The sequence below is a fragment of the Ruegeria sp. B32 genome (assembly GCF_025141855.1).
Lineage (GTDB): Bacteria > Pseudomonadota > Alphaproteobacteria > Rhodobacterales > Rhodobacteraceae > Ruegeria > Ruegeria arenilitoris.
The window spans coordinates 3,090,309-3,145,199 of record NZ_CP081106.1 but is presented as its reverse complement, the minus strand read 5'-3'; the positions used below and the strand labels follow the sequence as shown (position 1 = coordinate 3,145,199).

At 62.8% G+C, this 54,891-nt stretch carries 58 protein-coding genes, 2 tRNA genes and 1 riboswitch (1 of these 61 cut by a window edge); of the genes, 21 read left to right on the top strand and 39 right to left on the bottom strand.

Annotated features, from left to right (window positions below; all coding sequences use genetic code 11):
- From K3752_RS15965 to K3752_RS15955, 3 genes are all read right to left on the bottom strand, one after another.
- Positions 1–251 carry the 5' end (the start) of a hypothetical protein gene (locus tag K3752_RS15965; protein WP_260063776.1) on the bottom strand. It extends 466 nt beyond the left edge of the window, so 251 of the gene's 717 nt are visible here — the first part of the coding sequence; its start codon is at positions 249–251; its stop codon lies beyond the left edge, outside the window.
- Positions 252–491: 240 nt separating this feature from the next.
- A complete protein-coding gene (locus K3752_RS15960) occupies positions 492–1,400 on the bottom strand; it encodes a cytochrome c (RefSeq protein ID WP_260063775.1) in 909 nt (302 codons plus the stop codon).
- 13 nt (positions 1,401–1,413) lie between these two features.
- The gene (locus K3752_RS15955; protein ID WP_170361270.1) at positions 1,414–1,881 is read right to left on the bottom strand and encodes a cytochrome c; all 468 of its coding nucleotides are present in this window, start codon (positions 1,879–1,881) and stop codon (positions 1,414–1,416) included.
- A gap of 86 nt (positions 1,882–1,967) precedes the next feature.
- On the opposite strand from K3752_RS15955, the gene K3752_RS15950 reads away from it, so the two are divergent.
- Complete coding sequence (locus K3752_RS15950) at positions 1,968–2,813, top strand: LysR family transcriptional regulator (protein WP_170600866.1); 846 nt, start codon at positions 1,968–1,970, stop codon at positions 2,811–2,813.
- A gap of 2 nt (positions 2,814–2,815) precedes the next feature.
- Here the strand turns inward: K3752_RS15950 and urtE are convergent, their stop codons facing one another.
- From urtE to K3752_RS15920, 6 genes are all read right to left on the bottom strand, one after another.
- On the bottom strand, positions 2,816–3,523 hold the full coding sequence (urtE, locus tag K3752_RS15945; protein WP_260063774.1) for an urea ABC transporter ATP-binding subunit UrtE: 708 nt from the start codon (positions 3,521–3,523) through the stop codon (positions 2,816–2,818).
- The gene (gene urtD, locus K3752_RS15940) at positions 3,513–4,253 is read right to left on the bottom strand and encodes an urea ABC transporter ATP-binding protein UrtD (protein WP_170340827.1); all 741 of its coding nucleotides are present in this window, start codon (positions 4,251–4,253) and stop codon (positions 3,513–3,515) included. Before urtD ends, urtE begins: the two co-directional genes overlap by 11 nt.
- Positions 4,250–5,482 (bottom strand): urea ABC transporter permease subunit UrtC, encoded by a 1,233-nt coding sequence (gene urtC, locus K3752_RS15935; RefSeq protein ID WP_170420548.1) that lies wholly within the window; start codon positions 5,480–5,482, stop codon positions 4,250–4,252. Before urtC ends, urtD begins: the two co-directional genes overlap by 4 nt.
- 31 nt (positions 5,483–5,513) lie before the next feature.
- On the bottom strand, positions 5,514–7,469 hold the full coding sequence (urtB, locus tag K3752_RS15930; protein ID WP_260063773.1) for an urea ABC transporter permease subunit UrtB: 1,956 nt from the start codon (positions 7,467–7,469) through the stop codon (positions 5,514–5,516).
- A gap of 67 nt (positions 7,470–7,536) precedes the next feature.
- Entirely contained in the window at positions 7,537–8,811 is a 1,275-nt protein-coding gene (urtA, locus tag K3752_RS15925; RefSeq protein WP_170340831.1) for an urea ABC transporter substrate-binding protein, read from the bottom strand.
- A gap of 287 nt (positions 8,812–9,098) precedes the next feature.
- On the bottom strand, positions 9,099–9,407 hold the full coding sequence (locus tag K3752_RS15920) for a hypothetical protein (protein ID WP_170340832.1): 309 nt from the start codon (positions 9,405–9,407) through the stop codon (positions 9,099–9,101).
- A gap of 289 nt (positions 9,408–9,696) precedes the next feature.
- On the opposite strand from K3752_RS15920, the gene K3752_RS15915 reads away from it, so the two are divergent.
- Both K3752_RS15915 and K3752_RS15910 read left to right on the top strand, forming a co-directional pair.
- Entirely contained in the window at positions 9,697–11,208 is a 1,512-nt protein-coding gene (locus K3752_RS15915; protein WP_260063772.1) for a deoxyribodipyrimidine photo-lyase, read from the top strand.
- A 6-nt stretch (positions 11,209–11,214) separates the two neighbouring features.
- On the top strand, positions 11,215–11,367 hold the full coding sequence (locus tag K3752_RS15910; RefSeq protein WP_217353607.1) for a DUF2256 domain-containing protein: 153 nt from the start codon (positions 11,215–11,217) through the stop codon (positions 11,365–11,367).
- On the opposite strand, the gene K3752_RS15905 is transcribed toward K3752_RS15910, so the two are convergent.
- The 8 genes from K3752_RS15905 to K3752_RS15870 all read right to left on the bottom strand — a co-directional run bounded on the left by K3752_RS15905 (position 11,364) and on the right by K3752_RS15870 (position 18,573).
- Positions 11,364–12,908, bottom strand: a complete 1,545-nt coding sequence (locus tag K3752_RS15905) for a cryptochrome/photolyase family protein (protein ID WP_260063771.1) — start codon at positions 12,906–12,908, stop codon at positions 11,364–11,366. The two genes, K3752_RS15910 and K3752_RS15905, sit on opposite strands and share 4 nt — an antisense overlap.
- 135 nt (positions 12,909–13,043) lie before the next feature.
- A tRNA-Thr gene (locus K3752_RS15900) sits at positions 13,044–13,119 on the bottom strand.
- 196 nt (positions 13,120–13,315) lie between these two features.
- Complete coding sequence (dxs, locus tag K3752_RS15895) at positions 13,316–15,244, bottom strand: 1-deoxy-D-xylulose-5-phosphate synthase (RefSeq protein WP_260063770.1); 1,929 nt, start codon at positions 15,242–15,244, stop codon at positions 13,316–13,318.
- Positions 15,245–15,259: 15 nt separating this feature from the next.
- Positions 15,260–16,126, bottom strand: a complete 867-nt coding sequence (locus K3752_RS15890) for a polyprenyl synthetase family protein (protein ID WP_260063769.1) — start codon at positions 16,124–16,126, stop codon at positions 15,260–15,262.
- Complete coding sequence (locus K3752_RS15885) at positions 16,126–16,368, bottom strand: exodeoxyribonuclease VII small subunit (RefSeq protein ID WP_170342825.1); 243 nt, start codon at positions 16,366–16,368, stop codon at positions 16,126–16,128. The genes K3752_RS15890 and K3752_RS15885 overlap by 1 nt, the downstream gene beginning before the upstream one ends.
- The gene (locus K3752_RS15880) at positions 16,365–17,291 is read right to left on the bottom strand and encodes a histone deacetylase family protein (protein WP_260063768.1); all 927 of its coding nucleotides are present in this window, start codon (positions 17,289–17,291) and stop codon (positions 16,365–16,367) included. Before K3752_RS15880 ends, K3752_RS15885 begins: the two co-directional genes overlap by 4 nt.
- 71 nt (positions 17,292–17,362) lie before the next feature.
- On the bottom strand, positions 17,363–18,064 hold the full coding sequence (locus K3752_RS15875) for a response regulator (RefSeq protein ID WP_170405750.1): 702 nt from the start codon (positions 18,062–18,064) through the stop codon (positions 17,363–17,365).
- Positions 18,061–18,573 (bottom strand): MarR family winged helix-turn-helix transcriptional regulator, encoded by a 513-nt coding sequence (locus tag K3752_RS15870; RefSeq protein WP_170405753.1) that lies wholly within the window; start codon positions 18,571–18,573, stop codon positions 18,061–18,063. The genes K3752_RS15875 and K3752_RS15870 overlap by 4 nt, the downstream gene beginning before the upstream one ends.
- A 158-nt stretch (positions 18,574–18,731) precedes the next feature.
- Here K3752_RS15870 and K3752_RS15865 point away from each other — a divergent pair, with 158 nt between their 5' ends.
- From K3752_RS15865 to K3752_RS15850, 4 genes are all read left to right on the top strand, one after another.
- Positions 18,732–19,598, top strand: a complete 867-nt coding sequence (locus K3752_RS15865; RefSeq protein WP_170405756.1) for a branched-chain amino acid aminotransferase — start codon at positions 18,732–18,734, stop codon at positions 19,596–19,598.
- A 108-nt stretch (positions 19,599–19,706) separates the two neighbouring features.
- Positions 19,707–20,657: an AraC family transcriptional regulator gene (locus tag K3752_RS15860; RefSeq protein WP_170405759.1), complete on the top strand. Its 951-nt coding sequence runs from the start codon at positions 19,707–19,709 to the stop codon at positions 20,655–20,657.
- Between the two features lie 109 nt (positions 20,658–20,766).
- On the top strand, positions 20,767–21,132 hold the full coding sequence (locus tag K3752_RS15855; RefSeq protein ID WP_093964017.1) for a hypothetical protein: 366 nt from the start codon (positions 20,767–20,769) through the stop codon (positions 21,130–21,132).
- 186 nt (positions 21,133–21,318) lie between these two features.
- Complete coding sequence (locus K3752_RS15850; protein ID WP_093964018.1) at positions 21,319–21,525, top strand: hypothetical protein; 207 nt, start codon at positions 21,319–21,321, stop codon at positions 21,523–21,525.
- Positions 21,526–21,529: 4 nt separating this feature from the next.
- Here K3752_RS15850 and cobO read toward each other — a convergent pair whose 3' ends face one another.
- The 5 genes from cobO to K3752_RS15825 form a co-directional block, all read right to left on the bottom strand.
- Positions 21,530–22,129 (bottom strand): cob(I)yrinic acid a,c-diamide adenosyltransferase, encoded by a 600-nt coding sequence (gene cobO / locus K3752_RS15845; protein WP_170342842.1) that lies wholly within the window; start codon positions 22,127–22,129, stop codon positions 21,530–21,532.
- Between the two features lie 56 nt (positions 22,130–22,185).
- Positions 22,186–23,121, bottom strand: coding sequence for a DMT family transporter (locus K3752_RS15840; protein WP_149774168.1), 936 nt, complete (start codon positions 23,119–23,121; stop codon positions 22,186–22,188).
- 32 nt (positions 23,122–23,153) lie between these two features.
- Positions 23,154–23,828 carry an HD domain-containing protein gene (locus K3752_RS15835; RefSeq protein WP_260063767.1) on the bottom strand — a complete coding sequence of 225 codons (675 nt, stop codon included), beginning with the start codon at positions 23,826–23,828 and terminating at the stop codon, positions 23,154–23,156.
- Positions 23,812–24,912 carry a chorismate synthase gene (gene aroC / locus K3752_RS15830; RefSeq protein WP_260063766.1) on the bottom strand — a complete coding sequence of 367 codons (1,101 nt, stop codon included), beginning with the start codon at positions 24,910–24,912 and terminating at the stop codon, positions 23,812–23,814. The genes K3752_RS15835 and aroC overlap by 17 nt, the downstream gene beginning before the upstream one ends.
- Before the next feature lie 94 nt (positions 24,913–25,006).
- Positions 25,007–25,447: a 6,7-dimethyl-8-ribityllumazine synthase gene (locus K3752_RS15825; RefSeq protein WP_222457749.1), complete on the bottom strand. Its 441-nt coding sequence runs from the start codon at positions 25,445–25,447 to the stop codon at positions 25,007–25,009.
- A gap of 117 nt (positions 25,448–25,564) precedes the next feature.
- Positions 25,565–25,719, bottom strand: a riboswitch (FMN riboswitch).
- A gap of 54 nt (positions 25,720–25,773) precedes the next feature.
- On the opposite strand from K3752_RS15825, the gene K3752_RS15820 reads away from it, so the two are divergent.
- Positions 25,774–26,388: an FMN-binding negative transcriptional regulator gene (locus K3752_RS15820; RefSeq protein ID WP_170391320.1), complete on the top strand. Its 615-nt coding sequence runs from the start codon at positions 25,774–25,776 to the stop codon at positions 26,386–26,388.
- Between the two features lie 17 nt (positions 26,389–26,405).
- Here the strand turns inward: K3752_RS15820 and K3752_RS15815 are convergent, their stop codons facing one another.
- A complete protein-coding gene (locus K3752_RS15815) occupies positions 26,406–26,849 on the bottom strand; it encodes a cytochrome c family protein (protein ID WP_170364034.1) in 444 nt (147 codons plus the stop codon).
- 473 nt (positions 26,850–27,322) lie between these two features.
- Between K3752_RS15815 and petA the strand changes: the two genes are divergently transcribed.
- The 6 genes from petA (at position 27,323) to K3752_RS15785 (ending at position 31,591) form a co-directional block, all read left to right on the top strand.
- On the top strand, positions 27,323–27,883 hold the full coding sequence (gene petA, locus K3752_RS15810) for a ubiquinol-cytochrome c reductase iron-sulfur subunit (RefSeq protein WP_093964025.1): 561 nt from the start codon (positions 27,323–27,325) through the stop codon (positions 27,881–27,883).
- A 12-nt stretch (positions 27,884–27,895) separates the two neighbouring features.
- Positions 27,896–29,227 (top strand): cytochrome b, encoded by a 1,332-nt coding sequence (gene petB / locus K3752_RS15805; RefSeq protein ID WP_093964026.1) that lies wholly within the window; start codon positions 27,896–27,898, stop codon positions 29,225–29,227.
- An 18-nt stretch (positions 29,228–29,245) separates the two neighbouring features.
- Positions 29,246–30,031, top strand: a complete 786-nt coding sequence (locus K3752_RS15800) for a cytochrome c1 (RefSeq protein ID WP_170361312.1) — start codon at positions 29,246–29,248, stop codon at positions 30,029–30,031.
- 208 nt (positions 30,032–30,239) lie between these two features.
- The gene (locus tag K3752_RS15795) at positions 30,240–30,491 is read left to right on the top strand and encodes a PepSY domain-containing protein (RefSeq protein WP_170361314.1); all 252 of its coding nucleotides are present in this window, start codon (positions 30,240–30,242) and stop codon (positions 30,489–30,491) included.
- Positions 30,492–30,497: 6 nt separating this feature from the next.
- Entirely contained in the window at positions 30,498–31,073 is a 576-nt protein-coding gene (locus K3752_RS15790; protein ID WP_260063764.1) for a cytochrome b/b6 domain-containing protein, read from the top strand.
- Positions 31,070–31,591, top strand: coding sequence for a helix-turn-helix transcriptional regulator (locus tag K3752_RS15785; RefSeq protein WP_260063763.1), 522 nt, complete (start codon positions 31,070–31,072; stop codon positions 31,589–31,591). Before K3752_RS15790 ends, K3752_RS15785 begins: the two co-directional genes overlap by 4 nt.
- A 6-nt stretch (positions 31,592–31,597) precedes the next feature.
- Here the strand turns inward: K3752_RS15785 and mtaB are convergent, their stop codons facing one another.
- Positions 31,598–32,854: a tRNA (N(6)-L-threonylcarbamoyladenosine(37)-C(2))-methylthiotransferase MtaB gene (gene mtaB / locus K3752_RS15780; RefSeq protein WP_260063762.1), complete on the bottom strand. Its 1,257-nt coding sequence runs from the start codon at positions 32,852–32,854 to the stop codon at positions 31,598–31,600.
- Entirely contained in the window at positions 32,851–33,693 is an 843-nt protein-coding gene (gene dapF, locus K3752_RS15775; protein WP_260063761.1) for a diaminopimelate epimerase, read from the bottom strand. Before dapF ends, mtaB begins: the two co-directional genes overlap by 4 nt.
- A gap of 211 nt (positions 33,694–33,904) precedes the next feature.
- Here dapF and K3752_RS15770 point away from each other — a divergent pair.
- Positions 33,905–33,980 (top strand) — tRNA-Lys (locus tag K3752_RS15770).
- Between the two features lie 38 nt (positions 33,981–34,018).
- Here the strand turns inward: K3752_RS15770 and K3752_RS15765 are convergent.
- The 5 genes from K3752_RS15765 to K3752_RS15745 are packed head-to-tail and all read right to left on the bottom strand — an operon-like array spanning position 34,019 to position 38,207.
- On the bottom strand, positions 34,019–34,540 hold the full coding sequence (locus K3752_RS15765; protein WP_409233621.1) for a DUF3833 family protein: 522 nt from the start codon (positions 34,538–34,540) through the stop codon (positions 34,019–34,021).
- A gap of 8 nt (positions 34,541–34,548) precedes the next feature.
- Positions 34,549–35,166, bottom strand: a complete 618-nt coding sequence (locus K3752_RS15760; RefSeq protein WP_170360381.1) for a DUF3833 domain-containing protein — start codon at positions 35,164–35,166, stop codon at positions 34,549–34,551.
- Positions 35,163–36,386: an MFS transporter gene (locus K3752_RS15755; protein ID WP_170525600.1), complete on the bottom strand. Its 1,224-nt coding sequence runs from the start codon at positions 36,384–36,386 to the stop codon at positions 35,163–35,165. The genes K3752_RS15760 and K3752_RS15755 overlap by 4 nt, the downstream gene beginning before the upstream one ends.
- Complete coding sequence (locus K3752_RS15750) at positions 36,386–36,922, bottom strand: hypothetical protein (protein WP_170582378.1); 537 nt, start codon at positions 36,920–36,922, stop codon at positions 36,386–36,388. Before K3752_RS15750 ends, K3752_RS15755 begins: the two co-directional genes overlap by 1 nt.
- The gene (locus K3752_RS15745; protein ID WP_170434087.1) at positions 36,873–38,207 is read right to left on the bottom strand and encodes an NAD(P)/FAD-dependent oxidoreductase; all 1,335 of its coding nucleotides are present in this window, start codon (positions 38,205–38,207) and stop codon (positions 36,873–36,875) included. Before K3752_RS15745 ends, K3752_RS15750 begins: the two co-directional genes overlap by 50 nt.
- A gap of 239 nt (positions 38,208–38,446) precedes the next feature.
- Between K3752_RS15745 and K3752_RS15740 the strand changes: the two genes are divergently transcribed.
- Positions 38,447–39,172: an SDR family oxidoreductase gene (locus tag K3752_RS15740; RefSeq protein WP_260063759.1), complete on the top strand. Its 726-nt coding sequence runs from the start codon at positions 38,447–38,449 to the stop codon at positions 39,170–39,172.
- A 3-nt stretch (positions 39,173–39,175) separates the two neighbouring features.
- Here the strand turns inward: K3752_RS15740 and K3752_RS15735 are convergent, their stop codons facing one another.
- Entirely contained in the window at positions 39,176–40,828 is a 1,653-nt protein-coding gene (locus K3752_RS15735) for a DNA polymerase Y family protein (protein WP_260063758.1), read from the bottom strand.
- Between the two features lie 67 nt (positions 40,829–40,895).
- Positions 40,896–41,183, bottom strand: coding sequence for an I78 family peptidase inhibitor (locus K3752_RS15730; protein ID WP_260063757.1), 288 nt, complete (start codon positions 41,181–41,183; stop codon positions 40,896–40,898).
- Between the two features lie 130 nt (positions 41,184–41,313).
- Between K3752_RS15730 and K3752_RS15725 the strand changes: the two genes are divergently transcribed.
- Both K3752_RS15725 and K3752_RS15720 read left to right on the top strand, forming a co-directional pair.
- Entirely contained in the window at positions 41,314–42,426 is a 1,113-nt protein-coding gene (locus K3752_RS15725; protein ID WP_170360395.1) for an S-(hydroxymethyl)glutathione dehydrogenase/class III alcohol dehydrogenase, read from the top strand.
- Between the two features lie 89 nt (positions 42,427–42,515).
- On the top strand, positions 42,516–43,244 hold the full coding sequence (locus tag K3752_RS15720; RefSeq protein WP_260063756.1) for an NYN domain-containing protein: 729 nt from the start codon (positions 42,516–42,518) through the stop codon (positions 43,242–43,244).
- Positions 43,245–43,266: 22 nt separating this feature from the next.
- Here K3752_RS15720 and K3752_RS15715 read toward each other — a convergent pair whose 3' ends face one another.
- The 5 genes from K3752_RS15715 to K3752_RS15695 all read right to left on the bottom strand — a co-directional run bounded on the left by K3752_RS15715 (position 43,267) and on the right by K3752_RS15695 (position 50,038).
- Positions 43,267–44,205, bottom strand: coding sequence for a DMT family transporter (locus tag K3752_RS15715; protein ID WP_170360399.1), 939 nt, complete (start codon positions 44,203–44,205; stop codon positions 43,267–43,269).
- A 115-nt stretch (positions 44,206–44,320) separates the two neighbouring features.
- Complete coding sequence (locus K3752_RS15710) at positions 44,321–44,734, bottom strand: group III truncated hemoglobin (RefSeq protein WP_170364574.1); 414 nt, start codon at positions 44,732–44,734, stop codon at positions 44,321–44,323.
- A 16-nt stretch (positions 44,735–44,750) separates the two neighbouring features.
- The gene (locus tag K3752_RS15705; RefSeq protein WP_260063755.1) at positions 44,751–47,705 is read right to left on the bottom strand and encodes an error-prone DNA polymerase; all 2,955 of its coding nucleotides are present in this window, start codon (positions 47,703–47,705) and stop codon (positions 44,751–44,753) included.
- A gap of 149 nt (positions 47,706–47,854) precedes the next feature.
- Positions 47,855–48,799, bottom strand: coding sequence for an aldo/keto reductase (locus K3752_RS15700; RefSeq protein WP_260063754.1), 945 nt, complete (start codon positions 48,797–48,799; stop codon positions 47,855–47,857).
- Positions 48,800–49,045: 246 nt separating this feature from the next.
- On the bottom strand, positions 49,046–50,038 hold the full coding sequence (locus K3752_RS15695) for an ABC transporter ATP-binding protein (RefSeq protein WP_260063753.1): 993 nt from the start codon (positions 50,036–50,038) through the stop codon (positions 49,046–49,048).
- 89 nt (positions 50,039–50,127) lie between these two features.
- On the opposite strand from K3752_RS15695, the gene K3752_RS15690 reads away from it, so the two are divergent.
- The 3 genes from K3752_RS15690 to polA all read left to right on the top strand — a co-directional run bounded on the left by K3752_RS15690 (position 50,128) and on the right by polA (position 53,725).
- Positions 50,128–50,304 carry a zinc-finger domain-containing protein gene (locus tag K3752_RS15690; protein WP_005980050.1) on the top strand — a complete coding sequence of 59 codons (177 nt, stop codon included), beginning with the start codon at positions 50,128–50,130 and terminating at the stop codon, positions 50,302–50,304.
- Between the two features lie 81 nt (positions 50,305–50,385).
- Positions 50,386–50,856 carry a hypothetical protein gene (locus K3752_RS15685; protein WP_170582395.1) on the top strand — a complete coding sequence of 157 codons (471 nt, stop codon included), beginning with the start codon at positions 50,386–50,388 and terminating at the stop codon, positions 50,854–50,856.
- A 70-nt stretch (positions 50,857–50,926) separates the two neighbouring features.
- The gene (gene polA / locus K3752_RS15680; RefSeq protein WP_260063752.1) at positions 50,927–53,725 is read left to right on the top strand and encodes a DNA polymerase I; all 2,799 of its coding nucleotides are present in this window, start codon (positions 50,927–50,929) and stop codon (positions 53,723–53,725) included.
- Between the two features lie 49 nt (positions 53,726–53,774).
- On the opposite strand, the gene K3752_RS15675 is transcribed toward polA, so the two are convergent.
- Complete coding sequence (locus K3752_RS15675; protein ID WP_093964053.1) at positions 53,775–54,005, bottom strand: DUF2798 domain-containing protein; 231 nt, start codon at positions 54,003–54,005, stop codon at positions 53,775–53,777.
- Between the two features lie 76 nt (positions 54,006–54,081).
- On the bottom strand, positions 54,082–54,834 hold the full coding sequence (locus K3752_RS15670) for a hydroxypyruvate isomerase family protein (protein ID WP_260063751.1): 753 nt from the start codon (positions 54,832–54,834) through the stop codon (positions 54,082–54,084).
- Between the last annotated feature and the right edge of the window lie 57 nt (positions 54,835–54,891).

The window sequence follows — 54,891 nt, the reverse complement described above, 5'->3', positions numbered from 1 at the left end:
TCGTCGTCATCGTCGTCGTCATCATCATCCCGATCATCATCGTCGTCGTCATCCCGATCGTCGTCATCATCCTCCCGATCGTCATCGTCATCATCCTCCCGATCGTCATCGTCATCATCGTCGTCCCGACCGCTGCCACTCTTGCCTTTGCCGCTTTTCGCAAACGCGTAAGCGGGCTCAAGCTGTAAGCCGCCCTCGGTGCTGAACTTGGGAGTGTATGGCGCCGCCGAAATCAACGTCGCCAGTGCCACAGTGCTGAGAAGTTGTCCCAGTTTCCGGTTCGCAATCATTTCAGCCTCCTTTGCTGTTCTACAAATGTCTGGTTGTCGTAGGGAGGCTAAAGCGGGTTGGACCAGTTCACATCGGGCTTAGGTCTGACGAATTTCCAACCAAAGGTCCGAAAGGTGAAGCGAAAAGGCCCAAGGTGCCAAGATCACGCCGCCAGACGAATCGCCAAGGCTCATAGGTTGCCGGGGGATGTAGGCGTCGGCTCAGTCTGTTGTGGCGTCGTTGGCCGGTACCGGAACAGCCTTGAGATATGCGGCAATCGCCAACCGGTCCTCATCGGACAGACGGGAAGTGTTCTCGATGACCTCGGCCATCTCTCCGCCGGCGCTGTCATAGTCCGGAGTGAAACCGGACTTCAGGTATTCGGAGATGTCGGCTTCGGACCAATCCAGGTGGTTGGTGGTCAGGCCGGGAATGCGCCCTTTTCCGCTGGGATTTGGCGCACCCGTCAGCCATTGATCCCGGCTCAAGCCGCCAAGGCCATCTCTGGGCGTGTGGCACTCGGCGCAATGGCCCAAGGCTTCGACCAGGTAGCGCCCGCGCTGCTGCTGCGCATCGAGATCACCGTCCACCACCCACCCTGGTTCAAGGTAGAGAAGCTTCCAGCCGCCCAAGCTTCGCCGGATGTTGAAGGGGAACCCGACCTCATGCGCGCTGCTTTCCTGCGAGGCGGCCGGCAGGGTGCCGAGGAATGCGTGCAGCGACACGACATCCTCCGGCGTCATGTTCGTATAGGTCGTGTAAGGGAAGGCCGGGTAATAGTGCTGCCCGGCCGGCCCGGTTCCGTAGATCAGGGCATCCGCCAGTTCCAGCGCCGACCATGACCCAATCCCGGTCTCTGGGTCGCTGGATATGTTTGGAGCTATGAAGGTGCCGAAATCCGTCTCGAACCGGCGTCCGCCCGCCAGCACCAGCTTTTCCTCACCCTTGGAGTTCGGCGCTGAATGGCACGAGGCGCATCCGGCCGCAAAGAACACGGTCTCGCCCCTGACAAGATCAGGGGCAATCCCGTCCAACTGGGCCGGATCGACGTGTTGCGGTCGGGTCAGAACCAGACCGGTCAGCCCGGCCACGACCGCGACGCCCGCGGCAATCGACAGAAGCCGCCGCACCGTCAGGGCCTTGTCAGTTCTTTGGGGCTCTGTATGCCTTGTGACATGCCGAACAGGCTCCACCCAATGGTCCCATCGCTGCTTTCAGCGCTTCGACATCTTGCCCGGCGGCGGCCTGCATCGCAACCGCGGCTTCAGCCATTGCCTGGCCCTTGGCGCTGACATCCGGGAAGTTCTCCCAGATCGCCGGAAGCGCTCGGGAAGATGGGTCGGAGACATTGTCGGACCCGGCTGGCCACATGGCCGACTGATCGATCTGCGTCACGGCAACCAGGTTGTTTGCCGCGCGCGTCGCGGCCTCGGCGTTGTATTCCACCTCGCCCTTGGCCATGCCGCCAAGCGTGCCCAGATTGAACGCATACAGCTGCATGACGGCCTTCCGCGCCTTGACGGCCGGGTTTTCGCTTTCCTGGGCTACGGCCGTGCCAATAACGGCCGCAGAAAACAAACTCGCCGCAAGGATTGAGAATTTCTTGATCATGGTATCTCTCCCACATGAATGTGCCGAATGGTAGCTTGATCGAAATTTCTTGTAATTGTTTATTTCTCTGCGTTTCTTGTTAACTTATGAACAATCAAAACTGGGACGACATCCGATATGCCCTCGCCGTAAGCCGGCACGGCTCGTTGAACGCAGCGGCCACAGCGCTGGGCGTGACCCATGCAACGGTGCTGCGCAGGGTGGCCGCGTTTGAACGACGTCATGGGTGCGTGATCTTTCAAAAGAACCCGTCGGGCTACAGCGCGCTGCCCGAGGCCCGGGCCATTCTTACGGCCATGGAAAATGTCGAGGATGCGGTGCTTTCGGTCGAACGGGCAATCGTGGGCGCGGACCGTTCGCCGACCGGGCGGGTTCGGATTGCCTCGACCGACAGTCTTTGCCAGCTTGTTCTGCCCGGGATACTGAACCGCATTTCTGCGCTTTATCCCGGTCTGGAGCTGAGTCTGCTGAGCGGGAACAATCACCATGACCTGTCGCGGCTGACCGCTGACATTGCCGTGCGTCCATCAATACGCCTGGGCGAAGACTTGGTGGGCGAGCGGGCTGGCGCGTTGGCCTTCGGGGTCTACGACGATGGGTCCGCCAACCGAAAATGGATGCGTTTGGACGGGGCGCTGAGCGGTTCGGTCCCGGCCAGATGGATGGCCGAACATGTGCGGGATGAAGACACGACCATCGGCGCGGACAGTTTCCTTGTGCTCCAGCAGATGGCTGCGACAGGTGTCGGCAAGGCATTTTTGCCGACGTTCATCGGTGATGCGGACCCGCTGTTGCGGCGGGCGCCGGACATCGATCCGAAAATCGAGGTTCCTCTGTGGGTTGCTACGCTTGAAGAGATTGCGCGCACACCGCGGTTTGCCGTCGTGCAGCGGGCCTTGGTGGAACACCTGCCCGAAGCACTGGGCCGGTAAGATCAAACCGAAACGGCCGCCCTGAGCTGCTGCTGACCAAGTTCGGATTTTGATCCTTTCAGGAATGGCGACCCGCGTTCCAGCACCAGAAAACTGTCGCCGAGAGAATACGCGAAATCAAAATACTGTTCGACCAGGACGATCGCCATCTCACCTTGATCGCGCAGCAGGCGGATGACTTCGCCGATCTGCTTGATGATGTTGGGCTGGATGCCCTCGGTTGGTTCATCCAGCAAAAGCAGCCTGGGTTTCGTGATCAAGGCCCGCGCAATTGCGAGCTGCTGCTGCTGACCGCCTGACAGATCACCACCGCGCCGCGACAGGAACTCTTTGAGAATCGGGAACAGTTCGAAGATGTAATCAGGTATCCTGTGTTCGCTGCGGGGCAGGCAGGCAAAACCGGTTTCCAGGTTCTCGCGGACCGTCAGAAACGGAAAGATTTCTCGTCCTTGCGGAACATAAGCCACACCTTTTCGAGCCAGCTCATAGGATGTGGCCTTGCCGATCTGCTCGCCGCCAAGCCGGTATTCACCGCCGCTGCGGGGGTGCGTTCCGGAGATGGCTTTCAACAGGCTGGTCTTGCCGACGCCGTTGGTGCCCATCACGCAGCTGACCTGACCCTGACGTGCGGTGATGTCGATCCCGCTCAGGATCTGGCTGCCACCGTAGTGCAGGGACAGGTCCGAGATTTCCAGAAGCTCAGCGGCCAAGATACACCTCAATCACTTTGTCATTATTGGTGACGTGGTCCAGCGACCCTTCGGCCAGAACTGACCCTTCGTGCAGCACCGTGACCTTGCAGTTCAGGCGGCGGACGAACTCCATGTCATGTTCAACCACCACCACGGCGCGGGTTTTGGCGGCCGCGACAAGAATGTCGGTCGTGTGCTCACGCTCGGCGGGGGTCATTCCGGCGGCCGGCTCATCAACCAGCAGCAACTGCGGATCCTGCGCCAGCAGCATGCCGATCTCAAGCCACTGCTTCTGCCCGTGGCTCAACTCACCCGCCTTGCGGTTCAAGGCATTCTGCAGTCCGATTTCCTCGGCCAGGTCGGCGACCTTCTGATGATCCGACTGTCCGGCCCGAAACCGCAGGACCGCCAGCGGGCCGCGTTTGTTCCTGAGGGCCAGCATCAGGTTCTCGCGAACGCTCTGGTCCTCGAAGACGGTGGGGCGCTGGAACTTTCGGCCGATGCCGGCCTGGGCAATCTGGCTTTCGCTCATCGACAGGAGCGACACGGATTTGTCGCCCCACAGAACATGGCCGTCATCCGGTTTGGTCTTGCCGGTAATGATGTCCATGAACGTCGTCTTGCCCGCCCCGTTCGGGCCGATGACCGCGCGCATTTCGGCTGGGCCAATCTGAAATGTCAGGTTGTTGATGGCTTTGAATCCGTCGAAGGTTACGGACACGCCGGAGACTTCAAGCAACGTACTCATTCGTCGGCCTCCTTTTCGCGCAACGACCCAAGATCCGGGCCCAGATCGGCGCCGTGGCGATCCGGGGCGCGCCGTTCGGCAAACCTGTCGATCAGACCGCCGATGCCCCGAGGCGCAAACAACGTGACCGCGACAAATGACAGCCCAAGCAGGATGGTCCACCAGTCGACCCATTGGATCGTGTAGAACCCCAGCGAGATGTCGGGGGCCTGACCACCCGTGAACCAGGTGGACAGCAGAGAAACGAATGCCGCGCCGATCACTGCTCCGTACAGACGGCCCCGTCCGCCGATCGCCACCCAGACAGCCAGGTAGATTGATGCAATGGGCGCGATCTCGGCTGGATTGATGATGCCGGCTTGGGGGTAATACAGGGCACCTGCGATGCCGCAGATCACGGCGGTGAAGGTGAAGATGAACAGCTTGTAGGCTTCGACCGAATACCCAAGGAACCGAACCCGGCTTTCGTCGTCCCGGATGGCGCGAATGACCGATCCGAACTTGCCGGACACCATCCAGGCGCAGACCAGATAGCCCAGCCCCAGCGCCAGGGCCGACGCCCAGAAGAACAGGATCGAAACCGTCGATTGCGGCACCGAATCCAGACCCGGCAGATTCTGCAGACCCGACAGGCCGTTGTTCCCGCGCAGCCCGCTGTCGTTCTGAAACAGGTACAGAGACAGCGCCAGCGTCATCGCCTGTGTCAGGATCGACAGGTAGACCCCGGTCACGCGGCTGCGGAAGGCCAGCCACCCGAACACAAGGGCCAGCAAGCCGGGCACCAGTACGACCGCAGCCAGTTGCAAGGGCAGCGAATGCGCAACAGCCCAGATCGGTGGGAACTCGGATGCGCCGACGACTCCGAAGATCTGGGTGGCGATGCCGTCGGAGACTTCCTGGGCCGTTGGTGGCAAGGCCGAGGACGCAAGGCTTTCGATCACGATGATCTCGGTCCGCGCATACATCAGCCACATGCCGATGGCGTATCCGCCGATACCGAAGAAGGCCATATGCCCCAGGGACAGGATGCCCGTGTAGCCCCACACCAGGTCCATCGCCAGGGCCGCAAGGCACAGGCAGAGGGTCTTGCCCAATGTCTTGACGAAGCTGGTGGATATCAGGCCGATCCCGAACCCTTCGCCCAACACTGTTATGGTCGCCGTGAACAGGGCCAGAATGATCAAGAAGATCGCGACCGAGGGATAGCGCAGCACAAATGGCTTTCGCATCGGGCCGGCTGTGGATATCATGTCAACCATATCACGCTTCCGCCGCCCGACCCTTGAGCGCGATGATGCCGCGCGGCCGGAATTGAATGAACAGGATGATAAACAGGATCATGTAGGTCTGCGCCGCCAGGGTATTGGACGGGTTGAACCATTCGATCCCCTTCTGCAGCGTGCCGACCATCGTGGCCCCCAGAAGCGTCCCCCAGATGTTGCCCACACCGCCCACGACCACTGTCATGAAGCTTTGCACGATATAGTCGGAACCCATCTCGGACGTGACCTTGGCGTAAAGTCCGATTGCCACGCCGGCAATGCCCGCGATGCCCGAGCCAAAGCCGAAGGTCAGCATGTTGATCCGGTCGGGATTGATACCCATCGAGGACGCCATGCGCGGGTTCTGCGTCACGGCGCGCACCTCAAGCCCCAGCCGGGTCCGGTTCATGACGATGAGGAAAAGCGCGAGGAACAGCAGCGCCAGAACAAAGATCGCGATGCGGATGTAACTGATGGAGACGATATCGTTCAGCACCATCGAACCGTCCAGCCAGGCCGGGGCGGTCAGGGGACGTGCCTGGGTTCCAAAGATGTTCTTGGCCAGTTGCTGCAGCGCGATGGAAACCCCGAAGGTCGCAAGCAGCGTCTCCAGCGGACGGTGATACAGCCAGCGAATGACCAGACGTTCCAGCAGAACACCGGCGCCGAAGGTCACCAGGAATGCGCAGGGAATGGCGACAATGATCGACAGGGTCAGGTCCGGAATGAACAGTTGAACCACATATCCGGTATAGGCGCCCATCATGATGAACTCGCCATGCGCCATGTTGATGACGCCCATGACGCCGAAAGTGATGGCAAGGCCGATGGCGGCAAGGAAATAGATCGAGGCGAGCGACAGCGCATCCAGAACCAGATCCGCCGTCTGGTTGAGAGCGACTTGCGTCTCGATATTGTCCAGCACGGCCTGCGCCGCCAGCGCCACCGGCAACGGCGCCGAGGTGTAGACTCGGTAGAACTTGTACTGTTGCACAGCCTCTGCGATGTCGTCCTGCGTCACTAGCGGAGCGGCGAGCCCCTGATCGGCCAGCAGCTGGTATGCCGCTTGTCGTGCCGCATCTTCGTCCAGACTTGCCACCTGTACGCCTGCGACCCTGTCACCGTCGATATTCGAAATCAGGGTCTCTTTAATGGTGCCGTCGTCTACCAGGGCCGGTGCCAACCCGTTTTCGACCAACAGGTCATAGGCCTGTTTCTGTGTCAGTTCGTCCGACCCGGCCTCGATGGTCACAGCGCCATCCGGAACCGTGTCGGACACCTTGATTTCAGATGCAACAAGGGGATTGAGCGTTGCGCGCACGTCAACGCCCAGATCGCCGGCGAAGCTGTCGATTGCAGCCAGCCTTGCGACCGCGTCATCATCAAACCGGATCGTCAACAGACGCTCGAGCCGGTCCTTGCGGGTCCGCAGATCCGCGTCCTGCTCTCCGGCAATGGCGCCGCGCAGGGCGGATAGGTGCGAGGGTTCCGCGTCCCGCTCGATCGCCGTCAGCGCTGCGCTTCGGTTCAGCGGGTCGGGGTCGTTCAATTGAAACTGCACCAGCGCCGAAGCGATCAACCCGCGAATGCCCGAGTTCGGCTTGAGTTGTTTGTAGTTATTCTTGTCGACGACACCGATCTCGGCCCCATCCGAGATATCGAAAACCCGCAAACCGCCATCGGCCTTGGACGCAAAAACGAAAAGGCCCGTATCCCGGTTGAACCACATGTCCTTGGCCTGCCACCGCTCCAGGACGGTTTGTGCCTCGGGCAATCCGCTCTGCGCCAGGGCGTCAATTGCCGGGCCGATCGTCTTGCGAGAGGATTTTTGAATGACCTCCGCATGGGCCTGCAAAAGCTTCTGGACCGGCGCGTCGGAGGATTGGGCTTGCAAAAGACCAGGGGCCACGAACAGCAGCAGGGCAAGCAAAGCCCGGCAAATCGAAAGCGTCATTTGGGGAGACCTCGGCATTGGGCCCCGGGGCACATGTGATGCGCCCCGAGGTATTCCGGTTCAGATCTTAGTAGTTCGATTTGATCTGTACGCAGCTTTTCGTTTCGGTGTTGTACATACCGCAACCCAGCTCTTTCCAATCCGAGATCAGAACCGCGGATTCGGGCAGGTAGTCCGTCCAGGCATCGCCCGGAACCTCTTCGGTCTGGCTGATGATGTCGAACTGACCGTCTTCCTGGATTTCGCCGATCAGAACCGGCTTGGCGAGGTGGTGGTTCGGCAGCATGACGGCCGTGCCGCCCGTCAGGTTCGGGAATTCCTGGCCGTACATGGCTGCGCGCACGGCATCGACATCCGTCGAGCCCGCCTCGGTCGCGGCGTTAACCCACATGTTGAAGCCGATGTAATGCGCTTCCATCGGATCGTTGGTCACCCGATCTTCGCCCATGCGGGCTTTCCAGGCGGCAACCCAGGCCTCGTTCGCTTCGCTCTCTGCCGACTGGAAGTAGTTCCACGCCGCCAGATGCCCGACAAGGTTGGTTGTGTCCAGACCGGCCAATTCTTCCTCGCCGACCGAGAAGGCAACTACTGGGATGTCATCCGCCGAGATACCTGCGGCGGCCAGTTCCTTGTAGAAGCCCACATTCGCGTCGCCGTTGATGGTCGAGATGACGCCGACTTTCTTGCCGTCCGCGCCCAGCGCAACGACATCCGCCACGATCTTGGACCAGTCGGAATGGCCAAAGGGGGTGTAGTTCACGAAGATGTCCTCTTCGGCGATGCCTTTCTGCTTCAGATAGCTTTCGAGGATGTTGTTCGTCGTGCGCGGATACACGTAGTCGGTGCCCAAAAGGGCGAATTTCTCGACCCCCAGTTCCTCAAGGAAGTAGTCCGTTGCGGGGATCGCCTGCTGGTTCGGTGCGGCACCGGTGTAGAAGACGTTCTTCGAGCTTTCTTCGCCTTCGTACTGAACCGGATAGAACAGCAAACCGTTGAGCTCTTCGATGACCGGCAACACGGATTTGCGGGAGACCGATGTCCAGTTGCCAAAGATCACGTCAACTTCGTGGACGGTCAGCAGTTCGCGCGCTTTCTCGGCAAACAGTGGCCAGTCCGAGGCGGGGTCGACAACTACGGCTTCCAGCTCGCAGCCCAGCAGGCCACCAGCTTCGTTCTGCTGTTCGACCAGCATCTCCATCGTGTCTTTCAGCGTGGTCTCGGAGATGGCCATCGTACCGGACAATGAGTGCAGAACGCCCACTTTGATCGGGCAATCGGCCAGTGCGGGCAGGGCGGTTGCGAACAATACAGCAGCAGTAGTGTTGAGTAGTTTGGAGTGCATCAGCGTTTCCTTTTGTGCGATGCGCAGCAGGCTTGTCCGGAACGCCGAAACATCCCATATACCCCCCACGCTTAATTGCGGTGTGCGAGGGCGTCATCAGGTTCCTAGGCCGGGCACCTTCGCACATTTTCCAAGCCGTCTTTCGGCGCACCACATTGCTAGGTCAGCTTTTGCCGAGGCTCAGAGTCCGGTGGTGCGAGTTTTTGGATTGATTCAGCGTGTTGCCCAAATTTGTGGCGGTGCCGCATGGTTCGCCCAAAAATGCGGCACTGCAGCGAGGGGTGGTCTCAGACGCCGCCCAGTATCAGCAGGCTGCACTGATCCAGAAGGTCGCTGGCCGTTTGCCGCGCGGCGCTGGCCGCCGTGATGTCCGAGCCAAAGGTCGCCGTATGGAGCAATCGCGCATGAGCGTGTTTTGAGTTCACCCGGTGGCTCAGGACCAGTTCGGCCTCCTCTGCCGTCACGGTCGCCTCAAGCAAGGACACGAAACCGCCGCGAAGCAACTCATAGTCCTGCGCCTTGGGGTCGTTCAGAAGCCAGGCATGCTCCATCTCGGCCGAAAAACGCCCGGCGCAGCCGGCAAACGATTTGACCATGTCGGTTTCAGCATGAAGCAATCCGATGGATGAGAAAGTGCATAGTGCTGAAACGAAAATAGTTTTCAAAGCGCCCATGTATTGATCATTGCAACCGAAAAAGCGCCCGTCAAGGCAGCGCTTTGTGAACTGGCCTGCCCATTTCCCGACAGGCTTCGGTCGCAACGGGTCATGACGGAACCGGTTCCGCGCGCTATTTGCGTCCTGGTCCTACCGGGGCGCATTGAACCCGGTTGAGGGCTGGCCGGACCAGACTAGCTATTGCCCAGATTTGGTTCGGAGAACGGTTTTGCAGATCGTTTGGTTCAAGCGGGATCTCAGGGTGCAGGACAATCGTGCCCTGGCTCATGCGGCACAGCGGGGGGCGCTGGTGCCGCTTTACGTGGTTGAACCCGATCTTTGGCGTCAACCCGACATGTCCGCTCGCCAATGGGCGTTCATCCGCGAAACCCTGGTCGAGCTGCGCAGTCAGCTTGCGGAATTGGGCCAGCCCCTGATCGTACGGACGGGCGAGATGCTGTCGGTCCTGGACGATCTTGCACAGAGTTTCGACCTCACGGCCCTGTGGTCGCATGAAGAAACGGGAAACGACTGGACCTTTCAGCGGGACAAACGCGTGGCGTCCTGGTGCCAAACCCGGGGCATTCCCTGGCACCAACCGCGCAATCACGGGGTTCGCCGCCGTCTGGCGTCGCGCGATGGCTGGGCCAAAGAGTGGGATCGCTTCATGAGCGAACCGATCACGCCCGCACCCATATTGCGGCCCATCCCGATGGACCCGGGTGGGATCCCGTCCAACAGGGAACTGGGGTTGCGCCCGGACCCATGTCCACGGCGCCAGTCGGGCGGCCACACGGCGGCGTCGGACCGGTTGACCACATTCCTGAGCACGCGCGGCCGGACCTATCGCAGCGCGATGTCCTCACCTCAGCTGGGGGAAAACGCGTGTTCGCGCCTGTCCCCGCATCTGGCATGGGGAACGCTGTCGATGCGCGAGGTGATGCAGGCCACATGGGCGCGGCAAAAAGCGTTGAGCCACACCTCCGACAAACAGTGGCGGGGGGCGATGTCCTCGTTCGAAGGTCGGCTGCATTGGCACTGTCATTTTATCCAGAAACTGGAGGATGACCCCCGGATCGAGTTCCAGAACGTGCATTGCGCCTATGACGGGATCCGCCCCTCGGCCCCGGATTCGCATCGGCTGGAGGCCTGGGCCAGCGGTGAGACCGGCCTGCCATTTGTTGACGCATGCATGCGGTACTTACGGGCTACGGGGTGGCTCAACTTTCGAATGCGCGCGATGGTGATGGCGACGGCCGGCTATCACCTGTGGCTTGACTGGCGCGCGCCCGGTGAGGTTCTCGCCCGCCTGTTCACCGATTACGAACCGGGCATCCACTGGAGCCAGGTGCAGATGCAGGCCGGCACCACGGGCATCAACGCGCTGAGGATCTACAACCCGGTGAAACAGGGCCATGATCAGGACCCGACCGGGACTTTTACCCGCCGTTGGTTGCCGGAACTGGCAGATATCCCGGATCGCCATCTGCAAGAGCCGTGGAAGGCCGAGAACGCAGGTGCCGTGCTGGGCAAACGCTACCCGATGCCCATCGTCGATCACGTCGCGGCGGCCCGGTTCGCCCGGGATCGGATCTGGGAGGTGCGGCGCGGGGAAGGATTCCGGGACGAGGCTGCGAAGGTCTTGGCCCGGCATGGCAGCCGCAAGGGGCGCTTGCGGAAAGGAAACAGCCGTGCGGTCACCCGCAACCCGGCGCAATTGTCATTGGATCTGGGGGACTAGATGCGGATGCGGAAAAAGTCGGATCTTCCGACGAAAACCTGCGCCACATGCGGGCGTCCTTTCACCTGGCGGCGAAAATGGGCCAAGGTCTGGGACGAGGTCCGCCACTGCTCGCAGCGTTGCCGCCGAGCCCGATCATCTTCGACCGGCCAACGCTAGAGGCTGTCGAGTATCTCGCGCGCGCTGTCGCGGTATTGGGCCTGTTTTTCGGGGTCCATACGGTCCCAGGTTCGGTAGGCATGGCCCAATCTGGGATTGCCACGCAGCTTGTCGGCGTTGCGTGCGAGGAAATCCCAATACAGTGGATTGAAAGGGCAGGCATTCGCACCGAACTTGCGTTTCACGTCATAGCGGCAATGCGAACAGTGATCCGACATCTTGTTGATGTAATTGCCGCTTGCTGCGTAGGGTTTTGATCCAAGCAATCCACCATCGGCGAATTGGCTCATTCCGATCACGTTGGGGGCCTCGACCCATTCATACGCATCGGCGTAAACCGCCAGGTACCACTCGTGGACTTCGTGCGGATCGACCCCGGCCAGCATCGCGAAATTGCCAGTCACCATCAGGCGCTGGATGTGGTGGGCATAGGCGTGGTCGCGCGTCTGCCCGATTGCGGCCGCCATGCAGGCCATTTCCGTTTTGGCCGTCCAGTAGAAGTCCGGCAGCGGGCGGGTTGCCCCGAAGTGATTGCGTTCCGTGTACCCGGGCATGTTCAGCCAATAGAGGCCCCGAACATATTCTCGCCAGCCGATGATCTGACGGATAAAGCCCTCGACCGCATTCAAAGGCGCGCGGCCTTCATAATAGGCACGCTCGACCTGCCGGCAGATCTCCATCGGCCCCAGCAGACCCGTGTTCAGGTAATGCGACAGGACCGAGTGATAGAGGAACGGTTCTGTCTGCAGCATTGCGTCCTGATGGTCCCCGAACAGAGGCAGAGCGTGTTCCACGAAATGGTCCAGCGCCTCGAGCGCGCCGGTGCGGGTCACCGCAAACCAGAACGGGCGCAGTTGTCCGAAGTTGTCGCCAAACCGGGATTCGACAAGGCTCAGAACCTCGGTGGTGATGTCATCCGGGTCGGATCGGGGCGGTTGGGGCATGAACAGATCGACAGTGGCGGGCTTGCGGTTTTCCGCGTCAAAGTTCCAGCGCCCGCCTTCGGGTTGGTCGCCGTTCATCAACAGCCCCGTTTTGCGCCGCATCTCGCGATAGAAATATTCCATCCGCAACTGCTTGCGTCCATCCGCCCAATTGCGGAACTCCTGATGCGTGGCGACAAACCGGTCATCTTCCAGCATATGTAGATCGGTTTGGCTCTGGTCCGCCCACTCCAGCAAGGCGGTTTGCAGCCGGTACTCGCCGGGCTCGGTCACCTGAAGGTTCGCAATAGACAGATCCGCGATTGCCCGCGCGATCTCGCCTGTGATGGAGCCGGTATTGTCAGGGTCATTCAGCCTGACATAACGAACCTGCCACCCCGCCGCACCGAGCTCATCTGCGAAATGGCGCATCGCCGAAAAGACAAACGCGATCTTCTTTTTGTGATGCGGAACATATTCCGCCTCGTCCGCGACTTCGGCCATCAACACCGTGTCGCGCGCCTTCTCCGCCTGGCTCAAGGCGCTTAAGCTTTGGCTCAGTTGGTCGCCCAGCACCAGGATGAGCCGGCTGGGGGAGCGTTCGTTTGTCTGCGTCATTTCCGTCGAGTTAGGGCCGCATTGGGGATGAGCAACCTAAACTTCTGGAAAGATTGAACGGCAGATAAATTGCGAAACCGAATCAACAGACGGGAAAACCGGCGGCGAAACACCGAAGTTTGCTCCAAGAAGCTATGGTGCCGCTGAAGGGACTCGAACCCCCGACCCCATCATTACGAATGACGTGCTCTACCAGCTGAGCTACAGCGGCCCATTCTTCGACGCGCACCCGCGCCCGTGGGGGCGCGGTATGCGGTGCGAAGGATCGTTTAAACCGTCCCACGGGCGTAGGCAAGACCGGTTGTTGACCCCAATGTGGGGTTTTCTTGGAGGGCGAATGGCCTTGTTCACCCGTCGTTCGACCCGAATGCCGCTCTGGCTGAGGGCAACCGACGATCCGGTCGGAATCAGGCGCGCTTTTCTCCGATTGATGCGATGCCCAGAACGGCAAGCACCTTGGCTTCGATCTGTTCGGCGTTCATGCCCGCGACCGCGTACATGTCGGCGGGGCTGGCCTGGTCGATGAAAATATCCGGCAGCACCATCGAGCGGTATTTCAGGCCGCGATCGAACACGCCCTCATCCGCCAGCAGCTGCGCCACGTGGCTGCCGAACCCGCCGATGGCGCCTTCCTCGATGGTGATCAGCGCTTCGTGGTTGGCGGCCAGGTCCAGGATCAGGTCGCGGTCCAGCGGCTTGGCGAACCTGGCGTCGGCGATGGTCGGGGTGATGCCGCGTGCGGTCAGCGATTCGGCGGCCTTCTGCACCTCGGCCAGGCGCGTGCCAAAGGACAGGAGCGCCACCCGCGCCCCCGACTGGATCAGGCGGCCCTTGCCGATTTCCAGAACCTGCCCGCGTTCGGGCAGATCGACGCCCACGCCTTCGCCCCGCGGATAGCGGAACGCGATGGGGCCGTCGTCGTGGGCGGCGGCTGTGGCGACCATGTGCACCAGCTCGGCCTCGTCGGCGGCGGCCATCACCACCATGCCCGGCAGGTTGGACAGGTAGGCGATGTCGAACGACCCGGCATGGGTCGCGCCATCGGCACCCACCAGCCCCGCGCGGTCGATGGCAAAGCGCACCGGCAGGCGCTGGATCGCCACGTCGTGCACCACCTGGTCATAGCCGCGCTGCAAAAACGTTGAATACATCGCGCAGAACGGTTTCAGCCCGCCCGCCGCCAGCGCGGCCGAGAAAGTGACCCCGTGCTGCTCGGCAATCGCTACGTCGAAACAGCGCGACGGGTAGCGTTCGGCGAACAGGTTCAGCCCGGTGCCGTCGGGCATCGCCGCGGTCACCGCCACGATCTTATCGTCGCGGCTGGCCTCGTCCACCAGGGTCCTGCCGAAGACCGAGGTATAGGACGGTGCGTTCGACGGCGCCTTCTGCTGCTTGCCGGTGACCACGTCGAACTTGGCGGTGGCATGGCCCTTGTCGCGGGCCTGCTCGGCCGGGGCATAGCCCTTGCCCTTTTTGGTCAGCGCGTGGATCAGGATCGGCCCGGTCGCCCGCGCTTTGACCGTGCGCAGCACCGGCAGCAATTGGTCCAGGTCATGCCCGTCGATCGGGCCGACATAGGAGAATCCCAGCTCTTCGAACAGCGTGCCGCCGACCGCCATGCCCTTGAGCATCTCCTTGGCGCGCTTGGCGCCTTCGCGGAACGGTTCGGGCAGCAGCGACACCGCCCCCTTGGCGGCGGCCTTCAGATCGTGGAACGGCTCTTCGGCATAGATGCGCGAGAGATAGTTCGACAGCGCACCCACGGGTGGGGCGATGCTCATCTCGTTGTCGTTCAGGATCACGATCAGGCGTTTTTTCAGGTGGCCGGCGTTGTTCATCGCCTCGAAGGCCATGCCGGCCGACATCGACCCGTCCCCGATCACCGCGATCGCGTCGCCCAGTCCCTCGGGCGTGACCCCGCCCAGGTCGCGGGCTACGGCAAAACCCAGCGCCGCGCTGATCGAGGTCGAACTGTGCGCCGCGCCGAACGGGTCATAGGGGCTTTCGCTGCGTTTGGTGAACCCGCTCAGGCCGCCCTTCTGGCGCAGGGTGCGGATTCGGTCGCGCCGCTCGGTCAGGATCTTGTGGGGATAGCACTGGTGGCCGACATCCCAGATGATCTTGTCGCGCGGCGTGTCGAACACCGCGTGCAGGGCCACGGTCAGCTCGACCACACCCAGCCCCGCGCCCAGATGCCCGCCGGTGACCGACACAGCCGAGATCGTCTCGGCCCGTAACTCGTTTGCCAACTGATGCAGCTGCGCGTCCGAAAACTGCTTGAGATCCGCCGGGCGGTTCACAAGGTCCAGAAGCGGGGTGTTCGGACGGTCTGACATGGCATCCCTTACGGTTCAGCTTTCACGCGCAATAACGAAGCGGGCGGCGTCCTTCAAGGTTTCGGCCCGTGCTCCGTACCCATCCAACGCGGCGCAGGCCTGATCAATCAGCTCGATCGCGCGGGCCTTGGCGGCGTCGAGGCCCAGCAGGGACACGAATGTCGCCTTGCCCGCCTGTGCATCCTTCTGCAACCGTTTGCCCGCCTTTTCGCTGTCACCTTCCACATCAAGGATGTCGTCGGCGATCTGAAAGGCAAGACCCAGCGCACGGGCATATTGGCGCAATGGGGTCGGATCAGCCTCCGACAGAACCGCACCGGCGCACGCCGACCATTCGATCAGCGCCCCGGTCTTGCCGGCTTGAAGATGCGTGATTTCCGGCAGGGTCAAAGGTTGTTCGGCAGTTTCGGCCGCGATGTCCAACGCCTGACCCAGAACCATGCCTTGCGCACCGCTGGCCTGGGCGAGGGTCAGCGCCAGTTCCGCCCGAACGTCTGAAGATCCGACCTCGGGCCGGGTGCAAAGCTCGAACGCCAGCGCCTGCAAAGCGTCGCCAGCCAGAACCGCGATGCCGTCGTTCCATTGCTTGTGCACGGTCGGACGACCGCGCCGCAGGTCATCATCGTCCATGCAGGGCAGATCATCATGCACCAGGCTGTAGGCGTGCAGCGCTTCGATCCCGGTCGCGGGCCAGATTGCGCAGGTCTCGTCCATTCCGTGCAGCCGGGCGCTTTCCAGCACCAGAAATCCGCGCAGCCGCTTGCCGCCCTGCGTGGCATAGGCCATCGCGCGGGTGACGTCGACATCGTCCAGCGCACCCAGAACCAGATCGAACTGCGCCTGGATCAGCGCAGCATCCTGCACCAGCCTTTCGGAAAACATTACAGGCCTTCGACAGGGGTCGTCCCGGTGGGCTGCCCATCGGCATCCAGCGTGATGGCGGCCACTTTCTCCTCGGCGCGCTTCAACTCGTCCTCGCAGCGTTTCTTCAGCTTGGCGCCGCGCTCGTACAGGGCGATCGACTGGTCCAGCGCCACGTCGCCGCGCTCCAGTTGGCCGACCACGGCCTCCAGCTCTTTCATCGCCTGTTCGAATGTCATCTCTTCAACGGGGGTCTCGGTCATCGGGCTGCCTTCATCAGTTCTTCAACATGGGCGCGTGTGGCCTTGGCCAATGCGTTCAGATCATACCCGCCTTCCAGAGTCGAGACGATACGGCCCCCACACAGCTCATCGGCGATCCGGCACAGCTGTTCGGTGATCCAGGCGAAGTCGTCGGTGGACCAATTCAGATTGGCCAGCGGATCGTCCTGATGTGCGTCGAATCCGGCCGAGATGATGATCAGCTCGGGCTGGAACGCGCGCAGCCGGGGAAAGGCCTGCGCCTCGTAGGCCGCGCGCATCTCGGCTCCGCCGGTGCCGGGGGTCAGCGGGATGTTTACGATGGTGTCATGCGCCCCGGTTTCATCCGGCCGTCCCGAACCCGGCCACAGTGGCATCTGCTGGCTGGTGATCACCAGCGCACGGGCCTCGTCCCACAGCAGATCCTGCGTGCCATTGCCGTGATGCACGTCGAAATCCACCACCGCGACCCGATCCAGCCCGTGATGATCCAGCGCATGTTTCGCCGCCAGAGCGGCATTGCCGAACAGGCAGAACCCCATGGCGGTTTCCCGTTCGGCATGATGGCCCGGCGGCCGAATGGCGCAGAACGCATTCGGCGCCTCACCGCCCAGCACCATGTCCACCGCCCGCACCACGGCCCCCGCCGCCCGATAGGCCGCATCGACCGAGCCGGGCGACATGAACGTATCCCCGTCGATCTGGCGGAACCCTTCGGTCGGGCGGCTGTCACGGATTTCGCGGATGTAACTCTCGGGATGAATCCGTAGCAGATCATCATCCGCCGCCAGCGGCGCGGTCACCCGCTGCAGGTCCAACGACTCCAGCGCATGCAGGATATGTTCCAGCCGGGCCACCCGCTCGGGGTGCCCCTCAGGGGTGACATGACCCAGACAGTCGGCATGCGTCAAAACAGCGGTCTTCATGAATATCCCCCAACTTCATCTGGCCAAAAATATCCTCGCCGAAGGCAAGAAAACGCCGGGCGGCGGCAAAATCAATCCGGCGCCAGCATATATCCCGCACCCCGCACCGTCTGCAGATAGCGCGGCTGCTTCGGGTCCTGCTCGATCTTGCGGCGCAGGCGCGTGATCTGCACGTCCACGGCGCGTTCCTGCGCCTGTCCCTTGTCGCGCCCCAGATCCTCGACCAGCTTCGACCGGCTGATCGGCTCGCCCGGTTGGGCCGAGAAGATCTTCATCAACTGGCTTTCGGTGGCGGTCAGCCGCACCGGCTCTTCGCCCTGCCACATCTCGCCGCGTTCGATGTCATAGCGGATCGGCCCCAGATGCAGGATCTTGGCAGCCGTATCCTGCACGGTGGTTTCCGGCATCCGCCTCAGGATCGCGTTGATCCGCAGCAGCAGTTCCTTGGGCTCGAACGGCTTGGCCAGGTAATCGTCTGCCCCGGCTTCCAACCCGGCGATCCGGTGCTCGGTCTCGCCACGTGCCGTCAGCAGCAGGATCGGCGTGTCGTGCGTCTCGCGCAGGGCCCGGGTCAGGCTGACGCCATCCTCGCCCGGCATCATCACATCCATCACGATCAGGTCGAAATCCAGCCCCGACAGGACCCGTCGCGCATGGGCGGCATCACGCGCCGCCGTCACCAGAAATCCGCTGCGCATCAAGAATTTCTTGAGGAGATCGCGGATGCGTTCATCGTCATCGACGATCAGAAGGTGGGCGTCCACATCGCTCATGAAGTTGAATCCCGCAGTTTCGTGTAAGCCCGACGCATATCAGCATCCATCATCGCTTCAAGAACTTTGCGGAATCCGGCAACCGCCTCGGGGCCGGCATCCTTGTAGGCCGCGCGCATCCGGGCACGCTGGGCGTCCGACAGCTGCGCTTCCAGCGCCTTGCCCTTTTCGGTCAGGTACAGGTGGCGTTCGCGCTTGTCGACGGTGCCGACCCGGCTCTCGACCAGGCCGTCGTCGATCAGCGTGCGCAGCACCCGGTTCAGCGATTGCTTGGTCACCCCCAGAATCGCCAGCAGGTTGTTCACCGTGGTGCCAGGCGCACGGTTGATGAAATGGATCGCCCGGTGATGCGCCCGGCCATAGGCCATTTCGCTTAGGATGCGGTCGGGGTCGGCGGTAAAGCCACGATAGGCGAAGAACATCGCCTCGATCCCCTGGCGAAGCTGTTCATCCGTCAGAAACAACAGGCTTTCTCCGCCAAAGACCGGGGCGGGGCGGATCTCGGACATATCGGGCCTCATTCGTTACACGCCCCGACTTTAAGTCAGCGTTATTGACATTCCAAGGGCGGACAGGTATCGAATCGCAGTTTTTGCGCAATTTTGTGTCCGGGTCGGACCTAAGTGGCGCAACAATCGGAAATGTGACCCGGGTCAGGAGGTTTCGGATGGCGGGATATGACGATCGTGACGGTGTCATCTGGATGGATGGCGAATTTGTGCCCTGGCGCGATGCCAAGGTGCATGTCCTGACCCATGCGATGCACTATGCCAGCTCGGTCTTCGAGGGCGAGCGCGCCTACAACGGCAAGGTCTTCAAAAGCCGCGAACATTCCGAGCGGTTGATCAAATCGGCCGAGGCGCTGGACATGCCGATGCCCTACACCGTCGATCAGATCGAGGCGGCCAAGGCCGAAACGCTTGAAAAAAGCGGCCTCAAGGACGCATATGTGCGCGCGCTGGTCTGGCGCGGTTCGGGCGAGGACATGGGCGTGGCCTCGGCGCGCAACCCGGTGCGCATGGCCATCGCGGTCTGGCCCTGGGGCGCCTATTACGGCGACGCCAAGATGCAGGGCGCCAAGCTGGACATCGCTGAATGGAAGCGGCCCAGCCCGGAAACCATCCCGGTCCATGCCAAGGCGGCGGGGCTGTACATGATCTGCACCATCTCCAAGCACAAGGCCGAGGCCAAGGGTTGTTCGGATGCCTTGTTCATGGATTACCGCGGCTATGTGGCCGAGGCGACCGGTGCCAACGTATTCTTCGTAAAGGATGGCGAAGTGCATACACCGCTGGCCGACTGCTTCCTGAACGGGATCACCCGACAGACGGTGATTCAGATCCTGAAAGACAAGGGCATCACCGTACACGAACGCCACATCCTGCCCGAGGAGATGGCCGATTTCGAACAGTGCTGGCTGACCGGCACCGCGGCCGAGGTCACGCCGGTGGGCCAGATCGGCGAGTATACCTTCGAGGTCGGCGACCTGACCCGCGAGATCGCCAACGATTACGAGCAGCTGGTCCGCAGCTGATCCGACATCCGCGCGGGCGGTGGCCAACCGGCCTTGCCGCCCGTCCGGACCTTGTTGCAGATCGTCCGCAGCGCTGGACGGTCGGGTGCGAATCCGTATCCTTGGCGCATGTTGGACCTGCTCAGCGATATCCTGACGCGCCTTTCCCTGAGGGGCACCCTGTATTTCCGGACCTCGTTCACGCCGCCCTTCGGCGTGCAGGTACCTGCATTCGAAAACGTCGCCCGGTTTCACTTCGTCCAGCGCGGAGAGCTGAAGGTGCATGTGTCCACCACCGGCGAGACCCTGCGGTTGCGGCAGGGGGATCTGATCCTGATCCCGCACGGGGCCGCACATGCGCTGCTGTGCAACGAGGTCCGGCCCGTGGATGCTCTGCCGCTGGAGCAGGTTCTGAACCGGGCCGGCTACAAAGGTGACGGTGTGCTGGTCTATGGCGGAGCCGAGCAGGACCGTGACACCCAACTGATCTGCGGGCATTTCTCGTTTGCCGGTCCGGCCGGGCGGCGCGGCACAGGGCATATGCTGATCGACCGTCTGCCGCCCTATATCCTGATCGAGAATTACGGCGAATCCGCCGGGGCCTGGATCGAGGCGACGCTGCGGATGATCGAATCCGAGGTTGCGGGTGCCCGGATCGGCGGGGACCTGATCGCGCTGAAACTGTCTGAGGTTCTGTTCGCCCAGGCGATCCGCGCCTATCTGGAACATCAAAGCCCCACCGATGCGGCCCTGTCGGGCTTCGCCGATCCACGTATATCACGCGCGCTGGGCGCCTTTCACCGCGACCCGGCCCGCGAGTGGAGCGTGGCATCGCTGGCGCGTGAAGCCGGCATGTCGCGCACGACCTTCGCACAGCTGTTCACCCAGAAGATGGGCGCCACGCCCATGCAATACCTGACCGACTGGCGTATGCAGATCGCCTGCCACGGACTGATCGAAAGCCGCTGGAACGTGGCCGACGCGGCGGCTCAGGTCGGCTATGCCTCCGAGGCGGCGTTTTCGCGGGTGTTCAAGAAGCAGATCGGCCTGTCTCCGGCGGCCTACAGGGCGATGCACTGATCCGGCAAACTGGCGGACGATCTGCAAGGTATTCCAAACGATCTGGGCTGCTACGTTCGGGCTGGCGAACATATCCTTGATCCGCCCTCAATCAAGGAAAGGAAACATCATGTCTCTGCGTTTCGTTACCCGCACCATTCATGCCTATCTGGACTACCCGGTTGCCCTGGCCCTGATGGGGCTGCCTTTTGCCTTGGGACTGGGCGCGTCGAACCCGATTGCGCTGTGGCTGTCGGTGGCCACCGGCGTGGCGGCTTTCGTGCTGACGGTGCTGACGGATCATCACCTGGGCGTCTGGCGCGTTCTGCCCTACAGGTTTCACCTGGCCGTCGATCTGCTGGTGGGGCTCACCTTCCTGTTCGCCCCCAGCCTGTTCGGCTTCACCGGTCTGGATGCGGTCTACTACTGGCTGAATGGCGCCGCCGTGGTGGCCGTAATCTCGCTCAGCGCGCCCGACCAGACAGCCACCGCCTGACCCCTTGCTCCGGCCATTTGGCCGGGGCGAATTTTGGTCTTGAAAAGTCCGACAGAAATTGTCAGTTTTAGCCCAACGCCAGATACCCCGGTATCAAGCCTTTGATTCCGAGACGGCCTGCACGCCAAGCCGTACACCCGCGAGGGCGCGCCACCGTCTCGGAAACGATTTCGGAAAGGCCACGCGATGCGCGACCCGATACTTGAACTTCTGTCCAGTTCAGACCTGCCCCTTGGCAGCGGGTGCTGCGCCGATGGCGACCTGGTGGCCTACCTGGACTGCAAATGCCAGGACGGACGCTGTGACCGGGCGGCCGGGGTTGCGGACGCCCGGATCGCCACTGTCCCGCAGAGCACGCCGGCGGCACCGGCAAGTGGTGCCGTCCCGCGTTGACCGATCAGAAATCGACGCCGCGCTGGGCCTTGATGCCGGCCTGAAACGGGTGCTTTTCCTCGGTCATTTCGGTGACCAGATCGGCATAGTCGCGCAGCGCCTGCGGCGCGTCGCGCCCGGTCAGGAACACGCTAGTCCGGTCCGAGCGGGCCTTCAGCCCCTCGATCACTGCGTCCACCGACAGGTATTCATAGCGCAGGGCGATGTTGATCTCGTCCAGCACCACAAGGTCATAGTCGCCGCTGGCCATCAGGTCGCGCGCCTTGTCGAAGGCGGCGGTGGCGGCGGTGATGTCGCGGTCGCGGTCCTGGGTGTCCCAGGTGAAGCCTTCGCCCATCGTGTGCCAGGTGACCAGATCGCGCTCTTCGAAGAACCGCCGCTCGCCAGTCTTCCATTTGCCCTTGATGAACTGCACCACGGCGACCTTCTGGCCCCAGCCCAATGCGCGGATCACCACGCCGAACGCGGCCGAGGATTTGCCCTTGCCCTTGCCGGTGTTGATCAGCACCAGCCCGCGGCCGGGATCCACGGCCTCGGACACTTTCTTGCGGTGCTGGGCCTGCACCTGTTGCATCTTCTGTTTGTGGTCCTGTGCGTCGCTCATGGCAAAACCTCGTTGATTGTCCGCGCCAACCTAGGCGATGGGCGCGAAAGGTAAAGTCAGGGTTTGTGATCGGTCAGCGACCGCGCCTTGCCGCGTTCCAGACCCAGCTGGTGTTCGCGCCAGATCACCACCGCATTGCCGGCGATCACCAGTGCCGCCCCCAGCAGGATCGCCAGGGTCGGCAGTTCGTCGAACCAGACATAGCCGATGAAGATCGCAAACAGCATCGACGTGTAGTCATAGGGCGCCAGCATCGAGGCCTGCCCGAACCGGTAGGACGAGGTCACCAGAATCTGCGCGACGCCGCCGATCAGCCCCATCGTAATCAGGATCAGCAGCTGGTTCAGGGTCGGCATGGTCCAGCCCCAGAACACGGTCAGCGCTGACAGCAGCGTGGCGGTCATCGAGAAATAGAAGACGATTGCGGCGGGGTGATCGACCTGAACCAGTTGCCGGATGTGGATCTGCACGAAGCCACGGGCCACGGTCGCGCCCAGCACGCACAGCGCGCCGATCGTGGCGCCAGTACCCAGATCGGCCGAGCCCAGCCGGGGCCAGATCATGATCAGCACGCCCAAGAGCCCGATCGCCACTGCGCCGATGCGGATCAGGCGGATGCGCTCGCCCAGCAGCAGCGCCGCCAGGATCAGGGTGAAGATCGGAGTGGCATAGCCGATCGCCGTAACCTCGGGCAGCGGCAGAAGGCTGAGCCCGGTGAAGGTCAGGCCCATGGCGGTGGTGCCCAGCACCCCGCGCCAGAAATGGCCCATGGGTTTCCTGACGACAAAGCCCTGCGCCAGTTCCCCGCGCGAGATCAGCCAAGCCACGATCACCGGCACCGCGAAAAGCGAACGGAAAAACACCATCTGGCCTGGCGGGAAATCCGCCGACAGCGCCTTGACCAGCGCCGACATCGCCGTGAACAGGAACAGCGCGCTGAGTTTCAGCGTCACGGCCAGCACGGGGCGATGAGAGGTCAGGGATTGGGCCATCGGCGCGACCCTGCGCCTTTGCGCGGCAAAGATCAACGGGTCGGATTGGGGCGCGTCCAGCTGTCGGGCAGGGGGCTACCAATCTCTTCGGCGAATTCGGTCAGAAACCGGATCATGCGCCGGACCCGTTGCTGCGCGATCTGCCGTCCGGCCTGGGTCAGCATGTCGTCGGGCAGGGCAAGCAACTTCACCTTCCAGTGGTCGATCGAATAGTGCAGATCGTCCAGCGGCCGGTGCGATGCGAACGGATCGGCCGGATCATAGAGCGTCCGCCCCAAAGCGCCGGACACCGAGAAATTCCGCGCGATCCCGATGGCGCCCAGCGCATCCAACCGGTCGGCATCGCGCAGGATTCGCGCCTCGGGCGTCTCGGGCGGGATGTTGGCGGAAAAACTGTGCGCCTCGATCGCGTGGCGGGTGGCGGCGATCTGGGCATCGCTCAGGCCCAGTTCTCGCAGAACAGGCTCGGACTCCTGGGCCGACCGGCGCGAGGCCAGGTGTCGGTCGGGGTCGTTCTTGGGCAGGTTGACCAGATCGTGCAGATAGCAGGCCGCCAGCAGCACGGTCCTGTCGGTTTGCGCATCGGCGATGGCGCGGGCATTGACCCAGACACGGTCCAGATGGGCCAGGTCATGGGCCGGGTCGGTGATCATCCGCTGCGCGACGACCGCGCGTAGGCGGTCGCGCAGCTCAGCCAATCCGTCCACGGTTCTCACCGATCTGGCCCCGATGCAGCAGCAGGTGGTCCAGGATCACGCAGGCCATCATCGCCTCGCCGACCGGCACGGCGCGGATGCCGACGCAGGGGTCGTGGCGGCCCTTGGTGATGATCTCGGTCTCTTCGCCCGATTTGGTGATGGTCTTGCGCGTGGTCAGGATCGATGAGGTCGGTTTGACTGCAAAACGCACCACGATGTCCTGCCCGGTCGAGATACCGCCCAGAATGCCGCCTGCATGGTTCGAGCTGTATTGCGGGCCGTTCTGGCCCATGAAAATTTCGTCGGCATTGGCCTCGCCGGTCAGTTCGGCGGCGGCCATGCCTTCGCCGATCTCGACGCCCTTGACCGCGTTGATCGACATCATCGCCGCGGCCAGATCGGTGTCGAGCTTGCCATAGACCGGCGCGCCGAGGCCCGCTGGAACGCCGCGCGCCACCACTTCGACCACCGCGCCGACCGAGTTGCCGGATTTGCGCAGATCGTCCAGATAGGCCGCCCAGTCCTCGGCGGCTTGTGCATCCGGGGTCCAGAACGGGTTCTGTTCGATCTGCGCCCAGTCAAAGTTGGCCCGGTCGATCCGGTGCGGGCCGATCTGGGTCATGTAGCCGGTGATCTGGACATTCGGCGCGATCTGTTTGATCGCCTCGCGCGCCAGCCCGCCCGCGGCCACCCGCGCCGCCGTTTCCCGGGCCGAGCTGCGCCCGCCGCCGCGATAGTCGCGGATGCCGTATTTCTGCCAATAGGTAATGTCGGCATGGCCGGGGCGGAACTTGTCCATGATGTCCCCGTAGTCCTTCGAGCGTTGATCGGTGTTCTCGATCATCAGCTGGACCGGGGTGCCGGTTGTCTGGCCCTCGAACACGCCTGACAGGATCTCCACCTGATCGGGCTCGCGCCGCTGGGTGGTGAACTTGTTCTGGCCCGGTTTGCGCTTGTCCAGCCAGTGCTGGATCATGCCCTCGTCGATCTGGACGCCGGGCGGGCAGCCATCCACCGTGGCGCCCAGCGCGGGGCCGTGGCTTTCACCCCAGGTGGTGACGCGGAAAAGGTGTCCAAAGCTGTTCATCGACATGGGGCGTGCTCCTTTGAGGGTCGTGATTAACGGCGAGAGCCTGCCGCCTCAAGCGGATTTGCGGTTGGGGCATCGCTGCCCCAACCCAGTGTGCTTAGGCAGCACGGGTCAGTGCGGCGCGGGTTTCGACGATTTTCAGCGCCGCCCGAGCTGCCTCGCGCCCCTTTTCCACGAAATGCGCGCGGTAGATGGCGTTGTGATGGTCGGTTTCCTGGTACTGGTGCGGCGTCAGCGACACCGACAGGACCGGCACGCCGGTTTCCAGCCCCGCGCGCATCAGCCCGTCAACCACGGCCTGCGCCACGAAATCGTGCCGGTAGATGCCGCCATCGACGACAAAAGCCGCGCAGGCCACGGCGGCATAGCGGCCCGTCCGGGCCAGGTCGCGGGCCAGCAGGGGCATTTCAAACGCGCCCGGCACGTCGAACACATCGACCTGATCGGCGGGGATCAACTCCAGAAAACCGTCCAGCGCGCGGTCGACGATATCGGCATGCCAGTTGGCTTTGACGAAAGCATAGCGGATGTGTGTCAACGTGATCTCCTTTCAGCTTGGTGGCCTGCTGGCGGGTGCGAAGGGTTTCGCGGCCAGCGCGGCATGACACGTCACCCAAGGCGATCACGGACAGACGCGCCCTTGGCGAGGCGCGCTGCTCGTTCTCTTTCATCCGGACTTTAACCGTCGGCTCTGGCCTCTCACCAGATCTGCTGACACTCTGTCGGTTGAATGACAGAGCCGCTCGCGGGCTGGCGGGTCTGGGCCCGCATACCGCCGGTGGGGAATTCCGCCCCGCCCTGAGAACGGCGCGACCTTGCCAAGCGTGCGCGCGATCTGCAAGACCTGTCTGCAGGAGGACGGTCATGCACCCCAACCCAGCCTTTCGCGCCGAGGACCGCGCGCGCCATGTGGAGTTTGCCCGCAGCCGGGGATTCGGCGTACTGGCGCTGTCGGTCGACGGCCCGCCATTGATCAGCCATGTGCCCTTTCTGCTGTCCGAGGATGGCGCGGTGGCCGAACTGCATCTGGTGCGTTCGAACCCGATCGTGCGGGCGCTGGCCAACCCGCAGGAGGCGCGGATCGCGGTTCAGGGGCCCGACGGCTATGTCTCGCCCGATTGGTACGGGGTCGCGGATCAGGTGCCCACATGGAACTATGTGGCGGTCCACCTGACAGGCCGGCTGGAATTGCAGCCCCAGGACCGGCTGCGCGATCTTCTGGATCGGCAATCGGCCTTTTTTGAGCAGCGGCTGCAACCCAAACCGCCCTGGCGCGCCGATAAGATGGACCCGGCGGCGCTGGAGCGGATGATGCGCATGATCGTGCCCTGCCGCATGCAGATCACCCAGATCGACGGCACCTGGAAACTGAACCAGAACAAGCCCGAGGCGGCGCGACTGGCCGCGGCCGAGAATGTCGAGCAGTCCGGGATCGGCACCGAGCTTGGTCAACTGGCCGCCCTGATGCGGGACAGTTGACCGGCGCCGGGTTGGGTTCAGTCGGTGAACGTGGCCAGATAGGCGGCGATATCCTCGGCACCTGTCTTCAGCTTGACGCTCATGTTCGGGCGGGCGGTCTCGTCCTTCAGGAAGTCCTGGATGAACCCGATCGGGTCGCGGGCGTAGGCGGCAATATTCTCTTGCGTCCAGACCAGGCCGTTTTCACCGGCGCGGATCATGTCATCGGTGAACATGCCGATGGGCAGCCGTTCACTGCCGTTCAGATAGTCGTTTTCGGTTCCGGCGGCCCTGCCGACCACACCATAGAGATTCGGGCCGGTGATGCCGCCTTTGATCAGAACCTCGCCATCCTTGATGATGGCGTGACAGGATGAGCAGCGGTTGTAGAGTTTCTCGCCGCGCGCGGCGTCGCCTTCGGCGGCGGCGTGGTGTGCGGCGGTGAACGCGAGCAGCAGAATGGAGTTTTTAAACAAAGTCATTTGGGTCCTCATTCAGGTCGGTCGCGCGCCCGCCGCCTTTGCTTGAAAAACCCCGGGGTCGCAACCGGGAAATTCATCGCAACGCAACCGAAAAAATAATTTCAGAATAGATGTTTACATGAGTTCTCTGGGCCCGAAGCCGCGCGGTCCGGTTGCTGTCATGTTTGCCTCGTGCCGGGTACCCGAGTGAACAGGTGCTCGGCCGGGCTAGGGGCGATAGCCGTGGCGAAGGGTCAGAGAATCACCTGCGAAGTGATTCGCGCCTTCGAACGGCGATTTTCGCAACATCCGAGGAAGTTCTTGAAAAATGACCCCTTCATTGTGACATGAATGCCCAGATGCGGCGTAGTGCGCGCCTATGACCGCTGGACGAACCGATTTCCGCCAGCTAGATACCCGCGATGAGACGCCGCTTTGATGCGGTGCTGATGCATGTTTGCCCGTAGCCGGGCGCTGGAATCGGAGAAAACCTCGTGTCCCACGCAGAAGACCACGAAGGCACCCGCAGAGATTTCCTCTACTACGCCGCCGGCGGCGCAGGTGTCGTTGCAACGGGAGCCGCCGTGTGGCCCCTGGTCAACCAAATGAACCCCTCGGCAGACGTTCAGGCGCTGTCCTCGATCCGCGTGGACGTCAGCGGCGTCGAGATCGGCACCCAGATCACGGTCAAGTGGCTGGGCAAGCCCGTCTTCATTCGTCGCCGTACCGAAGAAGAGATCAACTGGGGCCGCGAAGTGCCGCTGGAGGATCTGCCGGATCAGAACGACCGGAACGAAAACAAGCCGAACCTGCCCGCGACCGATGAAAACCGGACGCTGGACGAAGCCGGCGAATGGCTGGTGATGATGGGCGTCTGCACCCATCTGGGCTGCGTTCCTCTGGGCGACGGCGCTGGTGATTTTCACGGGTGGTTCTGCCCGTGCCACGGATCGCACTACGATACGGCGGGCCGTATCCGCAAAGGTCCCGCTCCGGAAAACCTGCATATCCCGGTCGCCGAGTTCCTCGACGAAACCACCATCAAGCTGGGTTAAGGAGACGCGCTCATGTCCGGTATCCCGCACGATCACTATGAACCGAAGACCAACGGCGAGAAGTGGCTGAACAGCCGTCTGCCCATCGTCGGCCTTCTATACGACACTTTGATGATCCCCACCCCGAAGAACCTGAACTGGATGTGGATCTGGGGCATCGTCCTGACCTTCTGCCTCGCGTTGCAGATCGTCACCGGCATCGTTCTGGTGATGCACTATACCCCGCATGTCGATCTGGCCTTTGCCAGCGTCGAGCACATCATGCGCAACGTAAACGGCGGCTACATGCTACGATACCTGCACATGAACGGCGCGTCGCTGTTCTTCGTGGCGGTCTATATCCACATCTTCCGCGGCCTTTTCTACGGATCGTACAAGGCGCCGCGCGAAGTGACCTGGATCATCGGCATGCTGATCTACCTGATGATGATGGGCACCGCCTTCATGGGCTATGTTCTGCCTTGGGGTCAGATGTCCTTCTGGGGCGCCACCGTGATCACCGGCCTGTTCGGCGCGATCCCCTTCGTGGGCGAAGCGATCCAGACCTGGCTGCTGGGCGGACCGGCCGTCGACAACGCGACGCTGAACCGCTTCTTCTCGCTGCACTATCTGCTGCCCTTCATCATCGCAGGGCTGGTCATCGTGCATATCTGGGCCTTCCACACCACCGGCAACAACAACCCCACGGGTGTTGAAGTTCGCCGCACGTCGAAAGCCGAGGCCGAGAAAGACACGCTGCCATTCTGGCCCTATTTCGTGATCAAGGACCTGTTCGCGCTGGCCGTCATCCTGGTCGTGTTCTGGGCAATCGTCGGCTTCATGCCGAACTACCTGGGCCACCCGGACAACTACATCGAAGCCAACCCGCTGGTCACGCCCGCGCACATCGTGCCCGAATGGTACTTCCTGCCGTTCTACGCGATCCTGCGTGCCTTCACTAGCGAAGTCTGGGTCGTGCAGTTCGCCAGCTTCATTACCGGTGGCATCATCGACGCCAAGTTCTTTGGTGTTCTGGCGATGTTCGGTGCAATCCTGGCAATGGCGCTGGCGCCGTGGCTGGACACTTCGACCGTGCGTTCGGGCAAGTACCGCCCGATGTTCAAATGGTGGTTCTACCTTCTGGTCATCGACTTCTTTGCCCTGATGTGGCTGGGTGCGATGCCGGCGGAAGAGCCCTATGCGACCTTCTCGCTGATCGCGTCCGCCTACTGGTTCGCCTATTTCTTCGTGATCCTGCCGATCCTGGGTGTCATCGAAAAGCCCGATGCCCAGCCGGAAACCATCGAAGAAGACTTCAACGCGCATTATGGCAAGGCTGACGCCGACGCCACGCCGGCCGAGTAAGAAGAGGGACCGGAAACCATGTTCAAGAAACTTGCAATCGGTGCCGCGTTTGCCATCGCCCTTGCTCCTGCTGCGGTATCCGCAGCCGGAGGCGGCGAGCAGCATATCGAGGACTTCGACTTCTCGTTCGAAGGGCCCTTTGGCGCTTACGATCAGAACCAGCTTCAGCGCGGCCTGCAGATCTATACCGAGGTTTGCGCGGCCTGCCATGGTCTGAAATATGTACCGCTGCGCGACCTCACGGCGCTGGGCTACTCGGAAGAAGAAGTCATCGCTTATGCCGCCGGCTCGTTCGAGGTGTTCGATCCCGAGCTGGACGATTTCCGCCCGGCCAGGCCGACCGATCACTTCCCGGCCAACGATGCCGTGGGCGCACCTGACCTGAGCCTGATGGCCAAGGCACGTGCAGGCTTCCACGGCCCCTACGGTCTGGGGATCAACCAGCTGGTCAAAGGCATGGGTGGCGCTGAATACATCGCCTCGCTGCTGGACGGCTATACCGGCAAGGAAAAAGAAGAGGCCGGCACGATCCTGTACGAAAACACCGCCTTCCCGGGCGGCTGGATTTCGATGGGCCCGCCGTTGTCTGACGAACAGGTCGAGTTTGCCGACGGACACGAAAACACCGTCGAGGCCATGTCCCAGGACGTCGCTGCGTTCCTGATGTGGGCCGCTGAACCAAAAATGATGGATCGCAAGGCCTCAGGCTTTGTCGGGGTTCTGTTCCTGACCATCATGTCGGTGCTTCTCTACCTGGTGAACAAGCGCCTGTGGGCGCCGGTCAAAGGCAAAAAGTCGGTCTGACCTGAAGGTCACCTGCAAAAGCAAGACAACCCCGCGCATGGCGCGGGGTTTTTTCTTTTTGGGGGTCGGAAGTTCGCCGAACCGGGCATCAGCGCGGGCTTATTCACAGCTTTTAAGCGGAATGCGCATGGCGCCGGCGGGGTCGGCTGCTCAGGTTTTCGACAGCGTCAGGCGGTCTGACGCAGGATCGAAACCGAGGAGACCCGACATGAAACTACCCATACTTGCAGCCGCGTTGCTTGTGGCCACTCCGGTTCTGGCTCTGGACCTGGTGCCGGATACGGAACTGGGCAAGACAGAGACCGAGGTGCGCACCGCCCTGACCGAGCTTGGCTATGACGTGCGCAAGATCGAAATGGAGGACGGTGAAATCGAGGCCTATGTCGTGAAAGACGGGCAGATGGCCGAGGTCTATGTGGACCCCGCGTCCGGCAAGATCCAAAATATCGAGGACAAGTGACCGGCAATGTCCGAGTCAATCCAGTACGAGAGCGGGCGCGAGGGCGCCCGCTCCATCCGGGTCTGGGACCCGCTGGTCCGCCTGATCCACTGGTCGGTGGTTCTGGGCATTCTGCTCAACGCCGCTGTGACCGACCCCGAGGGGCTGCTGCATGAATATGTCGGTTATGCCGTGCTCGGGCTGGTTCTGCTGCGCTTGGCCTGGGGCGTCCTTGGGCCGGCACCGGCCAGGTTCTCGGCATTTCCGTTCAGCCCGAATGCTGCGGTCCGACATGTGCGTGACACCGTCCGGGGCGACTGGTCGGTTCACCTGTCGCACAATCCTCTGGGCGCGCTGATGGTCTACAACATCTGGATGACGTTGGGCTTCATCTGCGCCACAGGCATCATGATGGGTACCGCGGCCTTCTTCGGGCTGAGCTGGGTCGAGGATGCGCACGAGCTGGCGTTCAACTGGCTGATGCTCAGCGTTCTTCTGCACGTGCTTGGCGTGCTTTTGGACCAACGTCGAACCGGTGTCGCTCTGGTCAAAGCCATGGTATCAGGAGACAAGAATATTCCTGATGGCTGGTCGACCAAATGATCAAATGGATCACCGAAAACCTGCGGTCCGGCGATGCGGATGCACGCCGGGCCGTTCTGATGGCGGCGATGATCGTGGTTCAGGGTCTATGCGCCGCATTCTACATGGGCGACGCCATTCTGGACCTCGATGGCAGCGAGCCCCTGGCACATCTCGTTTTGGAATCCCTGGTCGCGACCGTCCTTTGCCTTGGCGTCCTGTTCTTCATGCTCGAGCTGCACCGATTGCTGGCGCGAATGGACCAGGCAAAACAAGGACTGCGCGCGGCGCAGGGAGAAATGAGCGCCGTGATCGACACTTTCTTTACCCGCTGGGGCCTGACCAGCGCCGAGCGCGAAGTGGGCCTGTTGATCCTCAAAGGCGTCGACAATGAGAATATCGCCCGGATCCGAGGCCGTGCCGTGGGTACCGTACGCGCGCAGTCGGCTTCGATCTATGGAAAAGCCGGCGTGGACGGACGCGCCCAACTGATCAGTGTCTTCATGGAAGAGCTTCTGGCAAGCGACGGTCCGGCCTGAGAGACGTCAGGCCACCAACTGCTGATCGCGAACCCCGGTGATGGTGGCAGTCACGATCTGCCCTTCGGGTTGCGCGTTCGCAAATGTTACCTCGGTGAACTGCTCGGTCCGGCCCATGTGGGGATTTTCCATCAGTATGTGATGGGTCTTGCCCAGCTGGGCTTCCAGGTGTCTGGCTACCTGCGCGTCACCCGCCTCACGTAGCCTGGCGGCACGTTGCTTTGTCACCTTGCCGTTGACCTGCTGCGGAATGCGCGCCGCCGGCGTGCCTTCGCGCTTGGAATAGGGGAAGACGTGCAGCCAGGTCAGGTCGCAGTCGGTGACCAGTTTCAGCGAGTTCTCGAAATGGGCCTCGGTTTCCGTCGGAAAGCCCGCGATGATGTCGGCACCAAAGGTGATCTCGGGGCGCAGCCTGCGGGCCTCTTCGGTGAAGCGTATGGCGTCGTCGCGTAGGTGGCGGCGCTTCATCCGTTTCAGGATCAGGTCGTCACCATGCTGCAGCGACAGGTGCAGATGCGGCATCAGGCGCGGCTCGGTCGCGATGGCCTGCATCAGGTTCTCGTCCACCTCGATCGAATCGATCGAGCTGATGCGCAGGCGCGGCAGGTCGGGCACCAGTTTCAGGATGCGCATGACCAGATCGCCCAGCTTGGGGCTTGCGGGTAGGTCGGCGCCCCATGAGGTCAGGTCGACCCCGGTCAGCACGACCTCGTTGTAGCCCCGGTCCACCAGCCGCTTGATCTGGTCCACCACCACGCCCGCCGGGACGCTGCGCGAGTTGCCGCGGCCATAGGGGATGATGCAGAAGGTGCAGCGATGATCACAGCCGTTCTGGACCTGCACATAGGCGCGCGAGCGGGTGCCGAATCCGTCGATAAGGTGGCCGGCGGTTTCGGTGACCGACATGATGTCATCGACCTGAACCGTCTCGGTCTCGCCGATGAAATCGGCGGCCATGCCTTTCCAGGTTTCGGGGCGCATCTTTTCGGTGTTGCCGATCACCGCATCGACCTCGTCCATCTCGGCAAAGGTCTGGGGTTCGGTCTGGGCCGCGCAGCCGGTGACGATCAGCCGGGCGTTGGGGTTTTCGCGGCGCAGCTTGCGGATTTCCTGCCGGGCCTTGCGCACGGCTTCGGCGGTGACGGCGCAGGTGTTCACGATCACCGCATCCGTCAGCCCGGCCTGCTGCGACAGCTCTTTCATCGCCTCGGTCTCATAGGCGTTGAGCCGGCAGCCCAGCGTGGTGAATTTCGGCGGGTTCATCCCAGCGTCCTCAGGAAATCGGGCGTCAGCGTGCCCGAGAAGACTTGGCAGGTGGGGCCGGTCATCCAGACGCCGTCCTCGCGCCAGTCGATCCAGATGGTGCCGCCGTCCAACTCGATCCGCACCTTGCGCCCGGTCAGGCCGCGCCGCGCCGCGGCCACGGCCGTGGCGCAGGACGACGAGCCCGAGGCCAGCGTGATGCCCACGCCGCGTTCCCAGACGCGCATACGGATGTGATCCGGCCCGATGATCTGGGCGACCTGCACATTGGTGCGCTGGGGATAGAGCGGGTGATGCTCATAGCGGGCGCCGAACTCTGCCAGAGGAATCGCCTCGGCGTCTTCGACGAAGAAGGTGCAATGCGGGTTGCCCATGCCGGTAGCCACCGGTCCGCCTTCAATCGGCAGTTCCAGCGTATCCACCTCTTCGGCCAACGGAATATCGGCCCAGTCCAGCTGCGGGTGCCCCATGTTGACCGAGGTCAGCCCGTCGCCCGCGTCCCGCGCCTGCAGCGTGCCGTGGCTGGTGGTCAGCGTCAATTCGGACTTGCCGCTTTCCTGCATCAGGAACCGCGCTATGCAACGGGTGGCGTTGCCGCACGTGGCCGAGATCGACCCATCAGCATTGTAGAACACCAGATGTGCATCCGATTCGCCGTTTTCGATGACGGCCAGCTGATCGAATCCGACCCCAAACTGCCGGTGTCCGATCCCGCGCGCCAGCGCCGGCGTGATCTGCACCGGATGCGCGCGCGCGTCGACAATGACGAAGTCATTGCCAAGCCCGTGCATCTTCATGAAGGGCAAACCGGTGTCGGATCGTTTCTGCATGGCGGGCATATAGCCTTGCCGCAGACATGAATCCAGCCCGGCGCGAAGATTCCTGAAAAAAGGGGTTGACCCCCCGCCGCCTCAACCCTAATTAGGCCGCCTATCGGGACGCCGGGAACATAATGATTTCAGGCGGAACGCGGTGCGAAAAAGGGCTTGTACCCGGTCGGGAAAATGCCTTAGACAGCGCCACGGATCGCAACGATCCGATGAAAAGAGTGGGCCGTTAGCTCAGTTGGTAGAGCAACTGACTTTTAATCAGTGGGTCGCAGGTTCGAATCCTGCACGGCTCACCACTTTTTCCAAAGACTGACCAAGATGCCGCGCCGCGCGGTTACTTCTTTTCGAAGAACAGCACGACTTCGCCCAGCCGGATGCCAAAGCGCGAGACATAGGCGCGGTTCAGCAGTCGGTCGTCGTCCAGCAGCCACATCCAGTCGTCAAAATCGACACGCATCGTACCGTCCTTCACTGGCAGGTCGATGCGGTACTCCCAGTTGAACGTGTCACCACGCTCGGTTCCCGACGCCGTGCCCAGAACGCCGGGCGCGGTGCCGGTCCAAGTATCCTCGCCGGTTTTGGTCAGGGTCCAGATGCGCTGTTCGGTGGCGCCGTCGTCATAGACGAAGTCTTCGACCAAAGTCAGCGTCCGGCCGTCCCATGTTCCGTTGATGTCGACCGTGAACCGGCGGGGGATATTGCCCAGAACGTCCTGGAACTGCCCATAGGCCACGGTGTGGCCCTCAAAGAACTCTTCGAGGTTCAGCTGGCGGTCCGACAGGAAAGTGGTCGGGACTTTCGGTTTGAAGGCACAGGCCGCCGTCAGCAGCAGGCACGCGAAGGCCAGTCGTTTCATGAGCCGGGTCATTGCAGAGCCCTCGGGTCGGCCGTGCGGTCATGACCGTTTGCGCCGGGCACATGCGCGGTCTTTTCTGGCGGGGCGGGGCGCATCGTGGCGACCAGCTCGGCCACCTTCAGGCCGAACTTGCGCATCTCCGAGCGGTTCATGATCGCCCCGCTCTCGGTCAGGTACATCCAGTCGGTGACGTCCAGGGTGTGGCCTCCGGCGTCTTCGGGCAGAACGATGCGATAGGTCAGCTTGACCGTCGCGCCCGAGATCACGCCGCGGCCTTCGCCGACGATGTCGTCGGCGGTTGCGGTAAAGCTGTTGCCTGTGCCCATGGTCAGGTACCATTTGCGGGTCATCTGCTTGCCGTTCGAATAGGTGAAATACTCGGTCAGGGTGCCGGAATTGCCGTTCCATTCCCCGATCATCCGCGCCACAAAGCTGTTCGACATCTTGCCGGTCGGGCCATAAATGAGGCCTTCGGACAGGATTTCCCCGTTCAGATTGTCCTTCAGCGAGAAATCGGGGCCGGTTCCGGCATAGTCCGACGGCGATTGCGCACGAAAGCTGAGAAGGCGGGTTTTGACCGCGATCAGGGCCAATACGGCCAGTGCGGCAATCAGAAGGAATGTCATTTTGCGGGTACCTCTGTAGGCAGCGTCAGGACCATTCCGAACGCGCCGAGTTTCAGGATGCAGGGCAGCACGGCATAGGCCAGGTTGAGCGTTTCCAACGCCTGCGCCGAATTCGTCTGACCGGGCACGAAGCCGCTGCGTTCCAGCAGCGGAAGGGTGAAGAATGCGGCCAATGCCAGCCCCAGTTTGCCGGCGAAAGACCAGATGCCAAAGGCGGCCGAGGCATTCAGCCCCGCGCGTGTCAGCACCACCGAGAACATGGCCGGCAGAACCACCATGTCCGCCCCCAGCGCCGCCCCCGACGCCAGGCAGATAACCGCAAACCCGGCCAGGTTGCCGGGCGCCAGCATGGCCGCGCCGACAAAGCCCAGAATGGCCAGTGGCATCGCGATGATCAGAGTCTGTTTCGGGCCGATCCGGTTGCTGAGCCGCGCCCAGAGCGGCACGGTCGCCCCGGCGCTGAGGAAGAACAGGATCAGCAGCGGCCCGGCCTTGCCCGGCAATTGTAGCCGGTCCTCGACGAAGAACAGGAACAGAGTCGAGGTGATCGCAACCGGCAGGCTGTTGACCAGCGCCAGCGCCAGCAGACGCAGGGCCCCGGCCTGACCCAGCCCGTCGAAGGACAGGCCCTGCCCGGTGACGGGCGCGCGCCGCCAGATCGGCAATGTCAGCGCCATGGTGACCAGCGCCAGCGCGCCCAGAAACAGCCCGAAAGCCGGATAGCCCTGCGCGCCCGCGCCCAATGCCACGAACAGCGCCGGTGCGCTGGCGGCCAGAACCACGCCGGCCAGTTGCCCGCCCTCTCGAAAGGCGGCGAGGGTCATCAACTCGCGCGGGGTGGCCTGTTTCGCCAGCGTCGCGCTGCGGCCGTAAAGCAGGATCGTGCCCAGGCTGTAGGCGGAAAACAGCAGGATCAGGATCGCCACGAGGACGCCGACGCTCGCCCCCTGCGGCAGCGAAAACAACAGCGGAAAACCGACCGCCAGACCTCCGGCGGCCAAGACGGCAAAACCCATCTGCGCGCCGGGCCAGCGGTCAATGGCCCAGCCGATCAGCGGGTCTTGCACCAGATCCACCAGCCGGATCAGCAGCAGAACCGTGCCGATCACGCCCAGGCCGATCCCGAGGTTCACCGCCGCAAAGCGCGGCAAGTGGATGTAGAGCGGGATACCCGCCGCAGCAAGCATCAGCGCATAGAGGCTGACACGCGGATACAGCATCACTGACCCCGCAGCTGGCGCGTAAAGGCGGCGGACCGGGTGTTGTTGCCCAGAAAGATCGACATGAAACTGCGCTTGATCCCCGGATGGGACAGGGTGCAGGTCTTGCGCCCGTTGCGCCAGAACTCGATCGCGTCGGGGCCTTTGGTGACGGCCAGATAGCTGTCACCGGCGCCGACCGCCTGATAGCAGGTTTTCAACTGCGCCTCGATCGGGGCGCTGTTGCCCTGCCGGGCCATCTCGTCCAGCGTGGATTCGATCAGCGCCTTCTGCTTCAGCGATTTCCGATAGGTCAGCTTCAGCCCGAAATCCTGCGACCAGCTGAGCGGGCCGCCGCCTTTGGTGAACAGCTGCGCGTCGTAGATCGGCAGACCGAGGAACCGGAAGGTGGCAGTGCCACGCAGCTCGGCATCGGGCAGCAGGTTGGTGACGGGGGTGGCCGCAAGCCCGGCAGGGGCCAGCAGAACCAGGCTCAGGATCGCTGCGTTACGGGCTGGCCGTAACCGGGACAGCGACGCTTGGATCAGATATCGCATTTTCAGCTCCGATGGTTTGCGGATCGCCGGTCAACAGCCCGACCACGTGCATCGCGCTGGCGATTCCGTCTTCGTGGAACCCGTGCCGGTTGTAGGCGCCGGCGAACCAGGTCCGGTTGCGGCCCTGCATCTCGCGGATCTGGCCCTGCGCTTTCAGCGCGGCCTTGTCGAACACCGGATGGGCGAATTCCACCTCGTCATAGATTTTGTCTGGCGCGATGTCGGAAGACGGGTTCAGGGTGACGAACAACGGGTCGCTTTCAGGGATGTTCTGCAACCGGTTCATCCAATAGGTCACGCCCACGTTGCCCGCCTGCGAGCGGTAGGTCCAGCTGGACCAGCAGGCCCGGCGGCGCGGCATCTGGCTGGGGTCGCAGTGCAGAACCGCGCGGTTGGGCTGATAGCGGATCGCGCCCAGGGCCGCGGCCTCGTCGGCGGTGGCGTTCTGGCCCAGAATGGCCAGCGACTGGTCGGAATGGGTGGCCAGGATGATCTCGTCATACTGATCCGAGCGGCCCTGCGCCTGAACGGTCACGCCCAAGGCATCGCGTTCGACGTTAGAGACCGGCGCGCCCAGGCGGATGTCGCATCCCCGGCCGCGCAGAGCGGATTCGATACGGCGGACATATTCGATGCTGCCACCCTTTACGGTCCACCACTGGTGCTGGGCGCCGCGTTTGCTGGACAGCAAGGCGTGGTTGCGGAAGAACTGCACCAGCGAGCGCGCAGGGAACTGATCAACGAACTCCACCGGAGTGGACCAGATCGCGCCGCACATCGGCATCAGGTAATTGTTGCGGAACCAGTGGCCCAGCCGCATCTGGTCAACCAGCTCACCAATCGTGGTGTCATCATCCCGGGCAGCCTCGGGCGCTTCTTTGCCAAAGCGCAGGATGTCGGCGATCATCTTGTAGTAGGAGGGCCGCACGAGGTTGCGCTTCTGCGCGGTGATGGTGCGCAGATTGTTCAGGCCATATTCGATGCGACCATTGTCGATGGTGGCGCCAAAGCTCATCTCGCTTTTGATGACCGGCACGTCCAGTTCACCGAACAGCTTGGTCAGAAAGGGATATGTGGCATAGTTGAAGACTATGAACCCGGTATCAACCGGTTGATCACCATTGCGGCCGGCCATCACCGTGCGGGCATGTCCGCCCAGACGGGGTTCGGCCTCGTACAGGGTGACGTCGTGGCTCTCTGACAGGTAATAAGCCGCGGATAATCCTGAGATGCCTGCGCCTACAATTGCGATTTTTTTCCGTACGCCCCGGGTTTCGTCGAACATGCCATCCTCTTTATGCGACATTTTACAATAAGATACGCAGGGTAGGCCGGAGCGGATCAAATCCGGGCCATGTTTTTACCTGTTTCCCGCTGATCGGTGGGCTGTGCGTCAGGATTGCATCAATCGCGTTTGCTGGTGATCCGAGGTATGCCCTTCTGCGTAATGAAAGGTGTTATGATCGAGACAACCCAACCCAAGACCGCGGCTGTTCACGCTTCGGCACATGTGAACCGCGCGGTATGAGTAGTTTTGACGGAAAAATCTATTGGATCATCGGCGCCAGCGAAGGGCTGGGCCGGGCGCTGGCCGAGGCCTTGGGCGGTCAGGGCGCGCACCTTGTGCTGTCCGCGCGTAGTGCCGAGCGGCTGGAGCAGATCTGCGCCGCGCTGCCCAATGCCCGTGCGGTACCGCTGGACGTGACCGATCTGGCGCAGGTGCGCCGCGCCGTGGCCGAGATCGGCCAAGTTGACGGTCTGGTCTACAACGCCGGGGCCTATGAGCCGATGCGCGCGCAGGACTGGCAGACCGAAGCCGCGCTGGCCATCAGCGACGTGAACTATTCAGGCGCGCTGCGGGTTCTGGGGGAAACCGTGCCGGCCATGGTGAAGGCAGGGCGTGGCGACATTACCCTGATCGGGTCGCTGGCGGGCTATCACGGACTGCCTGCGGCGATCGGGTACGGGTCCAGCAAGGCGGCGCTGATCTCGTTGGCCGAAACGATGCGGCATGACGTGGCCGGAACCGGGGTGACGGTGCGCATCGTCAATCCGGGGTTCATCAAGACCCGGCTGACCGACAAGAACAGCTTCAAGATGCCGATGCTGATGGAGCCCGTAGACGCCGCGCAGCGCGTACTGCGCGCAATGGCGCACCGGCGCTTCCGGACCGACTTTCCGGCGCCGTTCTCGTGGGTCATCCGGCTGATCGATTACCTTCCGGATCTTCTGGTTTATCGCGGAAAATAGACTCTAACCAAAGCGTCCCTGACAGAACCAGCCCGCCGACATGGTGCCGCCATGGCCGTAGAACAGCCATAGCCGCTCGCCCTGTTCGGTCACCACCACCCAGTAATCGCGCACGCCGCTGCGCCAGTTGGGGTCGTCCAGCCACCATTCCGGGGCGATCCGTTCCGGGCCGGTGGCCTGCGCCAGGTGCCAGTCGCGCCCGCGCCAGCGGAAATTGGCGGGCACATCGGGGCGGTCGGGGGCCATCACCGGCTCGGGCCGCCAAATCAGCAGGGGGCGCGGGCGCGGCGGGGCGGGCCAGTCGCGCGCCGGTTCCGACCAGGCCGCCGCCAGCGTCTGGGCGGTTTTCTCGGGGATGTGCGAGGCCGCCGGGTGTTGCCGCGTGATCGCCTCGAGCCCCACACGCGCGCCCAGTTTGCCGATCAGATCGTCCAGCGCGGTGTTCCCCTCCAGCCGGTTGCGGACGGCGCGGCTGGCCTCCGCATGGCCGGTCAGGGTGCGGGCATGCACCGGCTCGGTCTGCACCGCCGCAAGGCGCAGCATGTCGATTCCATAGCCTGCGTCGATCTGGTCGATTTTCATCTCTAACAAAGGGCGAATGCGGTATTTGTCATGGCTCGGGCGGGCCAGCCCGATCTCGACGATCTCGGCCGCCTGATCGGTGCGATGCGCCTCGAGCCGCAGGGTCCGCGCCCCGCGCGCCTTTTCTTCCAGCCGCGCGCACAGGGTCGGCAGCATCCGGTCGATGGCGGCCATCACGTCCTCGGCCAGACCGATCGGGTTGGGTAGGGTCATTCGCACCGCAAAGTGATGCGGGGGGCGGGCGGGCGAGACCGGCTCGGGCGCGCTGCCCATCGCCTGATCCAACCGCAGCACCAGCCCGCGCCCGAACCGGCGGGCCAAACCGGCACGCGGCTGGCCCAGCAGGTCGCCGATCCGCCGCAGGCCCAGCCGGTTCAGCTGCGCCACGGTCTGGTCGTCCAGCCGCAGCGCCGCGATGGGCAGGGGGCTGAGTACGCCATAGGCCTGCCCCGGCGGCGCGATCCGGGCCCCGCCGCCCGCGGCCACCACCTGCGGCGCGGCGCCGCCCTTGGTCCAGTGCCGCCGCTTGCCGGCGCGGGCGCGGGTGGCGCGGGCCTCTTGGGAAATGGCGTCGCCATTGCGGTCGGACGTGGCCTCTTGCCCGGCATAGCGCGCCAGCGCCCAGGCCGCGCCCAGCGTGTCTGCGATGCCCATCTGCACGCTCAGCCCCATGTCGGCGCAGTCGGTCTCGATCACGTCCAGCAGCGCCTCTTCCCCGCCAAACAGGTGGGCGCAGCCCGACAGATCGACGATCAGGCTATCGGGGGCCTCTTCGGCGACCCAAGGGCTGAACTTGCCCGCCCAGCGGCGCAGCGCGGTCAGAAAAGCGGCCTCGGCCGGGGCGTTGCGGGGGCGGGTGACAAGGGCCGCGCACATGGCATGGGCATCGCGCACCGGCTGGCCCACGCGCAGACCGGCGGCCTGTGCATCAGTGTTCAGCGAGGTGATGACCTGCATGTTCGACTGTTCGGCCACCACCGCCAGCGGGCCTGTATGCAGGCCCCGCGCGGCGCGGATCATCCGTTCGGCCCCCAGACGGGGAAACCACAGCGAGAGTATTCGGCGTTTGGGCATCGGGCAGACATCAAAGTGTTCTCACTTTGTTCCTATCCGAGAATCATACCCCGAGTCGAGTCCGCCCTTATCCGCAGGTCAGCCGCTGAATGATCCCGGCTCCGTTCACATAGACGTTCAGCCGGTCGATGCGGTAATCCTGCGTGGCGATGTCATCAGGGCCCAGAACGCGGCTCCGTTCCGGCAGGCTGGCCTGAATGGTCGAGACCGGCTGCCCCACGGACTGGGCAAAGGGTTCGCCCTTGCAGAAGGCCAGATCCACCGGGGCGGCATCCACCTCGGCAGAGCCCGGTTCGGGCAGGTCGGTTTCGGCGCAGGCGGCCAGGACGATCAGGATCGGGATGAACCGGTACATTGGCGCTCCTCTTTTCGGCAATGTCGTTTCTGAAATATCAAAAGCTTACAGAGACTGCCATGAAAGCGCAGTTGAAAACACCCTGTATTTGACGCAGGGTCGGGTCAAACAAGACAGGGAGACAAGCAACATGCGAACCCGTGCCGCCGTCGCCGTTCAGGCGGGCAAGCCCTTGGAAGTGATGGACGTGAACCTCGAAGGCCCCAAGGCGGGCGAGGTTCTGGTCGAGATCAAGGCCACCGGCATCTGCCATACCGACGAATTCACCCTGTCGGGCGCCGACCCCGAGGGCCTGTTTCCGGCCATTCTGGGCCACGAGGGTGCCGGCGTCGTGGTCGAGGTCGGCCCCGGCGTGACCAGCCTGAAGCCGGGCGATCACGTGATCCCGCTCTACACTCCCGAATGTCGCGAGTGCGAATACTGCCTGCATCCCAAGACCAACCTGTGCCAGGCGATCCGCGAGACGCAGGGCAAGGGTTTGATGCCCGACGGCACCTCGCGGTTTTCGACGTTGGATGGGGATCCGATCCTGCATTACATGGGATGCTCGACTTTCTCGAACCACACGGTTCTGCCCGAGATTGCACTGGCCAAGGTGCGCGAGGACGCGCCGTTCGACAAGATCTGCTATATCGGCTGTGGCGTGACCACCGGCATTGGCGCGGTGATCAACACCGCCAAAGTCGAGATCGGCAGCCGTGCCATCGTGTTCGGCCTGGGCGGTATCGGCCTGAACGTGATTCAGGGCCTGCGTCTGGCCGGGGCCGATCAGATCGTCGGCGTCGACCTGAACCCCGCCAAGGTCGAGATGGCCGAAAAGTTTGGAATGACCGATTTCGTGAACCCGTCCGAGGTCGAGGGCGATCTTGTCCCCTATCTGGTGAACCTGACAAAGGGCGGAGCGGATTACACCTTTGACGCCACCGGCAACGTGCAGGTGATGCGCGCGGCGCTGGAATCGGCGCACAAGGGCTGGGGCGAATCGATCATCATCGGTGTGGCGCCTGCCGGGGCCGAGATCTCGACCCGTCCGTTCCAGCTGGTCACCGGCCGGTCGTGGCGCGGCACCGCCTTCGGCGGCGCGCGTGGGCGCACGGACGTACCCAAGATCGTCGACTGGTACATGGAAGGAAAGATCGAGATCGATCCGATGATCACTCACACCATGGGTCTGGACGATATCAACACCGGCTTCGACCTGATGCACAAGGGCGAAAGCATCCGGTCGGTGGTGGTTTACTGACAATCGGAAATTGCAAGGGCGGGGTTTAACCCGCCCTTTTTGTCTCTTATCTTCAGAGCATTGATAAATACCTGAATAGAGAGACTAAATTGACCACTGATGCAACGGAACGCCTGGCCGTTCTGATCGACGCCGAAAACGTACCGGCAAAGCATGTTGCCGAGATTTTCGAAGAAGTTGCCACATTGGGTGAGGCCGGTCTGCGCCGGATCTACGGTGACTTCTCGGGTGGCACGCCGCAGGGTTGGAGCGCCGAGAAACTAGCGGAATACGCCATCGTACCGCACCAGCAATTCGCCAATACCACCGGCAAGAACGCCGGGGATATCGCCCTAGTGATTGATGCCATGGATATACTGCATTCTGGCCGATTTGGCGGCATCGTGCTGGTGTCGTCAGACAGCGACTTTACGCGGTTGGCCAGCCGAATCCGTGAGCAAGGGTTGAGCGTGTTCGGGATCGGCGAACGCAAAACGCCCAAAGCCTTTGTCGCAGCTTGCAATCGGTTCATCTACATTGAGAATATCAAAAAGGAGGAGATGCAGGCGAACGAATCTCCGGAGAAATCCAAGAAGCCGTCTGCCAAACAAGAGCTGAACCATGCTTATCAGTTGATCCGGAATGTCGTCCTGAAATCGGATGACCCGGACGGGTGGGCTGCACTTAGCGGCGTTGGGAGTCAGCTCAGCAAGAACTATCCCGATTTCGACACACGTACCTATGGGTTCAAAAGGTTGAGCGATCTGGTGCGCGCGACAGGCAAGTTTGACGAGGCCAGTGCAAACGGGAGCCTTAAAATCAGGCCAAAAGATAGATAATACTTTATGCCGTTCCGCCGCGTTATGACCCCGGCCGTGCTGAGGCCCCGGTGTCAGAGCGCGGCGAGCGGACGCGCAAAACCGGCTTGTTCGGCGATACATTTGCCCGGCTTTCGCGCCAGACGACAAAGATGCCCGATGCGATGATGATTGCGGCCCCCACGGCCACCCATTTGTCGGGCTTTTCCCCAAAGAACACCGCGCCGAAGATCGTGGCCCAGATGATCTGGCTGTACTGGCTGGGTGCAACCACGCCGGCGGGCGCCGCGCGATAGGCCAGGATGATCAGGTGCTGGGCGATCACCGAGAACACGCCGACCAAGGCCATCATCGCCAGATGGATCAGCGAAGGCGGCTGATAGACCGCTGGTTGCGCAAGGCTCATGACCGCGATCGCCAGCAGCATCGGATACAGGATCAGCACGGCCGAGCGTTCCTCGTTTCCGATCTTGCGCACCAGCACGGATGCGAAGGCGCTGCAGAACGCGGCCGTCAGGGCGGCAAGGTGGCCGAGGGTGATCTCGGTCGCGCCGGGGCGCAGGACGATCAGCACTCCGATCAGGCCCACGCCCACTGCGGCCCAGCGTTGGGCGCGCACGACCTCGCCCAGTATCGGGATCGACAGGACGGTGACGATCAGCGGAAAGGAAAACAGCAGCGAATAGACTTCGGCCAGGGGCAGGACCGAAAAGGCGTAGAAGGCACAGGACATCGACGTGACCATCAGCCCCGAGCGTAGCATCACCAGCCACGGGTGATGCGGCCGAAAATTGCCAGCGGTCCGGTCCGCGAGGATCGTGACCGCCATCGGCACAAAGGAAAACAGCGTGGCAAAAAAGATGATCTGCAGCACGGAATAGGTGCCGCCCAGCGTCTTGATCAGCGCGTCATGGGTGGCAAAGACGGCAAACCCGAGAAAGGCAAAGCCAAGTCCCTGCAGGGTCGAGTTCTGTGTGCTCATCTGGCTGGTCCCGGGCGATTGGATGCTGTGGCAGGTGTCTGAGGCCTGATTAAACCCAATCGGCAGAGTCGGATAGTCCAAACTTTACCGCTAACATCCCTGCGGGGCCGGCCGTTCAGCGCAGGATCGGCGGAGCCCCGGCCGGTTGGCGGGCGGCCGCGACACCGGCCTGCATCCCCGCGCCGATGCGTCGGGCCAGCGCCACCCAGGGCGTGGCCGTTTCCGGGGGCAGGGTGCCGTGGGCGACCTCTTCGAACAGGTCCAGCCAATGGGCAAACATTTCGGGTTTCACGTCCGGACGCTCGATATGCACACGCTGCGGATTGCCGCTGTAGCCGCGCTCGTACAGGATGGCGTTGCGCCAGAAGGCGGCGATCCGGTCCTCATGCGCGGGCCAGTCGGTGACGTGGCGGTTGAAGATCGGGCCCAGCAGGGGGTCCTGCCGGACGCGGGCGTAGAATGCGGTGACCTGCGCCTGGATCTGGTCGGGCGTGGCGGGAAAACGCGGGGGCAGTACGGGCCGGGTCATGATCGGGGCTTTCGATTCAGGCTCTGTTCCGGGCAGATACCGCGTTTTTCGGCCCGGATGCAGGGGCGGAATTGTCGCGCTGCCCCGGCGTCAGCAGGTGCCGCAACAGGGCCACCGGGTGTGCCCGCAGGCTCAGGCGGGTGGCGACGTAATCCTCGACCACCTGCTCGCCCAGCGACATCTGCGGCAGATGGGCGGCGGGTTCGTCCAGCGCCTCGCCTTCCAGATCCTGCGCGAACAGGGGCAGGGGTTTGGCGGTGGCGATCGCCTTGGCCTGCCACAGCGCCTCGCGCCGGGTCAGGCCGCAGGCGGCAAAGGCATCGGCCTCGGCCAGACGCTCGATCACCGAGGGGCCAAGGCCCGCGCGGCGCCAGACGTCGTCAACCTGGTGGTAGCCGTTGCCGCGCGCGGCGGTCAGCCAACTGGCGTCCTCTTCGCTCAGGCCCTTGATCTGGCGAAAGCCCAGTCGCAGGGCCAGCCCGCCATGGCCGTCTGGCTCCATCACGTTGTCCCAGAAGCTGGCATTGATGCAGACCGGACGCACTTGCACGCCATGCTCGCGCGCATCGCGCACGATCTGGGCGGGGGCATAGAACCCCATTGGTTGCGAATTCAGCAGCGCGCAGGCAAAAATCCCCGGATGGTGGCACTTGATCCAGGCGCTGGCATAGACCAGCAGCGCAAAGCTGGCCGCATGGCTTTCGGGGAAGCCGTAGGAGCCGAACCCCTCGATCTGCGAGAAACAGCGCTCGGCAAATTCGGCGTCATAGCCGTTGCGCTGCATCCCGCGCAGGAACAGGGTGCGGAATTCGCTGACATTGCCGTGCTTCTTGAAGGTCGCCAGCGACCGCCGCAGCCGGTCGGCCTGTTCGGGGGTGAAGCCCGCGCCGACGATGGCGATCTGCATCGCCTGTTCCTGAAACAGCGGCACGCCCAGCGTCTTGCCTAGCACCTCGCCCAGCGCGTCCGAGGGGAAGCTGACCTCCTCCTCGCCGTTCCGACGCCGGATATAGGGATGCACCATGTCGCCCTGGATGGGGCCGGGGCGGATGATGGCGACCTCGATCACCAGATCATAGAAATTGCGCGGCCGCATCCGGGGCAGGAAGTTCATCTGAGCACGTGATTCCACCTGGAACACGCCCACCGAATCCGCGCGGCACAGCATGTCATAGACCGCCGGGTCCTCGGGCGGCAGGGTGGCGAGCGTGTAACTCGTCTGATGGTGCTGGGCGATCAGGTCGAAGGCCTTGCGGATGCAGGTCAGCATGCCAAGGCTGAGGACATCGACCTTGAGGATGCCCAGACTGTCGATGTCGTCCTTGTCCCAGCAGATGACCGTGCGGTCCTCCATCGTGGCGTTCTCGATGGGCACCAGCTCGTCCAGACGGCCCTCGGTGATGATGAACCCGCCCACATGCTGGGACAGGTGGCGGGGGAAGCCGTTGATCTGATGCACCAGTGTCAGAGTCTGTTTCAGGCGGCGGTCCTCGGGGTCGAGGCCGATTTCGCGCATCCGTTCCGCCTCGAGCCCTGCGGTCGAGAAGAACCCCCACAGTTGCGAGGACAGGGCGGAAATCGTGTCCTCGGTCAGGCCCATGGCGCGGCCCACCTCGCGGATGGCGCGCTTGCCGCGATAGTGGATCACCGTGGCGCACAGCCCCGCGCGGTGGCGGCCATAGCGTTCATAAATGTGCTGGATCACCTCTTCGCGGCGCTCATGTTCGAAATCGACGTCGATGTCGGGCGGCTCGTCCCGCGCCTCGGAGACGAAGCGTTCGAACACCATGGTGCCCATCTCGGGGCTGACCGAGGTGACGCCCAGGCAATAGCAGACCACCGAATTGGCGGCCGAGCCGCGCCCCTGACACAGGATCCCGCGGCCGCGGGCAAACTGCACGATGTCGCGGACGGTCAGGAAATAGGGTTCGTATTTCAGCTTGCCGATCAGGGTCAGCTCATGCGCCAGCATCGCCTTGACCTTTTCAGGGGCGCCGGCGGGATAGCGCCATTTTAACCCTTCATGCGCCAGCCGATGCAGGCGCTGGGTGGGGGTTTCGGTGCCGCTGACCTCGCTGGGGTATTCATAGCGCAGCTCGTCCAGCGAGAAGGTGAGTTCCTGGCTGAGCGCATACGCGCGGGCCACGGCGCCTTCGTGCCCCTTGAAGATGCGCAGCATCTCGGCCTCGGACCGCAGGCGCTGTTCGCCATTGGCCAGCGCGTGACGGCCCAGGTCGTCCACCTTGCGGCGCAGGCGGATCGCGGTCAGCACATCGGCCAGCCGGCGGCGCGAGCCGTGATGCATCATCGGCGCGGCGCTGGCGATGGTGGGCAGGCCCAGATGGCCTGATTCAGTCTCTAACAAATGAAAAAATGCTGCATCTGCACCGTCATAGCGAGGATGCATCAGCAGGTGCATGCGCCCGGCAAAGCGGCGCGTCAGCTGTTGCGCCTGTGTCCGCCATCCGCTCGCGCCGCCGGTCGGACGGCCCGCCTGTGGCCAGAGCAGCAGGTGGAGGCCGTCGGAAAACTCCAACAGGTCGGACAGGTGCAGGATGCAGTCGCCCTTGGCCGCGCGCAGCCGTCCGGTGGACAGGAGGCGGCACAGGCTGGCCCAGCCCTGCCGGTTGAGGGGCAGGGCGGTGACTGGCGGGGCATCGGCAAAGAGCAGCCGCGCCGCCGGGATCAGGCGCGGCACCGCATGCACCGGGAACGAGGGCGGTTTCGGGATGTGATCGGGGCAGGGCGGGCCGATGGGCGTGTTCTGCTCCTCCCACGCGCGGCGTTCACGGACCTTGCGGGCGATCTCGCGCGCCTGGGTGTGGGCGCGGACGATGCCCGCCACCGAGTTGTCATCGGCGATGGCGATGGCGGGCAGGCCCAGGGTGACGGCGCGCTCCATGTACTCCTCGGGGTGCGAGGCCCCGGTGAGGAAGGTGAAGTTCGACGTGATCGACAGCTCGGCATACATGGCGAGTCGTCATTATATTCTTGTTTTGTTCTTTTTCGAGTCCTTGTCTGCATTGTGCAGGAAACGAGTTGTCGATTCAGGTGCGGTGAAGGTTTGGTTCGAGTCCACAGCGGATATTGGGAAAACAGTATCCTATCCGAAAGCTGACGCTAATTTTCTGGGTCGCTCGAAGCTTTTCCAAGCTCAGCGAGGTCCTCCCAAACACCTTCAGGGATGGGCCACTCTGCCCACTCCATCGCTTGTTGAACATGTTGAGGCCAAGTTACTCCGCAAACCGTCGAAGTGATGTCGTCGTTTTTCAAAGAGTACTGCAACGCGACCGCCCCAACCGGGACATCGTAGTGCCCGCAAACCTCTTCAACGGCACGTATTGGAGCAAGTACTTCATCATCTGCAGGACGATAGGCGTAAAAGCGATGGATCTCGCTGCCTCGGGCAAGCGCACCTCCGGAAAAAGGTGCTGCGTTCAATATCGAAACGCCTCGTGATTTCGCGAGTTCTATCAGAGGTGCCGCGTTGTCGTTTACCAGCGTATGCCTGTTGTGTGTCAGGACCACGTCAAAATCCCAACCCTCTAAAATTGGCATCATCAAGTCGATACGTCCCGCCGCGATTCCGACCGCCTTTGCCAGACCTTCCTCCTTGATGCGGAACAACTCTTCAATCGCACCACCCGGTCCTTTGACCTCAGATAGGTCATTTGCGTATTCGACATCATGGACGTGAAGAATATCGACGCTGTCGACGCCTAGGGCTGTAAGGCTTTCCTCGAATGATCTACGTGCTTGAGAAGCATCAAAAGCACCAGTTTCCATGTTCCTATCTATCTTGGTGGAAAGCACCCGCCCGTCCGGCCAACCGCCAAGCTCACGAACGACTTTTCCTATACGCTCTTCACTTCGCCCCATGGCATAGCAACGGGATGTGTCCAAAAACGCATTTGGCTGCGAAAGAATTGCCCGAATTGTGTCAATCGCGCGGTCTTCCTCAACTTCATACCCATAGATTTCCGGAATACTTCCCAATCCTGTCGACCCAAACCCGATGCGGGAAACCCGTATCCCAGTCTTACCAATTTCGCGTAGTTCCGCCATGCCAACCTCCCAATTGGTTCCGGACATCCAAAGATGTTGCGCCAGTAGTTTATTGAAAACAAGTCAGGCTTGTCGCTGGAATTACTTTCCGGCCTCAACGCAATTGTTCAAGCCGCAAATTCACCAAGCTTTTTCGCGAATGATAGGTAAGTCCGCAACGCGGCCATACATGGGCGGCGCGAAAAACGGCCTTATGATGTTCGGAAATAACCTCATCTGCCCATGCCAAAGTGGCACGGGGTAAGGTCACAGCTTGACCCGGTGCAGGCCCCGGCGCGGCTGGTCCTGATCGTCGGCCGGGGCATCGTCGGAGCGTGAGGAGGTCAGGGCGAGGAAAACGTCCTCGAGGTCGGCCTCTTCGGTGCGTACGTCGCGGATGCGGATGCCGGCCTGACGGACCGCCTCGAGCACCTGCTCGGCGCTGGTTTCCGGGCTGCGGTAGTGCAGGGCCAGGCTGCCGTCGTCGCGCAGGCTGGCCTGAACGCCGGGGGCGGTGGGCAAGGCGGTCACGGCGGCCTCGGGGGTGATGACCATGGTTCGGCCGTCCATGCGGCCCAGCAGGTTGGCGGTGCTGTCCTGCGCCACCTTCTCGCCGTGGTTGATGATGGCGATCTCGTCGCACATCTCCTGCGCTTCTTCCAGATAGTGGGTCGTCAGGATGATGGTCATGCCCTGCTGGTTCAGCTTGCGCACATTGGCCCACAGCATCTGGCGCAGTTCGATGTCCACGCCGGCGGTGGGTTCGTCCAGCACCAGGATTTTCGGGTGGTGCACCAGCGCCTTGGCCAGCAGCAGCCGCCGCCGCATCCCGCCCGACAGCGTGCGGGCATAGGCCTCGGCCTTGTCGCTGAGGCCCACCATTTCGAGGATCTCGTCGCTGCGTCGTTGCGATTTGGGGACGCCATAGAGCCCGGCCTGCACCTCGAGCGCGCCGCGGGGGGTGAAGAACGGGTCGAGGTTCAACTCCTGCGGCATCACGCCGATGGCGGCGCGGGCCTGGCGCGGGTTGCGGTCCTGGTTAAAGCCCCAGATCGTCACCTGGCCGGCGGTCTTGATCACCAGCCCCGCCAGAATGTTGATCAGGGTCGATTTGCCCGCCCCGTTCGGCCCCAGCAGGCCGAAGACCGAGCCGCGCGGGATATCCAGATCGATGCCCTTCAGCGCGTGTTTCTCGGGCTGGCCCTTGCCGCCGCGATAGGTTTTGCGCAGGCCGCGAAGGCTGATCGCTGCATCGGTCATTGCTGGCTCTTGCCCCCGGTTTCCTGATCGCTCATAAACGCACCTAATGCATGCCCGCGAGGCCGACAACCAGTGAAGGATCGCACGCCGTGACAATCGAAGCTCCGGAAACCAAGATCGTCGAGACAAGCCGTGTCGCCTGTGATGGCGGCGAGGGCGCGCTGGGCCATCCGCGCGTCTGGTTGCAGATCCCCGAGGATCAGGGCTGGGTCGAGTGCCCCTATTGCGATTGCAAGTATGTTCTGAAGGACGCACAGCAACACTGATTGCCTGCCCAACCGCGGTCCGCCCAAATCTCGCCGCGATTTTCACCTAGTGCGTTGGTGTGACCAACGTGGGTGCGAATGATGACCGATATGACTGCTGCTGATACCGGCAATCCGGTTTTTGGATGGGCTGGCTTTTGCCTTGCGGCACTGGCCCTGTTCGCAGCCTTGTTCGTGTTCTGGGCAGGGCCGTTTGCGCCGCAGCAATCCTCCGGCGTGACGCTGGGCGAACTGGCCGCCGAGTTGGGAAAATCGACCCTGCGGGCCGCGGCGGGGATGGAGCAGCCCGCGCCGGTCGCGCCCACCCGCGATCTGGATGACTTTCTGCAGATCGGCGTCGCCATGCTGGGCGGGCTGGCGATCGTCGTCTCGGTCGTCGGCATCCTGCGGCACGAAAAACGCCGCCCGGCCATCGCCGGTGTGGTCATCGGAACGGGTGCGATCCTGTTCCAGTTTTTCGCGATGGCGTTTTTCGCGTTTCTCGGCGCGCTGGTCATCATGTCGCTGCTGAACAGTTTCTCGGATGTTTTCAGCGGCCTGTTTGGCGGCTAGGGCGCGTTCCTGACTGGTCACCCGGCTGCCCCTGTGGCAGAACCGTCCCTGACCGACAGGGAGAGCGCGCATGAGCAAATTCGGAAAAGGCTGCCATCTGCATCTGATCGACGGATCGGCCTTCATCTTTCGCGCCTATCACGCCCTTCCGCCGCTCACGCGGAAATCGGACGGGCTGCCGATTGGCGCCGTTTCGGGCTTTTGCAACATGCTGCAGCGGTACGTGGATGGCGACCACGGCCCTGACGCGCCGACCCATCTGGCAGTGATCTTCGACAAGGGCTCGCACACCTTCCGCAATGACATGTACGACCTCTACAAGGCCAACCGCGAGGCGATGCCCGAGGACCTGCGCCCGCAGATCCCGCTGACCCGGCAGGCGACCGAGGCCTTCAACATCGCCTGCAAAGAGCTGGAGGGGTACGAGGCCGACGACATCATCGCCACGCTGGCCTGCCAGGCGCGCCAGGCCGGGGGGCGGGTGACCATCGTCAGCTCGGACAAGGACCTGATGCAGCTGGTGGGCGACGGTGTCGAGATGCTGGATGCCATGAAGAACAAGCGCATCGACCGCGAGGGGGTGTTCGAGAAATTCGGCGTCTACCCCGAGCGCGTCGTCGATGTGCAGGCGCTGGCCGGTGACAGCGTGGACAACGTACCGGGCGCGCCGGGGATCGGGATCAAGACGGCGGCGCTGCTGATCAACGAGTTCGGCGATCTGGAGACGCTGCTGGACCGCGCCGAGGAGATCAAGCAACCCAAGCGCCGCGAAACCCTGATCGAGAAACGAGATCAGATCGAGTTGTCGAAGAGGCTGGTGCAGCTGGATTGCGAAACACCGCTGGACTTCACGCTGGATGATCTGGAGCTGCGCGATCCCGATCCGGACAAGCTGATGGAGTTTCTTGCCGAGATGGAGTTCCGCACTCTGACCAAGCGGATCGCCGACAAGCTGGGCGTCGAACCGCCGGTGATCGCGGATACTCCGGCGCCGGCGGCAGATGAGCCGCAGGCCGAGGACATTCCGTTCGATTCCAGCAAATACGAATGCGTGCGCGATGCGGCCGCGCTGCGGAAATGGATCGATCAGGCCTATGAGCGCGGCTGGCTGGCCGTGGACACCGAGACCACGGGCCTAAACGAAATGATCGCCGATCTGGTCGGCATCTCGCTGTGCATCGAGCCGGGCGAGGCCTGTTATATCCCGCTGACCCACCGCGACGGGGCCAGCGACGACCTGTTCGGCTCGGACGCGCTGGCCGAGGGGCAGATGCCGCTGGATGAGGCGCTGCAGATGCTCAAGCCGGTGCTCGAGGATCCGTCGATCCTGAAGATCGGGCAGAACATGAAATACGACGCCAAGATCTTTGCGCGCTACGGCGTGGATGTGGCCCCGATCGACGACACGATGCTGATGTCCTATGCCATGCATGCGGGCGAGCATGGGCACGGCATGGACACCCTGTCCGAACGCTATCTGGGCCACACGCCGATCCCGATCAAACCGCTGCTGGGCTCGGGCAAATCGGCGATCACCTTCGACAAGGTGCCGATCGACGAGGCGACCGCCTATGCCGCCGAGGATGCCGACATCACCCTGCGCCTGTGGAAGCTGTTCAAGCCGCAGTTGCACCGGGCTCAGGTGACCACCGTCTATGAAACGCTTGAACGCCCTCTGGTGCCGGTTCTGGCCGAGATGGAGATGCATGGCATCAAGGTCGATCGCGATGTGCTGAGCCGCATGTCGAACGCCTTTGCCCAGAAAATGGCCGGGTTAGAGGCTGAAATCCACGAGCTGGCCGGAGAAACCTTCAACGTCGGCTCGCCCGCGCAGTTGGGCGAGATACTGTTCGACAAGATGGGTCTTGAGGGCGGCAAGAAGGGCAAGACCGGAAAGTATTCGACCGGCGCCGACGTGCTGGAAGATCTTGCGACCGAGCATGAGCTGCCGCGCCGGGTGCTGGACTGGCGGCAGCTGTCCAAGCTGAAATCGACCTATACCGACGCGCTGCAGACCCATATCAACCCCGATACGGGCCGGGTGCATACGTCTTATGCCATCACCGGGGCGAACACGGGGCGTCTGGCCTCGACCGACCCCAACCTGCAGAACATCCCAGTGCGCACCGAGGAGGGCCGCCGCATTCGCGAGGCCTTCATCGCCGAGCCGGGCAACGTGCTGGTGTCGCTCGACTATTCACAGATCGAGCTGCGTATCCTGGCGCATATCGCCGATATTCCGGCCTTGAAACAGGCCTTTGCCGATGGGCTGGACATTCACGCCATGACCGCTTCGGAAATGTTCGATGTGCCGCTGGACGAGATGACGCCCGAGATCCGCCGCAAGGCCAAGGCGATCAATTTCGGCGTGATCTACGGCATTTCGGGCTTTGGCCTTGCGCGCAACCTGCGCATTCCGCGGGCCGAGGCGCAGGGCTTCATCGACCGCTATTTCGAGCGCTTCCCCGGCATCCGGCGCTATATGGACGACACCATCGCCTTTGCCAAAGAGCATGGCTATGTGCGGACCCTGTTCGGGCGCAGGATCCACACGACAGAGATCAACGCCAAGGGTCCGCATGCGGGGTTCGCGCGCCGGGCGGCGATCAACGCGCCGATCCAGGGCACGGCGGCGGACGTGATCCGGCGGGCGATGGTGCGGATGCCCGAGGCGATCGACGGGCTGCCGGCCAAGATGCTGCTGCAGGTGCATGACGAACTGCTGTTCGAAGTGGCCGAGGACGCGGTGGAAAAGACCATCGAGATTGCGCGCGACGTGATGGAGAACGCGCCCGATCCGGCGGTGAAGCTGGACGTGAAACTGACGGTGGATGCGGGCAAAGGCGCCAACTGGGCCGAGGCGCATTAGGCAAGCGCCGTGCCGCTCATCAGGCCCTGTGGGCCATCTTCGCGGCAGGTCAGGCCTCGGGCCTGACCATCAACGCGACCAGCCGCCGGGTCAGCGGGGCCATGACCAAAACCACCGCAAACGCCACCGGCCAGCTGATGCTCCACGCGCCCATCCAGCTGGCAAAGGTCTCGGGGCCCAGCCCGATCTCTTTGACCGTTGCGATGCAGGTCACGATGCAGGACATCAGCCCCGACAGGATCAATCCGAACAGGACGGGGGCAAAGCGGGCGGGGATCATACGGCTGTTTCTCTGCTGAATCGCCACTTCGTATGCGATATTCAAGATGTGATTTCCAGTGCGCAGGCGCACAGGACTATCGCATCCAGTGCAGAGAGGCTTCGGTGCGCCGGGTCGAGGGCGTGTATTCGGCGCTGACCCAACCGTCATAGCCGCTGTCGTCGATTGCTGCGAACAGGGCGGGGAAATCGGTCTCGTCGCGGCCGGGTTCCGACCGGTCGGGGGCCGATCCGATCTGAACATGTACGATCCGGTCGCGGAATCTGTCCCAGATGGCCTGTGCATCGCCATGGATCATCCGGGCATGAAAGCTGTCGAATTGCAGGCCCACATTCGGACGGTCGATCCGGTCCAGGCACGCGGCGGCCAGATCATAGTCGTTGAGGAAGTATCCGGGCTGCGAGACCGGGTTCAGCGGTTCGATCGTGAACCGTTGATGCGGCGCAAAATCCGCAGCCCATTGCAGATTTCGCACAAAACAGTCCCGTGCGTCCGCCCCCGAGGCATAGCCCGCCATCACGTGGATCAAACCGGGCTTCAGCGCCTCGGCATAGCGCAGGACGCGGCGGATGTCGGACTGGAACCGCCCCTGGCCCCCCGGAACGGCCGCATAACCCGGCTGGCCGCCGGTATAGTTGGGCGGCGGCGCGTTGATCAGCACAAGGTCCAGACCGTTGGTCATCAATGCGCGACGGGTTTCCTTGGCCGCCAGGTCATAGGGAAACAGGATCTCGACTGCCTTGAACCCGGCATCCGCGGCCGCCTTGAATCGGTCGAGATAGGGCAGCTCGGCAAAGAGCAGCGAGATATTGGCGGCAAATCGGGGCATTGTCCTCTCGGTCCGATGGCGTGCTGACCTTAGTCGCGGGCGGCGCGCAGAGAAAGG

What these genes read in the sequence shown, in the direction of transcription:
- K3752_RS15865 (WP_170405756.1), top strand. Translation starts at nt 18,732, where the DNA reads ATGGCGGGATATGACGATCGTGACGGTGTCATCTGGATGGATGGCGAA.
- K3752_RS15715 (WP_170360399.1), bottom strand. Translation starts at nt 44,205, where the DNA reads ATGAGCACACAGAACTCGACCCTGCAGGGACTTGGCTTTGCCTTTCTC.
- petB (WP_093964026.1), top strand. Translation starts at nt 27,896, where the DNA reads ATGTCCGGTATCCCGCACGATCACTATGAACCGAAGACCAACGGCGAG.
- K3752_RS15675 (WP_093964053.1), bottom strand. Translation starts at nt 54,005, where the DNA reads ATGATCCCCGCCCGCTTTGCCCCCGTCCTGTTCGGATTGATCCTGTCG.
- K3752_RS15875 (WP_170405750.1), bottom strand. Translation starts at nt 18,064, where the DNA reads ATGAGCGATGTGGACGCCCACCTTCTGATCGTCGATGACGATGAACGC.
- dapF (WP_260063761.1), bottom strand. Translation starts at nt 33,693, where the DNA reads ATGCCCGCCATGCAGAAACGATCCGACACCGGTTTGCCCTTCATGAAG.
- K3752_RS15910 (WP_217353607.1), top strand. Translation starts at nt 11,215, where the DNA reads ATGCGGAAAAAGTCGGATCTTCCGACGAAAACCTGCGCCACATGCGGG.
- K3752_RS15755 (WP_170525600.1), bottom strand. Translation starts at nt 36,386, where the DNA reads ATGCTGTATCCGCGTGTCAGCCTCTATGCGCTGATGCTTGCTGCGGCG.
- K3752_RS15700 (WP_260063754.1), bottom strand. Translation starts at nt 48,799, where the DNA reads ATGGCGGAACTACGCGAAATTGGTAAGACTGGGATACGGGTTTCCCGC.
- urtA (WP_170340831.1), bottom strand. Translation starts at nt 8,811, where the DNA reads ATGCACTCCAAACTACTCAACACTACTGCTGCTGTATTGTTCGCAACC.
- mtaB (WP_260063762.1), bottom strand. Translation starts at nt 32,854, where the DNA reads ATGAACCCGCCGAAATTCACCACGCTGGGCTGCCGGCTCAACGCCTAT.
- cobO (WP_170342842.1), bottom strand. Translation starts at nt 22,129, where the DNA reads ATGAGCGACGCACAGGACCACAAACAGAAGATGCAACAGGTGCAGGCC.
- K3752_RS15955 (WP_170361270.1), bottom strand. Translation starts at nt 1,881, where the DNA reads ATGATCAAGAAATTCTCAATCCTTGCGGCGAGTTTGTTTTCTGCGGCC.
- K3752_RS15950 (WP_170600866.1), top strand. Translation starts at nt 1,968, where the DNA reads ATGAACAATCAAAACTGGGACGACATCCGATATGCCCTCGCCGTAAGC.
- K3752_RS15860 (WP_170405759.1), top strand. Translation starts at nt 19,707, where the DNA reads ATGTTGGACCTGCTCAGCGATATCCTGACGCGCCTTTCCCTGAGGGGC.
- K3752_RS15870 (WP_170405753.1), bottom strand. Translation starts at nt 18,573, where the DNA reads ATGTCCGAGATCCGCCCCGCCCCGGTCTTTGGCGGAGAAAGCCTGTTG.
- K3752_RS15905 (WP_260063771.1), bottom strand. Translation starts at nt 12,908, where the DNA reads ATGACGCAGACAAACGAACGCTCCCCCAGCCGGCTCATCCTGGTGCTG.
- K3752_RS15695 (WP_260063753.1), bottom strand. Translation starts at nt 50,038, where the DNA reads ATGACCGATGCAGCGATCAGCCTTCGCGGCCTGCGCAAAACCTATCGC.
- urtC (WP_170420548.1), bottom strand. Translation starts at nt 5,482, where the DNA reads ATGCGAAAGCCATTTGTGCTGCGCTATCCCTCGGTCGCGATCTTCTTG.
- K3752_RS15740 (WP_260063759.1), top strand. Translation starts at nt 38,447, where the DNA reads ATGAGTAGTTTTGACGGAAAAATCTATTGGATCATCGGCGCCAGCGAA.
- K3752_RS15920 (WP_170340832.1), bottom strand. Translation starts at nt 9,407, where the DNA reads ATGGTCAAATCGTTTGCCGGCTGCGCCGGGCGTTTTTCGGCCGAGATG.
- K3752_RS15710 (WP_170364574.1), bottom strand. Translation starts at nt 44,734, where the DNA reads ATGACCCGGCCCGTACTGCCCCCGCGTTTTCCCGCCACGCCCGACCAG.
- K3752_RS15685 (WP_170582395.1), top strand. Translation starts at nt 50,386, where the DNA reads ATGACCGATATGACTGCTGCTGATACCGGCAATCCGGTTTTTGGATGG.
- K3752_RS15765 (WP_409233621.1), bottom strand. Translation starts at nt 34,540, where the DNA reads ATGAAACGACTGGCCTTCGCGTGCCTGCTGCTGACGGCGGCCTGTGCC.
- K3752_RS15705 (WP_260063755.1), bottom strand. Translation starts at nt 47,705, where the DNA reads ATGTATGCCGAGCTGTCGATCACGTCGAACTTCACCTTCCTCACCGGG.
- K3752_RS15890 (WP_260063769.1), bottom strand. Translation starts at nt 16,126, where the DNA reads ATGTTTTCCGAAAGGCTGGTGCAGGATGCTGCGCTGATCCAGGCGCAG.
- K3752_RS15750 (WP_170582378.1), bottom strand. Translation starts at nt 36,922, where the DNA reads ATGCGATATCTGATCCAAGCGTCGCTGTCCCGGTTACGGCCAGCCCGT.
- K3752_RS15850 (WP_093964018.1), top strand. Translation starts at nt 21,319, where the DNA reads ATGCGCGACCCGATACTTGAACTTCTGTCCAGTTCAGACCTGCCCCTT.
- urtD (WP_170340827.1), bottom strand. Translation starts at nt 4,253, where the DNA reads ATGAGTACGTTGCTTGAAGTCTCCGGCGTGTCCGTAACCTTCGACGGA.
- urtB (WP_260063773.1), bottom strand. Translation starts at nt 7,469, where the DNA reads ATGACGCTTTCGATTTGCCGGGCTTTGCTTGCCCTGCTGCTGTTCGTG.
- K3752_RS15745 (WP_170434087.1), bottom strand. Translation starts at nt 38,207, where the DNA reads ATGTTCGACGAAACCCGGGGCGTACGGAAAAAAATCGCAATTGTAGGC.
- aroC (WP_260063766.1), bottom strand. Translation starts at nt 24,912, where the DNA reads ATGTCGATGAACAGCTTTGGACACCTTTTCCGCGTCACCACCTGGGGT.
- K3752_RS15785 (WP_260063763.1), top strand. Translation starts at nt 31,070, where the DNA reads ATGATCAAATGGATCACCGAAAACCTGCGGTCCGGCGATGCGGATGCA.
- K3752_RS15820 (WP_170391320.1), top strand. Translation starts at nt 25,774, where the DNA reads ATGCACCCCAACCCAGCCTTTCGCGCCGAGGACCGCGCGCGCCATGTG.
- K3752_RS15795 (WP_170361314.1), top strand. Translation starts at nt 30,240, where the DNA reads ATGAAACTACCCATACTTGCAGCCGCGTTGCTTGTGGCCACTCCGGTT.
- polA (WP_260063752.1), top strand. Translation starts at nt 50,927, where the DNA reads ATGAGCAAATTCGGAAAAGGCTGCCATCTGCATCTGATCGACGGATCG.
- K3752_RS15800 (WP_170361312.1), top strand. Translation starts at nt 29,246, where the DNA reads ATGTTCAAGAAACTTGCAATCGGTGCCGCGTTTGCCATCGCCCTTGCT.
- K3752_RS15880 (WP_260063768.1), bottom strand. Translation starts at nt 17,291, where the DNA reads ATGAAGACCGCTGTTTTGACGCATGCCGACTGTCTGGGTCATGTCACC.
- K3752_RS15885 (WP_170342825.1), bottom strand. Translation starts at nt 16,368, where the DNA reads ATGACCGAGACCCCCGTTGAAGAGATGACATTCGAACAGGCGATGAAA.
- dxs (WP_260063770.1), bottom strand. Translation starts at nt 15,244, where the DNA reads ATGTCAGACCGTCCGAACACCCCGCTTCTGGACCTTGTGAACCGCCCG.
- K3752_RS15670 (WP_260063751.1), bottom strand. Translation starts at nt 54,834, where the DNA reads ATGCCCCGATTTGCCGCCAATATCTCGCTGCTCTTTGCCGAGCTGCCC.
- K3752_RS15840 (WP_149774168.1), bottom strand. Translation starts at nt 23,121, where the DNA reads ATGGCCCAATCCCTGACCTCTCATCGCCCCGTGCTGGCCGTGACGCTG.
- K3752_RS15725 (WP_170360395.1), top strand. Translation starts at nt 41,314, where the DNA reads ATGCGAACCCGTGCCGCCGTCGCCGTTCAGGCGGGCAAGCCCTTGGAA.
- K3752_RS15855 (WP_093964017.1), top strand. Translation starts at nt 20,767, where the DNA reads ATGTCTCTGCGTTTCGTTACCCGCACCATTCATGCCTATCTGGACTAC.
- K3752_RS15735 (WP_260063758.1), bottom strand. Translation starts at nt 40,828, where the DNA reads ATGCCCAAACGCCGAATACTCTCGCTGTGGTTTCCCCGTCTGGGGGCC.
- K3752_RS15790 (WP_260063764.1), top strand. Translation starts at nt 30,498, where the DNA reads ATGTCCGAGTCAATCCAGTACGAGAGCGGGCGCGAGGGCGCCCGCTCC.
- K3752_RS15815 (WP_170364034.1), bottom strand. Translation starts at nt 26,849, where the DNA reads ATGACTTTGTTTAAAAACTCCATTCTGCTGCTCGCGTTCACCGCCGCA.
- K3752_RS15730 (WP_260063757.1), bottom strand. Translation starts at nt 41,183, where the DNA reads ATGTACCGGTTCATCCCGATCCTGATCGTCCTGGCCGCCTGCGCCGAA.
- K3752_RS15760 (WP_170360381.1), bottom strand. Translation starts at nt 35,166, where the DNA reads ATGACATTCCTTCTGATTGCCGCACTGGCCGTATTGGCCCTGATCGCG.